Below are 57,671 nucleotides of genomic sequence, written 5' to 3'. Positions count from 1 at the left end.
CAAATCATTAGTACATAAAATACGTTCGGCAGAACTGGACGCATACAGAAATTATGCACAATGGTACCAACTGCAAAAGGATTACAAAATGGCAAACGGATTTCTTACCAAAAGCATACAATTGTCAGATAGTTTGTCATCCGAAGAAATGAGAGAAAAAATAGCGGCAATGGAAACCCGCTTCAGTGTAGAAGGAAAAAACAATGAGATAAAAAAACTGCAAGCAGAAAAGGAATTACAACAATTGCAATTACGTCAGAAAAATACGCTGAACTATATTTTGATGAGCAGTGCTTTGGCTTTAATCCTCATTTTTTTACTGGTATATCGTAATTATCAAAACCATAGAAAATTACAACAACAACGAATTTCTGAACTGGAAACCGAAAAACAGCTTGCCGCAACAGAAGCAGTCCTTAAAGGAGAGGAGCAGGAGCGTGCGCGTCTTGCCAAAGACCTGCATGATGGCTTAGGTGGTATGCTGAGCGGAATTAAACACTCTTTTACCAATATGAAAGAAAATTTAATCATGACACCTGAGAATGCGCAGGCTTTTGAACGTGGTATCGATCTGCTCGATAAAAGTATCAAAGAAATGCGTCGTGTGGCGCACAACATGATGCCTGAGATATTGATTCAATTCGGATTGGATACAGCCTTAAAAGAACTTTGCCTGGAAATAAACCGTAACGGATCAATGAATGCTACCTATCAATCTGTTGAGGTTGAGGGGGTACAGCTCGAACAGAATCTTTCCGTTACCACTTACCGTGTTGTACAGGAATTGGCGAATAATGCGTTGAAACATGCGCATGCACGAAACTTACTGGTACAGGTACATATTTCACAGGAAGATAATCTGTTGCTGCTGACGGTAGAAGATGATGGTAAAGGATTTGATGTTTCGCTGTTGGAAAAATCCGGTGGTATGGGATGGAGAAGCATTCGTAACCGCATTGAATCAGTGAAAGGAAAGATTGATATCAATACCGGAACGGGAAATGGAACTTCTGTATTAATTGAAATACCATTGTCATGAGTAAGAAAGTTTTCATAACCGATGATCATTTCATGGTGATTGAAGGTATACGGTCGTTATTACAGAACGAACAGGATATTGAATGGTTAGGTCATGCGATGAGTGCAGCTGCTTGTCTGGAGTTTTTAGAAAACCAGTTGCCCGATGTATTATTGATGGATATCAATCTTCCAGATCAGAAAGGTACTATCCTTTGTAAAAAGGTAAAGGACAAATACCCGCAGGTACAGATTTTAGGGCTCAGCACTTACGACCAGCAATCGATTGTGAGAAACATGCTGAATAACGGTGCCTCCGGTTATTTATTGAAAAATGCTTCAAAAGAAGAATTACTTGAAGCAATTGAAGTGGTAATGGCCGGCGGTGAATACCTTTGTATGGAAGTGGCTGAATCATTAAAACAACGTATGATAGAAAAACCTGTTATCACCAAACGTGAGCAGGAAGTGTTACGGCTTATCTGCGATGGACTCACCAATCCTGAAATAGCGGAAAAACTATTTATCAGTCTGCCCACAGCGAACACACACCGTAAAAGCTTATTGAAAAAATTCGAAGCCAGAAATGTAGCCTCACTGGTGAAGATGGCGATAGAGGCGGGGTTGGTTTGAGCATAATCAATCAGTATATCGCTTGCAAATAAGCTAAAAAACATGATTATGTAAATATTATCACATTTTACAAATTTAAAATAGGTTTTAGGGATGTCAGATTGTAATAAACTTTAGTTTTCATATACCAATTAATAAATAGAATACTAAAATATGTTCTCTTTGCATCCACAAAAGTATTATCAATTTGTTCTAAACTTTTTCGCTTTCGTTAAATCCCCTGCAATAAGTTTTGATTCACCTGTCACAAGGCAGGATAAAATTGCTGAATCAGTAACTCTGTTTATACTAAAATTTTTGTTTGCTATTCTGATTGCTTCTGTTATAGGTATTTTTTATGAGCCTCAGAATCTTACAGACAAATCAATGTCTGATCGTTTTATTCCGATTCTGTATTTACTGATAGGAGGAATGTTATTACCACTTTTTGAAGAAACTTTATTCCGGCTTTCTTTAGTTTTCAAACCCATTTACCTCGCCTTATCTGCGGCTTGTTTCGGTTATTACCTGAGTACTAAAATAATTTTCAATAGTCGTTTAACATTAATAGACGATACTTTCCTGTATAGGATAGGAATAAGCATTTTATTAGGAAGCTTAATGCTCATTATCTTAAGCAATCAGCAATTGAAAAACCGGTTAAGATCGGTATGGACTAATAAATTTCATGTTATTTACTACACATCAGCAATTGTCTTTGCCTGGTTGCACCTACTTAACTTTGAATTAAACTATACTAATATTCTGTTAACTCCGATTCTCACCTTACCACAACTTTTCAGTGGTTTGGTTACAGGCTATCTTCGTGTGAAGTTTGGATTTTTATACCCTCTATTATTTCATGTATTTACCAATTCTATTTTAATTGGGTTAAGTATTTTGGTGGGATAATACTCATTCTATATAAAAGAAATTTTAGATAAATTGTCCTCCTTTTAAAAATTCAATCGTCATTAGTTAATTAAAATATTAAACAATGAAAGAATTTGCATTAATTTTCAGATTGAGTGACATCGCTGACTTCCAGCCTTCACCGGAGCAAATGCAGGAAAGAATGAACTGGCTGGGCGGTATTGCTGCACAAAATAAACTGGTAGATAAAGGGAATACATTATTACCTGCACCCGGAACTGCGAAAACGGTAAAATCCGATAACGTAGTAACTGACGGGCCTTATACGGAAATTAAAGAGTTTATTAGCGGTTACATAGTTGTTAGAGCTGAAACCATTGAAGAAGCCGTAGCAATGGCTAAGGGAAATCCTATTTTTAAAATCGGTGGCAGTATCGAAGTAAGAGAAGTTTTAAAGCGTAATTAATGCTGCTTATATTTAGTAGTTAAATCATACAACCATCACACAATGAGCTTTTTCAATCTTGAAAAATACCGTAACGCAAAACTATTAACTAAATCTGATTTCCTTATCGGAAGTGGTCTTTCTATAGTCATGCTTATCTTATTTGTTTGGGGAAGCTCAGGGATGAGCCTGGTAGCAACTTTTGTTCCCGGGCTTATATTTGCCTGGTATTTGTTTGCGTTTATCTATTTTAACAAGATAGAATTACCGGATTATAACATCTTTTTACCTGTTTATTTTTTAACTTTAGGCTGGCAATTTGTTCACTTCGCAGAAGAATTCATCACTAATTTCAAAGAGTTATTTCCTTTAATGTATGGTGGATTGCCTTATTCGGAAAACAGTTTTGTTATCTTCAATATGTTTTCTTACCTCATGTTTATTGTTTCTCCTGTATTAGTATATTTCAGAGGATTAAAGTTTCTTTTCATACCTGCATTATTCTTTATCGTTTATGGAGCTATGGGTAATGCTATTGCCCACAGTTGGTGGAGTATTTATTTCGGACAGTATTTTTCAGGGTTATATACCTCTTTGGTGTATTGGATATTGGGAACAGTACTTGTAACAATAGTATTCAGGTCAAAACAACGTTCTTTTACTTATATTCTTGCTTTTACAGGCGTTTTGATAGCAACATTAACTCTTTTAATGAAATAACGAGCGTAAATTGAACATTGAAAACAGATGAACTTATACCTCATTTATTCCGTCAGGAATATGCTAAGATGACGGCTGTATTATGCCGCCATTTTGGTTTACGCCATATTGAAATAGCTGAAGATATAGCCAGCGATACATTTTTGAAGGCTTCTGAAAATTGGGCAATTAACGGAGTTCCGGAGAACCCTTCCGCCTGGCTTTATACGGTAGCAAAAAACAAATTAAAAGACTCTCTTAAACATATATCCGTTTTCGATACAAAAGTCAGCAACGAAATAACACTGAATGAAACTCAGGTAGATAAAGAGTTTGAATTTGATAGTCAGATCATTGCGGATAGCCAGCTGGCAATGATATTTGCTGTTTGTAACCCTGCAAATGCTGGTGAAAGTCAGATTTGCCTGGCGCTACAAATTCTTTGTGGTTTTAGCGTGGAAGAAATTGCTACTGCTTTTTTTGCAAAGAAAGAAACCATTAAAAAGCGTTTACAACGGGCCAGAGTTAATCTTCGCAATGATAATTTTAAAATTCAAACACTAACCAGCATTGAAATAGAATCGAGATTACAATTTGTTTTAAGAACGTTGTACTTATTGTTTAATGAAGGATATTATTCTGCAACCAACGACCGGCAAATACGCACTGAACTCTGCTCTGAAGCAACCCGGCTAACTTTGTTGCTCACAGAAAATACATTAACAAATACTGCAGAGGTAAATGCGCTGCTGGCCTTAATGTGTTTTCAAAGCTCAAGGCTCAATGCAAGAACTGATCAAAACGGAACAACTGTTCTTTTTGAAGAGCAGGACAGAACTTTGTGGGATAGACAACTGATTCAACGGGGAAATTACTATCTGGTGAATGCAACAAACGACTCCACTCAGTACCGAACAAAATATCATCTCGAAGCCGGCATTGCTTATTGGCATACGACCTCTGACGCCAACAAATGGATACATATTCTTCATTTGTATAATCAACTGTTGTTGATCGAATACTCGCCCGCAACTGCCTTGAACAGAGCATTTGTATTTTCTAAAATATACGGATGCGAAAAAGCTATTCAGGAAGCTGAAAAATTAAATCTTACAGAAAGTAATTACTATCACGAACTGTTAGGTTACCTGTATGCTGATATAAACATAGAAAAAGCACTTTACCATTACGGTCAGGCAGTAGAAAATACAAAGTCTAAAAAAGAACGGCAAACATTGCAGAGAGAAATAATACGCCTGAAAACCAGCGTATAAACATTGATGATTGGCGTAAATGCCTGCAAAAATGATAAATTTGTAACTGAAATAATCTCTTTACAAAGAAAAATTCATTGTTCGGCTAATTTTATATTTGTAGATAATTATAGAATATGAACCAGCTTAAAAATATTATAACCATTCAGCATCCCGAATCTATTCACCATACAAATGGAATGGTCGGTTCCTGGACTGATTGGGAACTTTCTGAAAAAGGGAAGCAGCAGGCTAATGCTATTGCCCGTAATCTTAAAAATGAAATCGGCTCTAAGCAGTTTGTATTATATTCTTCACCACTATTGAGAACGGTGCAAACCGCAGAAATAGTTGCGAAACAGCTGAATATTGTTCCGCAGCTGGTTGGGGCGTTGAAAGAAAGAGGACTGGGCAGAGCGAATGGTCAATCAGTAAAATGGTTGAAGGAGAATATTGAACAGCAGGAATTGACTGTTTATGACAGGTGCTTTAGTGATGCTGAATCAAGAAGTGATGTCTGGAACCGGCTGCTACCTTTTTATAACGAAATAGTCAATGACGATATTGAGAACTTCATCTTAGTGTCTCATGGTGATACATTGAGTATATTGAATGCAATATGGTTAAGGTTAGAGATGGAAGTGCTCAATACAATTGATTTGTATGGTGTAAGTGGGGGGGTATCTTTTTTACAGCAGAATAAACAAGGAAAAAGAATTATCAGAAAGTTGGGAGATACATCATACATGAAGTAGCCGGCTTCAACACGTATTAGAGTATTAAATGATCACAATAAGATTTTAATGTTTATTTGGTACAGAGGTTTTTTAATGATAAAATTTTATCTATCAGTTTTTGTGCATGTTCTTTAGCCCTTGTCTTTATCTCTTCTTCACCATAACCTGCGGCGGAAGAAGTACCATGAAAGTATAACGGATCAATATAATTCATCTGAGTGTGGTACGCAGTCTGTTCAAGATTTTTACAGAATTCATGTACCCTGAAATGTTGAAAGCCCAAAGCCGTATAACTTTTTTCAGAGGATCCCACTGTAAAACTTGGTAAAAAATTTTTACCCTTTAATCGATCGCCTTTTGAACCATACGCAAACTGGTGTTGAAATACTTCGTCAAACCAATGTTTCAGTAGGGCAGGCATGCCGTACCAATAAAACGGATATTGAAAAACAATGGTCTGGTGTTGCAGTAAAGCTTGTTGTTCAGCGCTGATATTGATTTTGAAATCGGGATATAGTTCATGTAAGTTTCTGATTTCCATATCTATATTACTTTTTTTTAGTACCTCTATAATAGTTTTGTTTGCAACGGATTGTGTTAGATCCGGATGAGCCAGAATGATTAATGCCATACTATAATTATTTTAGTTACAAAACTATTTTTAGTATCTTGTATAAACAATAACTATCGAAACCGATAGGTTAAAATAAGCTATATGAAACCTTTGGAATGTACCGGCGATCACGTAAAACTGAATGGGAAAATATACCCTTGTACGGTGAGCCTTACAATGGATCTGGTGGGGGGCAAATGGAAAGCTGTTATCCTGTATCATTTAAAAGATACTTCTAAGCGTTACAGTGAACTTCATAAAGAAATGCCGTCTATCACTGAAATGACTTTGAGTCTGCAATTAAAGCAACTTGAAAAAGATGGGTTAGTCATCAGAAAAGTATATGGCAAAAAACCACCTGTTAAAGTGGTTTATAGCCTGACTGATTTTGGAAAGAGTTTTGTTCCGGTTTTAGAGGCCATTACAACCTGGGGTAACAGGGTAGTGGAAACAAAAGGGGAGTTTGTGATGGTATCATAAATAACGTATATTCCGTTTTATTGATCGAACAGTATTACAATCAATTATCAGACCCTGATGTGTTTAATAATTAATTATAAAAGTTGCCTGCGGAATGTTTTAATTACTTTGTTTTGGAATAGTCGGTTAAGCCAAGTTTGTTTCCGAACGGATCATTAAACTCTACAGCCCAACCGGTCATGATTTCAAAAGGTTCGCTCAGAAATGTAATTCCTTTTTGTTTAAGTGCATCATATGCTTCCTGCACATTATTTACTGTAAACCAGATAGCCGGTTTTGCCTGCGGTAGATTACTCAGTATAATAGCGGGTTCATTATCACCTACTTTAAAAGCTGTCATGCCTTTGTCTGAAAAGTCGAACTTAGTTTCTAATCCGAGTTTATTTCTGTAAAAATCCTTCGCTTCTTCAAGATCTCCGGCCGGAAGAAAAAAATTATCGTAATTGTTTATAACACTCATTGTTATTAAGATTTGATTTGTGATAAGTCTACACCCAGTTTGGTAAATTCAGCTATTCCTTTATCGGTAATATAGAAATTTTTATCGCCGGCGGTTTCTTTAGCCAGCCATCCTTTCAGAACAAATTGTTCTAACAGCAGACTCCCTAGTTTTCCGCCAATGTGTTCATAGCAAAGTTTAGCTGGTTTTTTTTCAGATGAATAACTCATATGAGTGTATTTATATGTTATAAGCTATTTGATAAGAGTGCCTACTTCTACTGTATATTTTTAGGTTCTTCTATCAAAAGTAATAAAAGTAAAGAACGAAAGTATGAGATAAGTCATCATCTTGTATGAGTTCAGTCGCAAACAAAGATGGGTTAGCATGCTGAGCGTAATTATTGGGATGAGTGGTGCTGGTAATAATCTCTGGTTGATGTTAAAGTTTCATATTCCAAGAATATGCTTCTAAAAAGAATTACCACATTTCTATTACCTGACCGGCAGTTGAAATGTGGTAAAATCCAATACTTTATAAGAATTTATTTAATTCGGCTCAATAGCCGCTTTAAATTAGCTATCTATAAGGGTAACGGTTCCTGAAGTGGTTAGTCCTTCTACGCGAACCAGTACGCCCGAATCACAGATTTCTGTTATTTTGCTGCTATCATAGGTGTATTATTTATTATCTTCCAATTTCTATTATCCCGAACGCATATTATCAATGAATGAAAGATAAGATACTCACTTTCCAACGTCACTTGTGCAATAGCCATATTGTCTGATTGTTTTATGCTGTTTATGACCAGGCTCCTTGGGCTCCCTCCGAATCGCTTGGTACGGATGAGTTCGATATAGTCAGATTTTGAGAATACAAAAATCCCTTTCTCATCGAAAAACCCGTCCTGTATATTCTGAAAGCGGGGATGTAAGATACTTTCCAATGCTGCTACATCACGATTATCGCCAGCTTTTACAAATGCTGCGATTGCTTTTTCTGCCTGTTCCATTTTTATTTGTTTAAGATGTTCGTAAATAATTCTTTTTGATGATTTAGCTGTTGTTTGATATATTCTTTATCATCGGTTCCGTCCAATGAATAATAGTAAATCTCCCTAATGCCAATAAAGTTTAAAATCTGCTGCAGATGCATTTCCACCAGATTGGGTATATCTGCTTTGAAATTCCCCATAACGGAGAGAATGTATGTTTTTTTATTTTTCAGTAATCCGATTGCTTCGTCCTCGTCGTACCTGAAAGTTTTACCTGTGCGCAACACCAGGTCAAAATACGCTTTCAGCGAAGAGGGAATACCAAAATTATACATAGGCACTGTGATAAGGATTTCATCACACCCGAATAGTTCTGCGATCAACTGGTCAGATAATTTTAGGCGGTCTGAAGTATCCCCGGCAGTATAAAATTTCTCAAGTACTTCCTGTTCAAGATGAGGCACGTGGCAGGTGCCGACTTCCCGTATACTGATGCTTCCATGTGGATTCCGTTCTTTCCATGCCTGAACAAAATGGTCTCCCGCATTGCGGGAATAGGAGTTTTTTAAACGTAAGCTGCTGTCAATCCTTAATAATGTCTTCATCTTTTTTACTCTTTCTATGGAAGACAGGTTGAGTGCTAAATATGTGACAGCCTGGTAATATTTTTTAACTTATCCGGGTCTACAATGGAGTATATTTCCTGTATTAGTCCATCTGCGCTTAGTTGGAGGATATGACAGTTATGGAGCTTTTCATGTTCCCAAAAACAGATTGCAGGCTGATGATTGAAAAATTGAAAGGTAAATTCTTTTCCCATCAGAAAATGCTGCTGAACATAAACCAATAAAGTGGCTGTAGCGGTTTTTCCTATTTCCGAACCACTCACTATCTGCACTTTGGTACCTCCGTCTGCACTTAGTTTTATGTCGTTTACCAATAGGTTCTGCAATTCAACGATATCAGCCTGAGCCAATGCTTTCTGATACCTGGCCAGGGTCTCAAATGATTGACCCGAATGGGGGGTATAATTTGTGTATTTACCAGCTTTTAATTGTTTGTTGGCCCTGCTTAATAGCTGACGCGAATTTTCTATGCTTATCTCAAGCAGTTCGGCTATCTCCGCATGGGAATAATCAAAACCTTCTTTCAGTATGAATGCCGCTCTTTCTTTTGGTTTCAGGTACTCTAGCAGCACGAGCATGGTATAAGTGGCAGTTTCTTCTTTTATGAGTTTTGCATCGGCATTTTCAAACGAAACAGGTTCGGGGAGCCATTCGCCGAAAACTTCTTTTTTACTTTGGCGGGTTTTAAAATTTATGGCATGATTAATAGTACTTTTAATCAAAAAGTTGGATTCGTGGCGGATACCTGATTTATCCAATGTAATATATTTTTCAAGTACGTCCTGCACCAAATCTCTGGCATCTTCGTAAGAACCAACGATGTTATAGGCATAGGTCAGGAGTTTATTATAGTTCTTCTGCATTGGTTTCTAAATTTTTGTTGAAGTTTCTCGCTGTCGGGATGTGATGTCGGCAACATACGCATAAAAATACTTTACTCGTTCGCAAGATTCGCTTCTTCTGTTATTCATGCCAGGACGATTTTCCATCCTCAAATTTGACCCCGTTTGATTAAATAGCTATTCCACTTCCACCAACTACTTTTATCCCTTCAGGAAACTTTTTCCAAAAACGGATATATCTGTATTGAGCTTCAAAAGGCTCATTATTGTAATCTCCTTTTAACTTCATCTGCAATGTAATGACAGCCAGATCCTCTATGATATTCAGTTCTTCTACTTTGGGAATTATTTCTTTGACTTTTAAATTTCCCTCACGATAGGTTTGCAAATCCATTTCTTTATTTATTGCCTGACCGCCGGGAACTAAAAAAAGCAAATCAGCATGCAATAGCTTGTCGAGCACTTCCGTATCACTTTTTTTGATAGCTTGGTAAAGTGTGTTTTCGAGATTTAAAATTTCATCCTTTGTTATCATTGCTTAATCATTATTTGTGTTTACTAAGCTTCCTCTTATACCAGGTAATTTTTTGTTCCGGTTTAAACCCTCTGGCTTACTCCTCGACTACCTGATAGATACCCCTTTCCATAGTAATACCATGTTGTTCTAAAAAGGCGGGCATATTAATCCCTGCTTTTTGCATCGCCTCCCGTATCACAATTTTGGCATCGTCCATGCGCTGCCGGTTTGCCCAGGTGGCAACAGTAATGACCAGAAGGTCTCCACCATCGCCTGTCTGTTGAAAGATTTCATATTTTACAAAGCCGGTCTGCTGCCGAAGTGTATTCCTGATGAAAAGCGATTTTTCGGAATACGCCGCGATAGCTTTTTGGGGAATGCTGATTTTATCAATGACGGCGACCTGTTCTGTAACAGTGCGCTGTTCTCTGTTATTCTGTTCCATTTTGACTTGATTTTTATGTTGACCAAAAGTTTTTATCGCCATAAGGATAGGCATGATAAGGATGATGGTTTTTAATGTTTGTTTCATAAGTCCGGTATTTATTGTTTCCAGTTCAGGTTACCATTTTTGTCGAACATTTCGATGGACGGATTACCAAGGCTATCCACCTTTAGAATAATTCTTGGTATTTCGTTGTTGTCCTTTATTACCAAAGCCGCATTCCCGTTTTCTGTAAGCAGATTGATACGGTTGATGTTATGGCCTGGTTTACCGGAAAGGTCTTTGTCGTTAATCAGTAGACCGGCTCTGAAATAGTTGTCGTGTTTATTATCCTGTGCCAGGATACCGATAGCATCGGCATTCTGATAGTCAAAAGATAGAGCATTGAGGTTGGTTTCCTCGTTATCGGTAATGGCAATACCTCCTCTTTCGTCGCCGTTTTTATCATAGAAAATAAGACCTGCCGGTGCGTAAGCTCTTTTATAAATTTTGCCCGCAATAATGGGTTGCGGAATGTTGTCTGTGTTGGCAATAACTACGCGATTCTTTCCCGAAGCATCATTGATATTTATCCTTTCTATATTAAAGTTTCGCTTATTGTTTAAATAAAAGCAGACGACACAAGTCATCAAAACAACATTGGAAAGTACAAGGGCGGATAATAATATTCTTAGTGGTTTAGAAATGGTTTGCATAATTGGGTATAATTTTTTAGTTCATTATTCTTTTTATTCTACCGTTTTCCTGGTGCTGATTACAATCCTGTTCCATGCATTTATGGTAACAACTGCCATTATAATTTGTGCAATTTGATTTTTATCAAAAAGTTGTTCGGCCTGTTTGTACGTTTCATCGCTTAATCCGTTTTGGCTGATTAGGGTTACTTCCTCGGTGATGGCTAAAATTATTTTTTCTTCCTGGTTGAATAATTCAGTTTCTTTCCAGGCGTTGAGCAGGAAAATTCGCTGTGCAGTTTCACCCTGTTTTAATGCATCCGAAGTGTGCATGTTGATACAAAAAGCACAAGCGTTGATTTGTGATGCACGAATTTTAATCAGATAGAAATGTGTTTTGGAAAGCCCCGAATTTTGCAGGTAACTTTCCAAAGCAAACATTGCTTTGAATGCATCCGGTTCAAGCTGCTGTATATCAATTCTCTTTTCCATATTTAATTTATTCTTTTTAAGTTATTTAGCTTTTGAAAGTACCATCTTTATTGCCAAAAGTGTCAATATACATTGAATTTAAGCTGTGAGTTTTTTGGATATCAAATTGTCCAGTGAATATTTTCCGCTGCCCTGAATGATCAGTGCCAGGCATAAGCCGAGCATCAGTAAATGATATTCGAATCCTTCTCCTTCCTTATCGCCAAACCAGTTCATAAAAAAGCCATGCTCAAGATGCCCTCCCAATAAAATTATCCCGATAAAAAGACCTCCCATTGCGATCGCCCAAAAACGGGAGGCAAAGCCTATTATAATAAAAATAGGTGCAAAGAACTCTATTAATATAACTAATAGCCCCACCATCCACGGCTGTCCCATCTGTTGCAAACCCTCCAAAGTTTGGGTAAAACCAAACCCTCCAAACCAGCCCAGCATTGCCCGCGCTCCGTGTGGAAACATAACGATGCTTATTGTAAGGCGAATGATTAAACCTGTATAATCATTGTGTGTACTAAAAAAATTCTGTTTCATTATTTCCTTCATTATTTGATGATATAATTATTCAAAATACTTTTCTCACAAAAAGTCCAAAGTTGCTGTAGTTTGTGGCAAAACGCCCGTACTGGTCAAAATTTGCGGCCATTCCAAACTGTATGCCGCCGGTATCTATCCCTGCCCTTGCATATTGGTAGCTCCTGCTATGTTCGTTCCTGTTCCATGTGGTCATATACTGAAATCGGGCATATAGGTTTATAGGTCTGTTTATGGCTCCCTTATATTCAATAAAGCCCATAAGTTCGAGATTGGGGTCAGACCATATATCCATCCTCGGATAAGCCAGCACAGATGTTGTTTTCCCTTTATGGAAATACTGGAAAAATACAGATGGTCTTACCCGGTTTACGGGAGTGAAGATGGTGCCAATTCCTGATGTCCATCGGTTGCCCATCGCATAGGAAAGGTAAGACTGGCTCATAATTTCATTTCCACGGTTTTTATCATAGGGTATAAGAACCGACGAGGTGTGAAAGAATCCGAGTGATTTTTCCGGATTGAACCTTGTAGCGAATGAATGCTGATAATAGTACCCGGAATGTCCCGCACTGATTTCAATTGGTATCTGCGCGCGGCTATGCAAGTGCCACATGCTAAAAAACAAGCAGGCCAGCAAGTGTTTTATTATCGTTGTTTCTTTCATCGTTCCTTTCAGATTTCAGTTTTTTGTTTAAGCTGTGCCGAAGAATGGTTACAACCAACCACTGTTTAACATGGACACATCAGGTGCTGAAAACGTGACAATATATTTAGGGTATTTTTCTTTCGTAAATGATATGTTTTGTCTTTTCGTAATGAAAGAAACAGTGATATGCTGTGAAGAGGGCATTTGTTTGTGATAGCATTTACCATCCTGATAAAACATCGTATCTAAACTTCATTGTACGTTTTATGTAATACCCTACGAAGATATGGAGAGGAGTGGCCGTCAATACTGTAAGTATGGCGGTAAAAAATGTAGTTTTTTCTGTTTTTGATTTAGAACGCTCGATCAGGTAGGATTTTCAACCGTATTTTTGAACTCAGTGGGGAGCTGACCGTCGTAGCTTCTGAATGCACGTGAAAAATGAGAAGTGTCTGTGTAGCCAAGTTGAAACGATACCTCCTTAACAGACATATTCCAAAAGCTCAACAGGTACTTTGCCTCCTGCATGATATGAAATTCAATCCATTTTTTTGCCGAAAGACCAGTATATTCAACTAATATTTCACTCAGGTATTTTGGCGATATATGCAACTGTTCCGCATAAAAAGCAACATCTTTATACTCGGAGAAATTCTTTGAAACTAATTCTCTAAACTTTACAACGGTATGTTCTTTACCGTTGAGTTCCTTTTTATTGCCCCGGTGCAGATTCCAGAAATATTTCTGTGAAATAATCAGGATTGAATATAGTATTCCCGATACAGCTTCGGGCCTATCAGCGATAGTTCGAAGCGTACTGAAAAGCTGTTGCATTTCTTCAAATTGTGTGTCGGAGAGTTGTATTACACTCTTTTCATCGGGGCAAAAAAATTCAAGGGAATAGAAGAATGACCTGCTGAAATTATTTACAAAAATATCATCATAAAAAAACAGCGTGTCATTTGAGGGGAAGCTGGTATTGAGCCATTGGCAGGTCATTCCGGGGCCAATCGTCAACAGGCTTCCACGTGTTAAATCATAATCGGTAGTGCCTATTCTGATGCGGGCTCCTTCACCATAATACAGACCGATAGTATAAAAGTAGTTTTTAAAAGGGTGGGTGATTTTCAAGTCTTCCAGACACGTTTTTGATGCCAAATAATAAGGTGCCATATTGCCATCATTTTTTTGAGACCTTAAATATCTGAGCAAATCAAAGTTATCTGGTTTTTTTTGTATCATAAGGAAGATGTATAAAAATTAGTATAGTCCAAGGAATGCTTCTCCGTCAAAGTTGAAAAATGATAATTATGAAATGTAAATTTTTTTATATCAAACCTATTATATCCAGGAAATACTAAAATACGTAATTATTATTACTTGAAAATGAAAGGATATTTATAGTTGCTGCAGATGAATATCTATAATAAATAAGGAGCAGCTATTACTTATTTATTCCTTATTATGACGAATACAACCTGTTTGTGAAATGCAGATGTGTTGGCATGCTGAACGTAACTATTGGGATGAGCAGTGCTGGTGATAATTTCTGGTTGGTGTTAGAGTTCCATATTTTAAGAATATGTTTCTAAAAAGAATTACCACATTTCTATTATCTGACCAGCAGTTGAAATGTGGTAAAATTCAATATTTTGATAAGAATTTATTTAATTCGGCTCAATAGCAGCTTTAAATTGGCCCTCTGTAAGGGTAACGGTTCCTAAAGTGGTTAGTCCTTCTACGCGAACCAGTACGCCCGAAAAGGAACCTTCTGCCGATCCGTTGTCAATTTTGTCTATTTTGAGACTAAACGCATCTTCCCGGGCTGCTGTACCTCTTGTTGCGGCATGGTTTAACTGAGCATTGTTATTAATGGTGGTATGAGTAGAAAGGATGGTAAATGCTGAGCCATCATCCAGGCTGTATTGCCCTGCCGGAACTCTTGTAGTTTCTGACATGACCGTGATGGTAACCCATTCACTTCCGTTTTCGGAAGCTGTTATTTCAAGAAAATTGCCGGCTTCTATCCAACGTGCCCTTACATCCGGAAAGTTTTTTTCACGTCCGTCAATTTTAACTTTCAGATAGTTTTCTTTAACGCTACCGTTCACTTTATCATCCTTACTGCATGCTGTTGCAAGAACGATGAGCAACAGAGCGATCATTTTCGATACGATTTTATTTTTCATATGTATCACTGATATTTTATTGTTAAGCCATACTCTAAAATCATACCGAAATTATTTGAGAATAGCAGTAATTCATAGTAGATGCTCTTATATATACCAACTGCTGTAAATATCATTTTTTACAGACTGAATCAGGTAATGGAAAAAGAGGGATACTTTAGCTGAATGAGATTGATTGATACGGGAGACTTTTAATGATAGTGTAGGTAGCATACTTACTAACGAAAAAAGGCGCTATATTAGCGCCTTTTCAGTGATCCCGCTGGGACTCGAACCCAGGGCCCATACATTAAAAGTGTATTGCTCTACCAACTGAGCTACGGAATCATCCGCTTTGAGCTGTATAATTAGCTCGTTTGGGAGTGCAAAAGTAGAAAAAAAAATATAATCACCAAAAAAAAGATGATTTTTTTTCAAAAAGAGTTCAATATTAATCATCTATGAGCATCCGGTATTCCCAAAACCGATAAATGTGAATATCTCTTTTGCTACAGGATAGGGTTATTCACATTTTGCCCGTTCTTTGGGCACCACCTGACTATTCTCACCTTTTCTATTCAAGAATCCTTCCTACTTTTAGTAAACCCATTTTCATCAACCACTTTGTCAATGTATGAAGGATAAAACCGCCGTTCAATTGCTCAAAACTCCTGAGGAAAAACCTACCGCAACTCAGCTGCAAACTATACTTACCAAAAGTCTTTATAAGTTGCCCGGTGACATGAGTCAACTTTTTGCCGATCATTCCCTCACTATGGAATGGCGATTCTACAAAGACGGTAATGCCTGGCTGGGTAAGGTAACCCATAAAAGGAAAACAGTACTATGGCTGTCTGTCTGGGATCAGTTTATCAAAACCAGCTTTTACTTCACCGAAAAGACGCGTCAGGGTATAAATGACCTGGCCATCAACGCCGGTGTGAAAAAAAGCTTTTCCCATGCCAAACCAATCGGTAAACTCATACCTTTGATCATAAACCTGGCTACACCCAGGCAGTTGAATAAACTGCAACAGGTAATTAAATACAAACTGGTTAACAGTTGATTTTCGAGATAATTTGTTTTTATGGTATACATTTCAATTTTAAGAGGCATCAATGTGAGTGGTCAGAAACTGATCAAAATGGACGCTTTACGAGCCCTGTATGAAAACCTCGGGTTTAAAGATGTTACTACCTACGTTCAGAGTGGTAACGTGGTTTTTAATACTAAAACAACAGATGTTCTAAAGCTGGAAAAAAAAATCGCTGCACAAATCAATACGGAATTCGGTTACGAAGTACCCGTACTGGTATTAACCATCGATCAATTGAAAAAAGTGATTCAAAACAATCCGTTCTTAAAAGATAAGCAGAAAGATGTTGCTTTTTTTCATGTTACCTTTTTATCACAGCCTCCTATAAAGAATCAACTGACAGCTATTGAAGAGAAAAAAACAGCCGGTGAGGCAATTACGTTGGTGGATACAGTCATCTATCTGTATTGTCCTAACGGATACGGCAAAACCAAACTGACCAATAATTTTATCGAAACGAAGCTCAAGGTAGATGCTACTACCCGTAACTGGAAAACTGTTAATGAACTATACAAGATGGCTGTTAATGAATAGTTTGAATTCTTTCCCGGGCAAAATAAGCGTTACAGGCACTTTTGAACAGTATATCCGGCCAGATTTGCAATAATGTATCAAAAATAGTTTGTAATTATATTGTAATCTTACACTTTGCAATATTGTTGCACTGCTTATTGTTTTATTTTTGTTATACATGAAATGGCTGGTGACTATATTTTCTTTTTACCTGGTGGCGTTGTTAATTGCTCCCTGCAGCGATGCGGAAAACAATTGCGACAATCTCGCGGGTATCCCTCTTTCCGGCCAGCTGAAAGACCACGCGCACAATCAGGACAAAGATGATCTTTGCAGTCCTTTCTGCAATTGTGTTTGCTGCAGTGTGAATGTAAGAAGTATTGACTTTACCATTACCCGTATCCACACACCCGTTCTGCCTTTTATCGCTCTCAATGATATATTAAGCGATTCTGCACTTGTTTCCAACTACTACGGAAATATCTGGCAACCGCCACGATTCAATGCTTAACATTTTTGATGGTATACTGCTGTGTTGTATTTAACAATATGACCCGCTATGCGTATGCCTTTTCTAATTGCCTCCGGGCATACTTGTTAATCATTAATTGATGAATTGTGTTAGACAGAATTATTAAGTTCAGTATTCAAAACAAAATCATCATCGGATTGATGACTTTGTTATTGATCATCTGGGGCATATGGAGTGCTGCCAGATTACCCATCGATGCCGTTCCGGATATTACGAATAACCAGGTACAGATTTTTACGAGTTGTCCTACTTTAGCCGCACAGGAAGTGGAACAACTCATCACTTTCCCCATTGAGCAAAGTATTGCCAATGTACCCGGTGTGGAGGAAATCCGTAGTATCTCACGGTTCGGCTTATCTGTGATTACGGTTGTTTTTAAAGAAGAAACAGATATCTACTTTGCCCGTCAGTTAATCGGAGAAAAACTGAAAGAGGCAGAAAAATCCATTCCTCCCGGCATCGGCTCACCCGAACTGGCACCTGTCAGTACCGGATTGGGAGAAGTGTATCAGTATATCATCCACCCTAAAAAAGGAAGTGAATCGAAGTATAATGCGAAAGATTTACGTACGCTGCAAGACTGGATTGTTTCGCGCCAACTTTACGGAACACCCGGTATTGCAGAAGTAAATAGTTTCGGGGGGGAGTTAAAACAATATGAAGTAGCGGTTAATCCTGAACGTTTACGGGCCATGGGAGTCAGTATTCCTGAAATATTCACCGCGCTGGAAAGAAATAATGAAAATACCGGTGGCGCTTATATCGATAAAAAACCGAATGCTTATTTTATCAGAGGTGTCGGGCTGGCTAAAACATTAGACGATGTAAGAAGTATTGCCGTAAAAACGACCGGCACCGTTCCTGTGTATGTAAAAGATGTGGCAGAAGTTCGGTTTGGCCATGCCGTACGCTACGGAGCCCTCACTTACAATGGTGAGGTGGATGCTGTGGGTGGTGTAGTGATGATGCTGAAAGGCGAAAACAGCAATGAAGTAGTAAAGCGCATCAAAGAAAAACTGCCCACCATACAAAAATCATTGCCCGACGATATTGTTATAGAACCTTATCTCGATCGTACCGATCTCGTAAGCCGTGCGATCAGGACTGTTCAGAAAAACCTGATCGAAGGCGCATTGATTGTAATTTTTGTATTGGTAGTATTTCTGGGAAACTTAAGAGCCGGATTGATTGTAGCATCTGCCATTCCGTTGTCATTGTTGTTTGCCCTGGGTATGATGAATGTATTCGGAGTAAGTGCCAACCTGATGAGTTTGGGTGCGATTGATTTCGGATTAATAGTAGACGGTGCCGTTATTGTTGTTGAAGCTACCTTGCATCATTTAGGTCTTCGAAAATCAATGAAAAAACTGACGCAACCTGAAATGGATCTGGAAGTATATCAGTCTGCCTCCAAAATACGTACGAGTGCAGCTTTCGGAGAAATTATCATTCTGATTGTATACATTCCCATTCTGACACTCGTAGGTGTAGAAGGAAAGATGTTTACGCCAATGGCTAAAACTGTTGCCTTTGCCATTCTGGGTGCATTGATTTTATCGATGACCTATATCCCGATGATGTGTGCGCTGTTTCTGCCAAAACAACAAAAACAAAAGCAGACATTCAGCGACCGCATGATGCAACAGTTGCAAAAAATATATCAACCGCTTTTAGCAAAAGCCGTTCGTTTTAAATACTGGATTGTATCGCTCACCATTGCTGCTTTTGCCATCTGTGTATTGTTATTCAAAAATATGGGCGGAGAGTTTATTCCTCAATTACAGGAAGGCGATTTTGCTTTTCACTGTATTCTTCCCCAGGGTAGCTCGCTGAGCCAGAGTCTTGAAACTTCGATGCAGGCATCACGTATTATCAAAGAATTTGATGAAGTGAAAATGGTGGTAGGTAAAACCGGAGCTGCTGAAGTGCCTACCGACCCGATGCCTCCGGAAGCCACCGACTTAATGGTAATTTTAAAGCCTAAAAAAGAATGGAAATCCGGCAGAAGCTATAACGAACTCGGTGATGCCATTATGGAAAAGCTGGAAGTTATACCAGGCGTTTTCTTTGAAAAAAATCAACCGATTCAAATGCGTTTTAATGAACTGATGACAGGTATCCGGCAAGATGTAGCAGTGAAAATTTTCGGAGAAAACATGGATACGCTACAGGCTTATGCCAATCAGGTGGCGGAAGTCATTCAGTCGGTAGAAGGTACTACTGCTCCGCAAATTGAACGGGTGAGCGGTCTGCCGCAAATTAATATTGATTATGACCGTTCAAGAATCGCGAATTACGGATTAACCATTAAAGAAGTAAATGATATTGTCAGCACTGCTTTTGCCGGCAAAAGTGCAGGTATGATTTATGAAAACGAACGTCGGTTCGATCTGGTGGTACGTCTGGATAGCGCACACCGCGGAAGCATTGATGATGTCAGTAACCTGATGATTCCTACTAATACCAATATACAGATTCCTTTATCACAGGTAGCAAAAGTAAGTTATCAGTTAGGCCCGGCGCAAATCAGTCGTGAAGCCGGCAAAAGAAGAATTGTTATCGGGTTTAATGTGGCCGGCCGTGATGTTCAGTCGGTGGTAGAAGATATTCAGACAACATTGTCTGAAAAAGTAGGCCTGCCTCCGGGTTATTACTTCACTTATGGCGGACAATTTGAAAACCTGAAAGAAGCATCTAACCGGTTAATGATTGCCGTTCCTGTTTCATTATTACTGATATTTATTTTGTTGTACCTGACCTTTCATTCTGTGAAACAGGCAGTGCTGATTTTTACCGCTATTCCTATGAGTGCAATTGGTGGCATACTGGCTCTTTTATTACGTGGAATGCCGTTCAGTATCAGTGCCGGTATCGGCTTTATCGCTCTTTTCGGGGTGGCAGTACTCAATGGAATTGTATTGATCGGAACTTTTAATCAATTAAAAAAAGAAGGAATGACAGATGTTTGGAAAAGAGTAAAAGAAGGTACTTCTATTCGTTTACGGCCGGTATTGATGACTGCTACTGTAGCATCACTCGGTTTTTTACCAATGGCTATCAGTACCAGTGCCGGTGCTGAAGTTCAAAAACCTTTGGCTACGGTGGTAATCGGAGGTTTGGTTACCGCCACTTTCTTAACCTTATTTGTATTGCCTTTACTATATATTATTTTCAATACTAGAACTACTCCCAAAGTAAAAACAGGTGGTAAAACGCTGTTGCTGTTATTGGTTTTTGTTGGGGTGGGAGGTACTACCGCGATGGCTCAGAAAAGAATAACGATCGATACCGCTGTAAATATAGCATTAAGGAATAACCTGCAGTTTAATATTAATGATGCGGAGATTAAGTCGGCCGATTATAATATAAAAACCGCCAATGATATTCCTAAAAGCGGGGTATTTGTTGAAAATGAAGATTACAGGCCTTCTGATAAAATTGGCATTATGAAAATAGGAATTTCACAAAGCATTGCCTGGCCGGGTTTGTATACAGCCCGTAAAAAATACTTTCAGGAACAACTGAAGTATAATAAACTGAATTCGGAAGTATTGAATACAGTCATTACCAGAGATGTCAGAACTGCCTATTATCAATTGTGGTACCTGCAGGATAAGAAAGCATTGTACCGTCAGCTGGATAGTGTTTATACGAATTTACTCACCACTACCGAATTGCGTTTAAAAACGGGCGATATAGCTGCGCTTGATAAAATTGCGGCAGAGGCAAAATTAAGAGAGTTACAGGCGCTGATGATTCAGAATGATCAGGAAATGGTTATTCAACAACAACAATTGATGTTGTTACTGAATCAAAATGAATGGTTATTACCGGTAGAAAGTAGCCTGGTGAAATTACCCCTCCATTTAGCGGAAGGAGAAAATATCCATCCGGTATTGACGATTCAGCAACAGAATGTAAATATTGCCGCTTCTTATATCGATGTGCAGCGAAGTACTAATAAGCCCGAATTTTCGGGAAGGTTTTTCAGTCAGCGGTTATGGGGTAAAACAGACCCTTTTACAGGATTTTCGGTAACAGCAGCATTTCCTTTGTTTGGAATGAAAGCTTATAAAAATAAGGTCAGCGTTGCAAATGCGGAGAAAGAGGTACAGGAGGAGATATTAGCGTATCAGACGCAGGTGCTGCAAACGCAAAGAGCAACTACCATTGCCGAATTAGAAAAGAATATGGCCTTGCTGAACTTTTATGAATCTTCAGGTTTGCAACAAGCCGGTGAAATTATAAAAGCCGCCTCACTCAGTTATAAAACCGGTGCTATTGGCTTTGCCGAATTAAGCCAGTTTTTTAGTCAGGCAATTGGTATCCGTCAAAGTTATTTAGAAGTGCTGAACTTGTACAACCAGTCGGCCATTCAACTCAATTACATTAATAACAAATAATTTCAGATGAATATAGTATTGAAAATAGTCTTTTTTGCTGCTGTTCTTTTGGGTATAGGCTGTGCCGGTGGGGAGGAAAAAAACGTTGCAGCAACAAAAAATACCGTTAATGCAGAGCAGGAGCATGAAGAAGAAAATACGACACACCTTACCATGGATCAGCTGGCAGCGGTCGGCATTACCATTGGTACTTTAGAGGAGAAAAACCTCACTGCTACCATCAGGGCAAACGGACTGCTACGGGTACCGAATAATAACAGAGCTACTGCAACTGCTTTATATGGCGGAGTAGTAAAGGCTTTATCTGTAGAGTTGGGAGATTATGTAAACAAAGGACAGGTAATTGCCACACTCGTACATCCACAGTTTATTCAATTACAGGAAGAATACCTGACCATCTGTAGTAACATTGTGCTGGCAGAACAGGAAATGCAACGGCAACAGGAGCTCAATGACGGCAATGCCGGCGCTAAACGCAATCTGCAGACCGCCACTGCCGAACTGAACGGTTTACGCACCCGAAAAGCTTCTTTAGCGCAACAGTTGCGGTTAATGGGAATTGCGGCAGATCAATTATCGAATGGTAACCTACGGTCAGAGTTAACCATTGCAGCGCCTATCAGTGGGGTAATCAGCAATATGTTCGCAAAAATCGGTAGCTTTATAGATGTATCATCGCCCGTAGTGGAAATTGTTGATAATAAACTCCTGCACCTCGACCTTCAGGTTTTTGAAAAAGACCTGCCACAGATAAAAATTGGTCAAACCGTCAACTTTGCCTTAACCAATAACCCCGGAACAAGTTACACTGCAAAAGTGTTTAATATAGGATCGTCTTTTGAAAATGAGAGTAAAACAATTGCCGTGCATTGTAATGTTACGGGAGATAAATCAGGACTGATCGATGGCATGAATATCACCGGAATGATCAGTTTAAACAATGTTACAGCTCCGGCAGTACCTGATCAGGCTATTGTAGAAGCAGACGGTAAATATTATCTTTTTGTAGAAACCGGCCGTGATGAAAATAAAACGATTCATTTTAAGAAAATAGAAGTGATAAAAGGCGTTTCAGATGTTGGATATACATCTGTAGTTCCGGTAACGGAGATTGCTGCAGGTACAAGAATTGTTACAAAAGGAGCTTTTTTCATCAATTCGAAAATGACAGCACCGGAGGAACACGCCCATTAATTACACATAGCTCAAAACGAATAAAATATGAACGATAATACGGTTAATAAGCTGATCAATAAAAATACAAAACCTACCAGCATGCGTATTCTGGTATATGATTTTTTAAGTGCGCAGACTGTAGCCATGTCATTGTCTGAAATAGAAAGTAATTTTCATAATGCAGACAGAGTAACCATCTACCGTACTTTAAAAACCTTTGAAGATAAAGGAATCGTACATAGCATTCAGGAAAATAATACCACTAAATACAGGTTGTGTGAAGACGGTTGCGATGAGCAAACCCATAAAGACTGGCATTTGCACTTCTATTGCAAAATTTGTAAACAAACCACCTGTAAAGATGAAATTACCTTTTCAAAAGACGTGCAGGTAAATTTCAGAGTAGATGAAATCAGGCTTTTTGCAAAAGGTATCTGCGAAAATTGTCTGGAAGAAACTTTGCAATAGGATTGTATTTACTGTCCGTCTACTTTTGTACCAGGTCAATTGTCAGAAAAACAATTGAATATTGATCTAAAGAACTTAAAGACGATATGATGGAACATAAACATATTTATGACGCTGAAGGCCGCCAGCTTTGCTGTACACAAACTGAAAAAGTGTATGTAAATGCCGGCGCTAAAGAATTACTAAACGGTCATCATAAACACGACGGGCATGATCACGATCACGACCATGATCACGATCATGCGCTGGCCGGTGGTGATCAGTGGAAACTGTTTACTCCTCCGGTTATTTCGCTGGTTTTATTGCTGTTGGGAATTGCTTTTGACAACTGGATTTCTACATCGTGGTTTACCGGATGGGTGCGTTTAGGATGGTACGTGGCTGCTTATCTTCCGGTTGGTATTCCGGTGATAAAAGATGCTGTCAAAAGTATCAGTAAAGGTGAAGTGTTTTCTGAATTTTTTTTAATGGCCATTGCTACGCTTGGTGCATTTGCTATTGCTGAATATCCCGAAGCTGTTGCTGTGATGTTGTTTTATGCAGTAGGGGAAGTATTTCAGACATTGGCAGTATCACGAGCAAAAACAAATATCAAGAGTTTACTCGATCAACGCCCCGATGAAGTTACCATCATAAAAAATAACCAGTCACAGGTGGTGAAAGCCGAAACGGTTGAAATAGGTGAAATTATTCAATTAAAGCCGGGAGAAAAGCTGGGGCTGGATGGTGAACTATTATCTGACACCGCTTCTTTCAACACCGCAGCACTTACCGGTGAGAGTAAACCCGATACGAAATCAAAAGGAGAAAGTGTACTGGCTGGTATGATTAACCTTAATACAGTGAGTTTGGTTAAAGTGACTGTTGCCTACACCGATAGTAAGTTAAGTAAGATATTAGAACTGGTACAGAATGCAACTTCTCAAAAAGCACCGACTGAATTATTCATCAGAAAGTTTGCTAAAATATATACACCTATTGTTGTATTTCTTGCGATCGGTATTTGTCTGGTACCTTACTTTTTTGTGGAGAACTATGATTTTCAGGATTGGTTATACAGGGCACTGATCTTTCTGGTCATTTCCTGCCCATGTGCATTAGTTATTTCTATTCCGTTAGGATATTTTGGTGGTATTGGTGCAGCCAGCAGAAACGGTATCTTGTTTAAGGGCAGTAATTTCCTCGACGCACTGGCTAATATTCAACACGTGGTAATGGATAAAACCGGTACTATGACTGAAGGCGTTTTTAAAGTACAGGATATTGTATTCAATGATGATGTTGACCGCAACACATTGTTACAGAAAGTAAATGCCGTTGAAAGTTTAAGTACGCATCCGGTTGCAACAGCTATTCACGAATACGTAGGTAAGGTGGATGAGAATATTCAATTAATAAATGCTGAAGAAATAGCAGGGCACGGATTGAAAGCTACTATCGATGGAAAAGAAATATTAGTAGGCAATTTTAAACTAATGAATAAGTATAACATCGCTTATGACGTAGATCCTGCAAGTATTGTTTATACAACTATTGCCATTGCTTATGACGGCAGGTTTGCCGGTTATATCACCATTGCCGACAGTATTAAAGAAGATGCACAAAAAACCATCGATCAGCTTACTGCTTACAATGTAAAAACAACCATGCTGAGCGGTGATAAAAGTAGTGTGGTGGCATTTGTTGCGAAGAAACTGGGTATTCAACAGGCTTTTGGTGATTTGTTGCCGGAAGACAAAGTGAATAAGGTAAAAGAAATTAAAGCGGCAAATCAAACTGTGGCGTTTGTAGGCGATGGTGTAAATGATGCACCGGTGGTAGCACTGAGTGATGTGGGAATAGCAATGGGAGGTTTAGGAAGTGATGCTACTATTGAAACCGCTGATGTGGTGATACAGGATGACAAGCCTTCGAAAATACCATTAGCCATTAATATCGGTAAACAAACAAAGAAAGTGGTATGGCAAAATATAACACTGGCATTTGTGGTGAAAGGTATTGTGTTATTGTTAGGAGCAGGAGGCCTGGCCACGATGTGGGAGGCCGTGTTTGCAGACGTAGGCGTTTCTTTGATTGCTATTTTAAATGCAGTAAGAATTCAACGGATGAAGTTTTAGCAGGCTTGTAAAAACAATTCAAATAAGTTTAACTATAAAAATTTGGTGGTATCATTTATTCATAGTATCTTAATAGAAGGAACTATTGATAAATTTTTTATACTAACCTTTATCATATGAGCCGTATAATAATCCACTTGTTCAAGGATTTTATACGGCTATTTTTATGCTGATATTTCTTCTTCAAGCTCGTCGTCGTCTTTGTTAACTTCTTCCGTTAAATAGTCTTTTCTGCGTTCTCCGATTTGTTGACGCCACATAGAATAATACAAACCTTTTTCGGTGAGTAATTCACTATGACTGCCCTGCTCCACTACCTTACCTTTTTCTAATACCAAAATGGTATCGGCATGCATTACGGTCGACAATCTGTGCGCGATAAGTATGGTAATTCTTTCGGAAGAGGCGGATACTTTCTGAATGGTTGAGGTGATTTCTTCTTCTGTTAATGAATCCAGTGCAGAAGTAGCTTCATCAAAAATGAGTAACTCCGGATCTCTTAGCAACGCACGCGCAATGCTCAGACGTTGTTTTTCTCCTCCGGATAATTTCATGCCACCTTCGCCCAAAACCGTATGGATACCGTTACCGGCTTTTTGAATCAGCCTGATAGCAGATGCATCTCTTAAAGCGGCTTCCAGCTCCTCGTCAGTGGCAGCTGGTTTTACAAACAACAGGTTGTCTTTAATAGTACCGGCATATAATTGTGTGTCCTGCGTTACAAAACCTATCTTTCTTCTTAAAGGGTTATAGGCAATCTGAAGGCTTTCAACACCGTTAAAAAGAATGCTTCCTTCAACCGGCGTGTATAAACCTACCAGCAACTTGATCAGGGTACTTTTGCCCGAACCTGAAGGTCCTACAAAGGCAATGGTTTTTCCTTTACTCACTTTAAAGCTGATACCGTCAATTGCATTGTACTGGGCGGTTTTATGTTTAAAAACCACTTTATCGAATTCAAGTGTTTCAATATGATCAATTGTTGCATAATCTTCCGGCCTTTGTTCGATTGGCTTTTGCATTAACTGATCAAATATATTGATCGATGTTTCTACTTCGCGGTATTGTAAAATGAGATTACCAAGATCCTGCAATGGTTGAAAAATAGCGGTAGAAATAAATTGCATGGCAATCAGTTCACCGGTCGTCAGAATATCCTTAAAGATCAGCCATAAAAGAATAAACAGAATTGACTGCTTGAGTAAGTTAAGAATATTACCCTGTAAAAAAGACAACTGACTTACTTTTTTTGCTTTTTGTAATTCTAAGTCATGAATGTTTTGAGTATACCCTTTAAGCCTTCTTATTTCAGGAAAAGTGAGCCCCAGGCTTTTTACCAATTCTATATTCCGTAAACTTTCGGTAATACTGCCCGACATTTCATTTGTTTGGCGGTTGATAGACCGTTGAATAGTTTTTATTTTTTTTGAGATTAAACCGGTGAGCCCACCCAACACTAATACACCGATTACAAATACGGGTACCAGCAACCAGTTTTTGGTCACCGAATAAAAAATAAGAAATCCGATGCCCACTACTGAGGTAAAGAGAACATTGATAAAAGTATTAATAAATCTTTCTGTATCGGTTTTTACTTTTTGAAGAATGGAAAGGGTAGTACCGCTACGGCTTTCTTCAAATTCCTGAAAAGATAAACGCAGGGTTTGTTTTAACCCGTCGTTAAAAATATGCATACCGAATTTTGCTACTGCTTTACGCATAAAAAAATCCTGCAAGGCTTTTGCCCCTCTGGCTACAAAAGCGATGGCAATGGCTAAAATCAGTAACTGAATGATGGTGTTCATGAGCTCAGGATCTTTGGCTTCCTGATGAGTTGTGAATGTGTCGATGATTTTACCGAAAATAATAGGGTCAACGAGGTTCAGCAATTGCGCGGCACCTGCGAATAGCAGAGAAATAGCGATGAGTTTAAATTGCGGTTGTATATATCGAAGTAAGATTTTCATGTAGTTGCCTGTTTGCGGTCATTTAAGATAACTCAAAAAGTTGAATAATTTGATACACAAAATGAGTGCCATTGGCGGTAGTTCAGCTATGGGCAACTATAAGAGCGTCATTTTATATCGCGGCATCAACTATATCAACCAATATAAAAGCCGGTTGTGGTAATGCTATCACCCCTGACCGGCTTTTAGAGTATTTTAAAAGTGAGTACCATTCCGCCCACACTATCATAAACTGTACAGCAAAGCAATTTTACTGATGAGCTTTTAATTCATTAATTTTTAAAATATATTTTTGTGCATTTTTATTGTCGGGGTTCAGCTCAAGCGATTTTTTGTAGTTTATAATTGCCTTATCATATTCTTTATTGATGAAATAGGCTTCACCAAGACTATCGAACAGATTTGCATTTTCAGGATATTCCTTTGTTGCTAATTCAAATATTTCAATAGCTTTATTTATTTTTTTGTCACCATACAATAGTTCATATCCAATAGTATTTAACACATCCTGCAGGTTAGTATTGAAATAAGTTTCTTCCTGTTTGCTTAAAATATTAAATGTGTCTTTAGCCTTTTGGAGATCAGTCAGAAAATGAGTTTTAATGGTTGATTTTAAATTTATTTTAGGATACCTGATTAAATCGGTTTCTACTTTGTTGAACAATATTTCCCAATCTTCAAGTGCAGCTTCAGATTTGTTATTAATGATGATAATCTGGCCGTACTTACTGTCGGGGCAGATTAAAATACCACTTCTTACACCATTTGCATCTCCGGTTTTTGAGTAATAAAATCCTTCTTCTTTGCCAATTCCCATATCCTGCCACAAATAACCCATTACATTGTCTTCATCATCTTCAAATAAGATTCGGGTTGACTCTTTTACAAGGGGATTGTCACTCTCCAGTTGAAATTTCATCAGTTTTATCAGATCGGGTAAGGTGGTAATAATTCCGTAACCACCGCCCAATAACGGATTTTTATCCAGCGGAGCCAAGGCTCCGGAACTGGTGTAGCTATTAGACAAATGCTTTTTATGTTTCTGATAATCTTGCAAATAAGTATTGGTCATTTCTAGTTCGTTCAGAAAATCCTGTAAAAGTTCCTTATATGATTTACGATAAACCTGTTGCAGAATATAAGCAATCAATTCTGAACCAATAGAATTATAGGCATAAACGGTTCCCGGTTTCTTATCGAGTTCTACGGTTTTGAGTTCTTCCAGGAAAGACGAAATGTTATAATCAAAAGGTCTGTTTTCATAATAGCCTTCCGCAGTTCTGCTGTTGACTTTCGCTAATTTGGGAGGTATTTTGGTTTTAAACCCAAGTGTATGTGTCAGTAAATTTTTAATTGTTATCGGAGTGTTTTGATATTCCAGATTGGGATATGCGGCTGGCAGATACATCCTGATATCATCATCCGTTTTTATTTTATTTTCAAGCACGGCTTTGGCCGCTAAAGAGCCTGCAAATACTTTTGAAATAGAAGCAATTTCATAGAGCGTACGATCGTTCGGTTTATTTTTAGAATTTCTGTCTATCTCTCCGTAATAATTATGAAAAACCGCTCCATCTTTATAGATAGCCAGCGCAATGGAGTGTATGTTACCTTTTTCTATTTCATTTTCAGCATACTGATTTATCAGGTCTGTTAACTTTTTGAAAGCCTTCGTTTCGCTTTTATCTTTATTCTCCTTCGCCCTGATCAGCATTTTAACGGCATTCTTATTTTCAGCATCAAGTGATAAAGATTTCTCATAGTTTTTAATGGAGTTATTCCAGTCATTATTTTCAAAATATGCCTCCCCCAAACTATCGTACAAGTCTGCATTGTTGGGTATTAGCTGAATAGCATATTCAAATATTTTGATAGCAGCTTGCGGATTTTGTTTCTGTTTTAACCATTCATAACCGATTGTATTCACGTCATCGGCAAAATCTATTTCGTTGAGCTCCTCTTCAGAAATATTTTCTTTGCCGATTATTTGTTTTAGAAACAAAGCAGGATCCGTTGAATCATTATAATTCAGATAGTGTTTGTAACCAATAGATTCTTTCGGAAACAAATCTGCAATCATTGTTTTATGATTCCCTTTTTTCAATTCATTTTTCAGGTCTATTTCAACAAATTGAGAATAGTCGTGAAAAAGATAGACCCTGATTTTCAAAGTATTCAGATCGTAAATAGTAGAATACTGCGTGGAATTAATTGATTTTTTTTGTGCAAAATGACTCATTGCTGCACTACAATAATCAAGCGTTGCTTTTTTATCGGATGAGTGAAGGAATTTCAGGCCATTTTGATAATACGACAAATTAACGTCTTTTAAGTTATTGGTTTGAGAATAGTAAAAATTTGAAAATGACTTTTCTGATTCTTTTCCTATAATCATTTCATCACCTTCAACAATCAGATAAGCCCCCGATTTGTCGACGAACACAATCATACTGTTGGTAAGAGAAGATAAATTTATAGTTTCCAGATAAGATTTAACTTCCTGCACATTGCTCATCGTTTGCATGATGTTTCTGATCGCTTTAGAAATGGAAATTTTTGTTTTCCCTTCTGTATTATGGATCGCTAAATAAGGAACATAAAACCCGTCAAACATTAATCCTTTTTCATTAATTGCTCCCTGCGCAAAATTATCCAGCAGCCCCATATACATAACTCCGAATTTGTTTACTTCAGGTTCTTCAAACCAAAATTGACTGTTAGGGCTTAAGTAGTCTTCATTATTGCCAACAATGGTTTTTCCTTTTTTAGTAATTTTATACATTGTACAGGAATGTGCCATTTGCGGTGATAGTAAGCCTGTTAATATGAGTAGAATGAATGTGAATTTCATTTATTTGCTTTTAGAATTTAACCAGTTAATGAGTGTATCTATACCTACTAAATTATTTTTAGCAAATAATTCTACTGCTTGGTGTAGTTGCCCGTTTTGTAGATGAAGAATTATATTTTCGTGCTGTGTAACTGACTTCTCAACGGTGTTATTCATTTCCATATAAGCATATTCATACCGCTGCGACTGACGATGCAGGATTTTTATCATTTTCAGTAGTCTTTCATTAGAACAGTTTGAGATTAGCAGCAAATGCCAACGTTCATCCAATTCAACAATTTGTTTGGAAGAGGTGGTGTTCAATATTTTTTGATTGATTTCAATAAGTTCGTCCAAAACCTTTTGTGTCGGAATACCCGATAATTCGAGGGCAAATGATTCTAACCTGGCTCTTAGCGGATAAATTTCAGTAATATCATTTTCTGAAAATTGTGCCAGTCGATAGCCCTTTCTTGATTCAGATACTATAATACCTTCCCATTCCAGCTGCTGAAGCGCTTCTCTGAGGGGAGTGCGGCTAATATTTAATAGTTCTGCCAGATGAACTTCCCGCATGGGTTGGTTGGGTAATATTTTGCCTTCAATAATTAATTGCCATAAGGCCTTAATTATCTGAGATTTAAGAGTTTCGTGTGCTATCATGAATTTGTATATTGTATACAATGTGCAAAAGTAGGTTTTCCTGATGAAATTGCAAGGGCCTGACCCGTGTATTCATTATTTATTAGAAATGTTCCGGGTTTTCGTGTTTTCAATTTTTTCACTGAGAATTTTTTTTCGTATGATCGTTTCTTTTATTTTTCGGTGCTTGACGAACTTATATACATATAATTCTTATTGCGGCAGGGATGAAGATTGATTTTGGGAAGGAGTTTGTTTTAACAAAAAATCTTTCATCAGCAGATGACCGGTTGGGTGTTGTTGGGATGGAAGGTTCATTTGGTAATATGACTATTTTTTTGTATCTTAATAGATAGAGCTATTCTTTTATCAGCTTATTAGGCTGGTTCAAACGTACAAGTGTGCGACGCAACCGGTGTTGCTCAGTATTACTGCCGCCGGTTCAAAAAAATCAGTGTTTTTTATAGGGTACCGGCATCGGGTTGTATGCGGTGCTACTTGAAATACTACACTCATTTTATCAGATCTTCTCTTTTAAAATTTCTTCTTACCTTCACGCTCCAAACTTAAAAAATGAAAGATAGCCTGGTTATTACAACGAAGTTAACAAGAATGATTGCCCTTTTATTGATATTTGGCGCCTGTGCTATCTCATTAACTGTTGCTAACCGCGACCTTACCGGAACATTGGTAATGGTGGTAGCGTTGTTGTACTTCCTTTATATTCTTAACCGCCGGCTGATTCTAAAGATGGTTGCCGACAGGGAAAACGTTACGTTCGAATACCTGGAAAATAAAAGAAAATCGATCACACTTCCTTATAAAGACCTTTTGTTTAAAAAAGGTAAAGTCAAAGGTATGCTCGGTGAATCTTATGTAATAGAGGTTTATCGCACCGGTTCTGACGAACGCGTATTTGGTATCAGTAAAAAGATGTTTAGAAAAAAAGCCGATTATAATGCTTTTCTGGAATTCTTCGGTATACAAAAAGATTAATCACTTTTTTCAGTTGCTTTTTTGATGGAAAGTGGATATAGCTCTTCTTATAATTGAATATAGCTGAACTGTAAGAACTGCGTAGCCGTTCTCAATTCTTCATTTTCAATTTTTAACTCTCAACTTTCAATTACATTTGATAATCAATAAACTAAACTCCTGATTCATTTTTGATGACCTTTTTTATTTCTCACGATATAGAGATAAGAAAACAACAAAAATGAATAAACTGACATTCTTCTACCGCTGTTGCAGCCTTGTGCTTGCCTTATCTGTTTTTGCAGCCTGCTCTAAAGGTTCTGATGAGCCGGATGATGATCAGAATCCAAATTCACAACAAAATGACATCGCTGTTTTAGATAATGCCGTTCAGGCTTATATGACCAAGTATAATGTACCGGGTTTATCGCTGGCAGTTTCGAAAGGTGAAAAACTGGTGTACGTGAAAGCGTACGGACAAGCTGATAAGGAAGCCAATCAAACCATGACCACCGATCATATGTTCCGTATTGCCAGTATTTCAAAGTCTGTTACCGGCATTGCTTTCATGAAACTTATTGAAGAAGGAAAAGTAAAACTGAGTGATAAAGTATTCGGAAATGGTGCTTTGCTTGGTACTACGTATGGAAATAATACCTATTCAGCCAACCTTCAGGCCATTACAGTAAAACATCTTTTAGAACATACCGCTGGTGCCTGGGGTAACTCGGTAAATGATCCGATGTTTTTGAATGGCAACATGACTGCCGATCAGTTAATTTCCTGGACACTCGATAACCGTCCGGTACAAACCACTCCGGGAACAAAATATGATTACTCAAACTTTGGGTATTGCGTGTTGGGACGTATTGTCGAAAAAGTTTCAGGCAAATCGTATGAACAGTATGTGAAGGATGCGATTTTACAACCAGTAGGTATTACCCGCATGACTGTTGGCGGTAATACACTCGGCGACCGTAAAAGCGGTGAAGTGAAGTATTATGGTACCACTGCCGGTGGTAATGCTCCTTACAGTTATAATATCGTTCGCATGGATGCACACGGCGGTTGGATTGCTTCTGCCAAAGACCTCGTTCGTTTGCTGGTGCATGTAGACGGATTTAACAATAAAAAAGATATCCTGAGCAGCGCTTCTCTTACTACTATGACTACCGCGCCCTCACTGGCTACTCCTTCCGGGTATGGATTGGGATGGAGTGTTAATCAGGCAAAACACTGGTGGCATACCGGTTCATTACCGGGTTCTGTATCGGTATGGGTGCGTGGTAACAACGGCTATAACTGGGCGGTGTTAACCAATACCAGAGCCGGTGGCAATGAAATGAACGAACTGGATGCGCTTGTCTGGACAGCTATTAATGGCAATGCGCCGTGGCAGAATATAGATCAGTTTTAATCATACGGATTCATCTTTTATTGCAATAGTTCCGGTTGCAAAGTGCCGGAAGGGAGGAATGATGTGTTGCTGCGGAAACTCTGTGTGTAAAAAGTAGTAATGTGTATGTTGCAGATAACGAGAGTGTTGGGGACGCTGGTTGGAGTAACTAACTGGTTATATAAGTTGTTTGCTGTGCTGTATAAAAAAGTGCCTTATTGTAATACTAATGGAAGAAATAAGACCGGGAAAGATCAATAATATTTTCAGATAATGTTTTGATAACTGATAATGAAGATTTCATAGCGTTGAAGTATTCAGAAATTTAAAGAAAAATCATACATTAGTTGGAAATTATTATTGATGTCTCAACCTGAAGAATCGTCTGTTTTTGTGGAAGCAATCCAACGTGATGATTTACACTTACTGAAACGGCTATATGTGCATAACTTTCAACAAGTGAATTACTATATCGTGAAGAATAGTGGAACGGAGGATGATGTGAAAGACATTTATCAGGAAGCTTTTCTGGCCGTATGGAGAAATGTACAGCTGGCACGCTTTTCTCCTGTAGATGAAAAGGAGTTCAGCGCTTATCTTTTCAGAGTGGCAAAGAATAAGTGGATTGATGAACTTCGAAAGAAAAAAACAAGGCAAGTAGTTTTGGTGAACGATTCGATAGATGAGATTCCGTTTCATCAGGAAACAGACGAGACGGATCTCTATATCGATACTGTCAAAAGTAAATATAAACACCTCGGTGAAAGATGTCGTGAATTGTTAAAAAGATTTTACTTTAATAAACAAAGCTTAAAAGAAATAGCCGCTGCTTTCGGTTGGACGGAAGCCAGCGCTAAGAACAACAAATACCGTTGTTTGAAACAACTTCGTGAACTTGTAATGAATGAGGAAAGCAGTATATGAGAAAACCATCTTATGAAATAGCTCAGGAAGAATTGACTTTAATCAGTCAGTACTTATACCATGAAATGGATGAGGCTGCAGTGACTGCTTTTGAAAAGGAGTTACAACATAACCGCTTGCTGCAACAAAAAGTGGAGGAAGTTAAATTATTATTAATTGGAACACGTGAAGCTGACCTGAACGATCGTTTGAATGACTTTCATAAAGATGTTAGAACATCTTCGCGAGATAGTAATGGAAATATACATGCTATGAAACGTTGGTGGTGGGTTGCTGCTTCGGTGCTCGTGCTGGCAATAGCAGGTATCTGGTGGATGCAACCTTCCGGAAGCTCAAACGAACAATTATATAAAAATTTCTTTACGCAGGATATCGGATTACCGGTTGAAATGAGTAATGCCGATTCTGCGCTTTATCTTTTGTATGACGGTATGATCAGCTACAAAGAAGCTGATTATGAAAAAGCATTGAGTAAGTGGCAGCAGGTAACTACCCTGAACGACGAAAGCGATACCCTGCAATATTATTCAGCTATCGCACTGATGAGTCTGAATAAAGTGGATGAGGCTGTAGCAATGTTATTGCCATTGAGTAAATCTTCCGGATCGGTATACCAGGAAAAAGCAGTCTGGTACCTGGCACTTTGCCATCTCCGGTTGAATAAAAGAGACGAAGCCATTGTATTGTTAAAAACAATTCCGGAAAATAAACAATCGCAATTATTGTTGAAAAAACTTGAATAAATATGAAGTGGCTTTTTTGTACTTTTTTCCTGACAAATTTATTGACTTTGTTTGCCAATGCACAGGAAAACAATTACGATAAAGCTGTGCGTACTTATCGTGAGAATAAAATAGACAGTTCTCTTTATTATATTAATTTATCTATTGACCGTCAGGTTCAAAAAAGTCGTATAGATAGCCTTGTATTGGCAAAAGTGCAAAAAGTATTGGTGGTATGGCATAATAACGGGCTGGATTCTGCATTCAGTTTAATGGACACTATCTTAACACTTGCAGAAACCCTTCCCCCAAAATCTGTTGCGCGTGTGGCTGCTTATAGCAGAATGGGACAACTATTTATACAGCAGCATGAATTAGACGAGGCTGATAAATATTTTGTGAAGGGGCTGGCTGCCATTAATGAAAATGAACCACCGAACCGCCATTATATACTTCTCTACAACTATATTGCTGTAAAAAATCTTTTACTGGGTGAATATGCTACTGCCAGAAAGTATGCAGACGATGCATATAATATGAATCTGGCTTTAGAAGGTAAAGACGGATTTACCATGAGTACACTTGTTCAAACACGTTATTACATCAATAGTTATGACGAAAAATATGAAGCCGCTTTAGAAGATGGTAAAGAGTTTCAAAGAGTAATGATGATTCATTTCTCTAAGAATCACCCCGGGGTGGGCACGATGCACAATAGTCTGGCGATTATCTATGAAATGTTACGCAGATATGAGGAAGCACTCTTTCACCGTCAGAAAGCAGTGGATATACAACAGGAAAATTATATCAGTGGTGGAGACGGTTTTCCGTTAGCGGCCGCTTATCAGAACCTGGGTAATTTATATCAATATATCAATGAACCATTTCTGGCACAGGAATATTTACAGAAAGGATCACAGCTTCTTACCAAAACATATGGTGACGATGGTCCGGGAATGGTAAATATTTTATTAGATCTGGCAGTGAACAAAATGAAAGTAGGCCAAATGGAGGAGGCCGGTAAAATATTCGAACGTGCCTATCAGTTACAATTACGGCATGCTCCTTATAATTTATCAGACCTTGCTTATGCTGAAACTTTTTATGGTGATTATTATGTATTAAAACAAGATTACGTTGCTGCTAAAGCCTGGTACCAACGCGCACTGAGTAACTATAAAAAAGGGAAGTCTGAACATACTGAACTGGCTTTGAAAACAAAGCTGGATCTTGCTAAAATACTCGCGATCATGGGAGCGAAAGAACAGGCTCTTGAGTTAACAAAAGGAATTGTACAGTCTTTCCGAACAAAATATCCTGCCGGTAATCAGAGTATTGCGGCTAAGCTGGGAGATATCAGTGAAATCTATTTATCTGCCGGTGAATTGGAGCAGGCCTATCGTTATTCAGATAGTGTTTTTACAGAACTATTAACAGGCCGGCCTGATTGGAAACAAAAAATCGAATGGATACAAAATTTACCTTTTAGTTATAATGTATTGGTATATATCAATACACGTATTGGTATATTAATGCGAATGTATCAGCAGAATACCAATAAAGAACAACTAATTGAATTGCTGCAGCTGGCTGATCAGTATAAAAATTTTATCACCGGTAATCTGCATGCATTCCGATCGCAGGCTGCATTGATTGATTTAGCTGATGTAAATAAACAAATCTTTGCTCAGGCAATGGAGGCCTGCTGGATATTGTCTGAAAAGGGCAGTCAGCAGCAATATGTTCGTAACGCTTTTTCTTTTGCAGAGAGTAGTAAAGGTTTATTACTGAAATTAGCCTCGAACAATATGTTGGTTGAACAAAATATCGATGAGAATCCCGTAATACAAAGAGATCAGTGGTTTAGGGCAAATATTCATACCATCAACCTTCAATATCTTAATGAGGATAGAAAAGATTCATTATTGGGAGTGTTATCATCGGCAATGGAATCGTACCGTTATTTTCAGGATAGTTTAAAACAGGCTGGCGATAATACTTTGTTATTGAAAAATGATATTACTCCGGCAACTCCCGAACAGATAAGGAGGGAACTGTTAAAGAAGAACGAAACATTGGTTGAATATGCTATTACAGAGCAGTCTATATTTTTGTTTGTTTTAACCGCAAATGACTTTAAATTAAAACAAATAGACAAAAAGGTACTGGAACGGGTGGCTCTGTTGCGTAATTTATATGGATTAAAACCGGAGGAGTTTACAGAGAATGCCTATGCTTTATATAAATCGTTGATTCAGCCGGCAGAGCAATATTTTTCTTCTCGCAAACTATTGATTGTTCCCGATGGAGAATTACATTACCTGAATTTTGAAATACTTTTATCAGATGACAAGGAGAGGAGTTTTGCAAAAATGCCTTACCTGATTCAGAAATATGAATTGTCGTATTTGCTCTCTGCTACCAGTGCGATACAGTTTTCTAAAATGAAAAACGGGCGTGATGTTAAAAAGCTGGCTTTATTCACACCGGTTTTTTCAGATGAGATGAAGCAGAATTATTTTAATAGAGCGTCTGATGTATTGGCTGATGAGTCGTACCGGTATTTATTCAGACAGCCATTTGCTTTGACGGGAGCGGTACGTATCGCTACTCTATTACCGAATGATATGTATATTGAACAGGATGCGGAAGAGCGTATTTTTAAAGAAAAAGCAGGTAATTACAGAATCTTACATTTGGGAACACATGCTGAAGTAAATGATCAGTCTCCGTTACAATCCAGGTTTTTTCTGGCGAAAGCTATGCCTGATGATACATTGAATAATGACGATGGTTATCTGCATGCGTATGAGATCTATTCTATGCAATTACGTGCAGAGCTGGCTGTGTTGAGTGCCTGTGAAACAGGTGCGGGTGCCTGGCGAAACGGAGAGGGCGTGATATCTCTTGCACATAGTTTTATGCACGCGGGATGCCCGGGGGTGGTGATGAGCTTGTGGAAGATTGATGAAAAAACAAGTACGGATGTTATTGAAAAATTTTATCAATACCTGGCCAAAGGGAAAAGTAAAAGTGAAGCATTGAGGAGGGCAAAGTTAGATGTCATTAATGGCGAAGATGAATCTCTGGCGCATCCTTATTACTGGGCCGGTTTATCATTGATTGGTGATACAACTCCAATTTATAATAATCTTTCGGCATATTACTCTTTAATTGTAGTGGCTTTGTTGCTACTCACCGGTTTTTTGTTTTACAGGAAAAGAGTCAAATCAAAGCGATGATTAATCTACTACCATTGCTGCGCGTATGATCTTTTTCTCTATCGGCAGGTTCACCATTTCGCTTAATGAATGTTCGATGGTGATACACATACTATTTAATGCCAGGTCATTCGGTTCGGTACCGAAGGGTTCACTAATTTCATCTACAATAGCATCCAGCGCCATAAATGTATATCCGATAAACATCACAATTACAGGTGTCATCCAACCGATGCTGTCAACCAGTCCGAATGGAAGTAAAAAACAAAAGATATAGACAGTCCGGTGCAGTAATACGTAATAAGAGAAAGGGATCGGGTTGTTGGCAATACGTTCACAGCCGCCCACTATATCGGAAAGTTTATCGAGGTTAGCGTCAATTCCCATTTTAGTAATACTGTCAATATGCCCTTCCTGGTGCGCACGATCAATCCAGCTGGCCATTTCTCTTAAAATAATCACCGGTTTGAAATTAGCAGAGTGTACTTGTATCGCTACATCTTCCGGTAACAGTCTTTCAATGTCAGGTGTAGTGTCAGTTTTTCTTAATTGATGTTTTAAAGCATATGAAAATGCTATAGCCATTTTTGCAAACTCATGTGAAGGATATTTATCGGCGTGTAGGTAGGTAGTAACTTGTCGAACAACAGAACGGGTATTGATGATGAGTGATCCCCAGAGTTTTCTGCCTTCCCAATAACGGTCATAGGCAGCAGAGTTACAAAACCCTAAGAAAATAGCCAGTGCTATACCTACTAAAGTAAAGGCGGCAGGATTCAGATTAATTTTATAACTGAAAAGATGGCCATGAAAATGATAAACAATTATAGACACGCCTAATAATATTAATAACCGGGGCCATATTTTGTGAAGTACTGAACCTTGCCAGATGAACAACATCCGGAGCCAGTTCTCTCTTTCTCTGGTGATCATAGTGTTGCTGTTTGAGAGCTGCAAAGATAGGGGAAGCCGGCTGGCTGAGAAAATTGAATTAATCACTAAAAAGGTTTTTTCGCATGGCCGGGCTTCAGTTTTGCATATAATTATTGTAGGAGCAGTAAGTATACCAGCTCTGATTGTTTATTCTTTGTTTTAGCCGAATAACTGTACAAATGGTTGATAATGCTTCTGTGATTTATTGAAAATCATTTATTTGTAGAAGGTGAAGATGTTGTTTAAATAGTTATTACAAAAAATATTCTCTTTACAAAAGTGTTATCAACCGTACATAGGCTTCCCCCTCTAAATGATTTACTTGCTTTTTTCTATTAATTAATTTTTAATAGAACATATTCTCTTCAATTTTGTTAGTAATCATATATTAAAAAAGAACGATTATGGGTTTATTAAACGAAAAAGTAGCACTGGTAACAGGTGCCGGCTCCGGTATTGGTAAAGCTATAGCCATTGCTTATGCTCATGAAGGAGCCAGTGTGGTCGTTTCTGATATCAATGAACAACATGGTCAACAAACCGTTGCTGATATTGAAAGCCAGGGAGGAAAAGCACTCTTTGTAAAGGCTGATTCTTCAAAAGCTGAAGATAATAAAAACCTGGTAGCTGCTGCTGTAGCCAGATTTGGCAGGTTAGACATTGCTTGTAATAACGCAGGTATTGGTGGGCCCGCCCAGTTAGTAGGAGAGTATGATATTGCAGCCTGGGATAAAGTGATTGGCATTAACCTGAGTGGTGTTTTCTACGGATGCCGTTATCAGTTGGAGCAAATGGAAAAAAACGGTGGTGGTAATATTGTTAATATTGCCTCTATACACGGTACTGTAGCAGCTCCGATGAGCAGTGCTTATACCGCAGCTAAACATGGAGTAGTTGGTTTAACAAAAAATATTGCCGCAGAATATGGACAAAAAAATATCCGTTGTAATGCAGTAGGCCCTGGTTATATTCTTACTCCTTTATTAGATGATAACCTCGACGAAAATGCCAAAAAAGCCATTGCTGCAAAAGCCCCGATGAACCGTTTGGGCGATGTGAAAGAAATAGCAGACCTCGTTGTATTTCTAAGTTCAGATAAATCTTCTTTCACTACCGGTAGTTATTTTATTGCCGATGGTGGTTATACCGCAGTTTAAAATAGTGCAGTGATTGATAAATAACGAAGTTGATTGTTTCTTCGTTATAGTGATAAGTTAATAGTAGCTGAAAGCAGGTGGTTGTGTAATGCAATCACCTGTTTCGTTTTATACCCTTATTGTTTGCCCACCGGTTTAATAAATGAGGAATAATGTTTTGCTATTCAATTCTTCGTACCGAAATCAGTAATAGAAACGGTTTTCTTTACCGAAACTCTGTTACCTTTGTGCTTCTTTAGTAATTCATTTTACTGAATCATATGAAATATTTATATTTTTTATTTATACAAGTTCTATTCGTTGCCTGTCAACAAAATAACCGCTTACCTTTTCTGGGTGAGCCTGAGCAGATGGGCGATAGCACAGTATATCCGACCATTGCCGACTTCTCTTTCCTTAATCAGGATAGTCAGTTCGTAAGTAACCGGTCATTAGCAGATAAAATTTATATAGCAGATTTCATCTTTTTATCCTGCCCTACGATTTGTCCGGTAATGACCAGAGAAATGTACAAAGCTTACGAAGCTTTTGAACAGGATAACAGGGTAGTATTTGTATCCCACACCATTGATCCGGTCAGAGATACGATTCCACGACTGAAATCATATGCTGAAAACCTGGGCGCAAAATCCGGTAAATGGCATTTCCTTACCGGTAATCAGGATGAAATTATAGACCTGGCCGAGAAGTCTTATTTCGCAACAGCATTACCAGATAGTACTGCTCCCGGTGGATTTGTACACAGCGGCGGCTTATTGTTAATTGACCGTAACAGACATATCAGAGGCGTTTATAATGGCACTAAACCTGAAGAAACAGAGCGCCTGATCAGTGACATAAAAAAACTTTTGAAAGAAGAATATTAAGGCTAATTTTGCATCGTTGAAAAAACTATTGTCCATATTACTCATTCTTGCTCTACTGATACAAAGTACCGGATACTTATGTATTGTAGGTATGTTTAAGTTGAATCAGGACTATATCGCAAAAAACCTCTGTATTAATCGCTTTGATGCTATTCCTATTTGTATGGGATCTTGTTATCTCGAAGATCAATTCAATTCAAAAGACCAGCAACAACAAAATGCTCCGGATTTTAAAAATGCAGAAGCATTTTTTTACTGTGAGCAGTTAATAAATAAAGAAACATCCTCACACACTATTGCCGGTGATATTCAGTATCCCGAATATGGCGATTACTATATTCCATCCGGTTATATTCATGCTGTATTTCATCCCCCCGCAGCAGCTGCAGTTGTATAATGTTCCGGTAAATTCTCTACGAATGATGTAAAACATCTGTATGCGGTGATAACCATTAATAACGGTTATGCCTGGCAGCGGTATGCTTATTCTTCAAGCGTCTTACTCATGTTTTATTGGTGGTATCATGACTGTAAAAACGAATACAATACCTTCTTTTCAATTGAAGGTACTGGATGAAACACGCCCGTATTGTTGGTTGAGCGATCTGCAACGTATAATAGAAAACTATCCGTTTCTGAAAAAACCTCATCAATTACAGGCGTATACGCTGCTGTTTATTCAGGACGGGAGCGGGTCTCTTCAGGTTGATCAGCATACAATAATGTTGACGCCCGCTTCGGTAATATGCATTCAGCCAGATAATGTAATAAGCTTTTGCATTGAAAACAATATAAAAGCCAAGATGCTCTGTTTTACAGAAAGCTTCTTCTCATTGCGATACAACAATAATGTTTTGTATCAGTTTGAATGGCTCCGGTTCTCAACCGAAAAAACAACAGCATTATCAAAGGAACAGTTTATAAAATGTAGTACTATACTGCAATTTATGAATGATGAATTTCAGCAGAATTACAATCATGGTGAAAAAGTTATCCGCTCTTACCTGAATATTCTTTTGTTTGAACTGGATAAAAACTTTAAACGAGATGTTCCTCCGGTAAAACCTGGTAGCAGTGAAGAAAAGATCATTCAGTTTGAAAAGTTGATCGAACTGAATTATCAGCAGCATAAAAATCCTTCGTGGTATGCAAATCAGTTGCATATTAGTGTTAATTACCTGAATAAATTGTGTCAAACGTTACGCAATAATACAAGTAGTGAAATTATCCGGAAAAGAGTATTGATTGAAGCAATGCGGATGTTGTATTATACTTCATTATCTGTAGCAGAAATTGCTTATGAACTAGGATTCGACAGCTCGTCTTACTTCATTACTTTTTTCAAAAAACATTCAGGTGTTACACCTGAAATGTTTAGAAAACAATAAACAGTTAATTGATTTAAGATGATGATAATTATGAAAAGAAATATATTGATTTTAAGCTTGTTGGTGATTTTTTGTTTTACGGCCTGTACAAAAGAAAAAGAGGTATTAGTAGAAGTGGAGAAAGAAGTAATCGTTGAAAAAGAAATTATTATCGATGCACCAGGTACGCTTACACTTAATTTCCAGTCTAAAGTAGGTGCTGAAAGTTTTGTTCTGAATACCGATTTCAATATCGAAGGAAGAACTTATAATTTTAATAAACTCAGATATTGGATTTCAAATGTAGTTTTAACAGATACGGCCGGTATAGAATATGCTGTACCCAACAGCTATTATTTAGTTGAAAAAACTGCTGCTGTAGTAGTGCAGGATGGTGATTATACCTACCCAGCTAAAGAAAGAGAATCTGTTAAAATTGAAAACATTCCTGTTAGTGAATATATTTCTGTTAAATTCTTTATAGGAGTAGACCCTGTTTACAATAATAATCTGAGTTTACAGGCCGGTGAGTTATCGCAGCTGAATGGTATGACTAATGTTTCATGGATGTGGCATACCAGTTATATTTTTACGGCGATCGGTGGAAAAGTAACGGAAGGCAACGTTAGTAAAAATATTCAGGCTGAAACCGGCTTAAATACAAATTATAAATCTGTAACCATTAATCTGCCAACCGGCGTCAATATCAGTTCTACTGATCCTAAAAAAGCAAACTTTTCGGTAGATGTGGTTAAAATTCTGGATGGTGTTGACCTGATCGCTACTCCTGTAGTGGGTGCTTCACAGGCGCAGGTAATGTCAAAGCTCGCCGAAAATTATACCAAAGCAATTGTTCTGACAGATGTTGAGTAATGAAACAATCTTTATTACATTATATTTTAAACGGTTTTATGACAGGAATGTTATTCATTTCCTGCCATAAACCTGATGTTATTCTGCCAGACGAAGAGCCGGGTGAAACTGCTGCATTTACTATTCCTGAAAACTTTCCTCGGGTAATGATTGATCCGGATAACCCAATGACAAAAGAAGGAATTGAATTAGGAAAGCAATTGTTCTTTGATAAGCGTTTATCAGGTAATAACCAGATTTCCTGTGCTACATGCCATCGTCCTGAATTATCCTATAGTGACGGAGCTGCACTGAATAATATCGGCGTATCCGGAACCACTTTGTTGCGGCATTCACCGGCATTGATCAATATGGCGTGGGCTAATAATGGATTGTTCTGGGATGGAGGTGCTACTAACCTTGAATCGCAGGCATTCGGGCCTTTAACAGCCCATGATGAAATGGCACAGAATCTTTTTGAATTGATTGAGGAACTGATCGTTGTTCCTGAGTATGTTCAATTGTTTGACAAAGCTTTCCGGGCACCTGTTACTGCTGCTAATATTGTAAAAGCATTAGCACAGTTTCAACGCTCATTGGTTTCAGCCAATAGCAGGTATGATAAATATGTGAGAAAGGAAGCCGGTGGATTTTTGAGTGATGAAGAAAAACAGGGAATGCTGCTCGTACAGTTAAAATGTCAGCCTTGTCATGCAACTGACCTTTTTACGGATAATCTTTACCATAATAACGGGCTGGATGACGACTTCTCTGACGCGGGTGTTGATGATATTTATCTGGGGCGTGCAAGAGTAACCTATAGCGATAAAGACATTGGCGCTTATAAAACATCAACTCTGAGAAATATTATGGTCACTGCCCCTTATATGCATGATGGACGCTTTGCTACTATTGAAAGTGTTTTAATGCACTATTCTGAAGGTGTAAAGTATTCACCGTCATTGGCTGCTGAAATGTTTCAAAAAGAAAATGGTGAAGCAGGTATCCCTTTGTCAGAAACCGAAAAGAAAAATATTATAGCTTTTATGAAAGCATTAACCGATACCGGCTTTCTTAAAAAATAATTATAAAAATATTAAAATGAAGTTTGCAAAATTATTGAATGTTTTTGTCGGGAGTGTTATTCTGTTAACTTCCTGCTCTAAAGATACAATTGAACCAGACTATAACGAAGGTAACCTGTCTGATTTATCACTGGAGTTTGACAATATTGTTGGCGGGCAAAAGCTGATTCTGAATAATGTGAATTATCGCAGTGCTGCCGGTGAAACTTATAATATTCAGCTATTGCAGTACTTTATCAGTAATATAAAACTGAAAAAAGCTGATGGTACGGAATATATTGTGCCGCAGGATAGTAGTTACTTTCTCATTAAAGCAGATGATGTGGAAACACGTTTTGCTAAAGTAAAAGTTCCGGCAGGTGATTATACGAGTGTTACTTTTGTATTAGGTGTTGATAGTTTACGCAGTACCATGGATATCAGCCGCCGAACCGGTGTTTTAGATCCCGCAGGCGGTATGGAAGCCGGTATGTACTGGGGATGGAATTCAGGCTATATCTTTTTTAAAATGGAAGGGATCAGTACTGCCGCACCGGTAGACCCGACCGGCCAACATAAATACCGTTATCATATCGGTGGTTTTGGCGGATACTCAGCGCCCACCATTAATAATATCAAAACCATTACAAAAGATTTAACTGAACGGGGTATTGCACAGGTAAGAGCCGGAAGAAGATCGAATATTCATTTTATGGTCGATATCAGTAAAGTGTTAAGCGGTGCCAATACGATTAGTCTTGCTACTCACCCACAGGTAATGTTCAGCGATTTCAGCGTGAATGTTGCAAATAATTTTACAGACATGTTTACGCACGATCACACTGAAAATTAGCGATAATGGGAAAAAAACAATACACGATTATTCTCGCATTCATCACTATAGTGATTGCCTGTAATAAAGATGTGACGGAAGAATTTTTTGCCGGTTTTATAAAACCGGCTCATTTTCCTGATCCCGTATACCGGTTTGCCGATAATCCTGTAACAAAAGAAGGTTTCGAATTAGGAAGAAAACTCTTTTATGAACCACGGCTTTCACGAAACAATACTATTACCTGCGGAAGCTGCCATATTCAGTCATCAGCATTTACACAGCATGGGCACGATGTGAGCCACGGTATTGATGATCGTTTAGGCCGTAGAAACAGCTTACCTATCATGAACCTGGCCTGGATTCCGAATTATATGTGGGACGGTGGCATTTTTGATCTCGACCTTCAACCTATTGCACCCATTACGGCACATGAAGAAATGGATGAGACCGTAGCGAATATTATTAGTAAACTACAGGTACACCCGGAGTATCCGAAACTATTTAAAAATGCATTCGGGTCAGAAACAATCACAACAGCAGCTTTTATGAAGGCTTTATCGCAGTTTATGTTGATGTGCATCAGCAGCAATAGTAAATACGACAGTGTTAAAACAGGAAGAACAAGTTTTACCGTTGAAGAAGCGCAGGGATATACTATTGTACAGCAAAAATGCGCAGGCTGTCATGCTGAACCTTTGTTTACTGATAATAGCTTCAGAAATAACGGTATCGGTATAGGTGCTAATGATGACATGGGGCGTTATGAGGTTACATTAAATGAAAATGATAAATACCGGTTCAGAGTACCCTCGTTGAGAAATCTTGCCTATACGGCACCCTATATGCACGACGGCCGCTTTTATACATTAGATGCAGTGATCGATCATTATAGTTTTACCGTACAGGAAACACAAAACCTCGATCCGCTGTTGAAGCAAAATAATGAACCGGGTATTCCTTTAACTTCTGACGAAAAAAAGAAAATCAAAGCTTTTCTGAATACGCTGAATGATAAAGTTTTTGTAACAGATAAACTGACTGCTGAACAATAATCTTCATAAATAGTAAAACAACATGAAAAATATTTATTCATCTATACTTGTAATCGTTGTTTCAGGCATTTTATCTTGTAATAGTGATCAGGCAAATGCTGAGGAAAATCATGAAATGCATAAGGAATATCCGGGAAAATTATATGCATATGATCCCGATTTATTTGTGTCTTCTACAGATAGTATTTGCAATATGTCTATAATCAAAGGCGCTGCCGACACATTGCATATAAATGGAAAAATATATGGTTTTTGCAGTAGCGGTTGTAAAGATGCTTTTCTGGAAGAAAAAAATACTCATTCTTCTGCCAATAGACACTAGACGTTTAAATTGTAAATTATGAAAAAAATTATTTCTGTTTTGATTATTCTGATAACACCGGTAATGATTTTCGCATGTGATATCTGTGGATGCGGCGTCGGTAATAATTATATCGGTATTCTTCCTGAATTTCAGAAACACGTTTTTGGTATCCGGTATAGAACCAATAGCATGCTTACTCATATCGGTGTTGGAGGTGCTACTACTTATTTAACTACACAGGAAAATTACCGCATAACTGAATTCTGGGGTGGATGGAATATTAATGAGAAGTTCCGTGTAATGGCTTCTCTGCCTTATAGCTTTAATGAAAAAACAAACCAGGGAATTACCGAAACCAAGAATGGAATTGGTGATGCGAGTGTTTTCGGTTTTTATCAGTTGTTGAACAAAAGAAATTCGCACGGAAATAGTTTGTTAGTACAAAGTTTATGGTTAGGTGCCGGTGTTAAATTAGCTACCGGAAAATACAATCCGGCCGACCACCTGGCTACCAATGCCTCTTTAAATTTATTTCAGCTGGGAACGGGTAGCTATGATTTTAATATTCAGGCTATGTATGATATCCGTTTACAGGATGCAGGTATTAATGTTACGGGTGGATACAAGATGAACACCGCTAATAAATACGATTATCAGTATGGTAACCGCTTTAATGTAAACGGACAGTTTTATTATAAATTCAGAACCCGTCAACAAATACTGATTGCACCAAATGCAGGAATGCAATATGAAAACTCTTCGGTAGACAGAGACGGTACCATACAGGTAGCCAGTTCCGGAGGAAATTTATTACTGGGAACAATCGGCCTGGAAACGGCCTTTAAAAGAATTTCCCTGGGTGGAAATTATCAGACACCCTTATCTCAGAACCTGGCAAAAGGAATGGCAAAAGCACAAGACAGATGGATGATACATGTTGCGATAGTATTATAAAGCGGATTTGAACTCACCATTCAGCAATTAAATAATAACTACAGTTCAATTATTGATCTGATAATTGACTATCTTGATGTTGAACAATGTAAAACATGAAGAAAATGAAGTGAATAAGGATCTTACGGCAGCAACACTGTAGCTTCATTCTCTTCTGTTTCTACTTATTTCTTCATGTTTTCATCATTCACTTATATAAGTAAAAGATTGAATTTCGAATCAATGTTTCTTAGGTGATTCAGCGTTGTTCAATTAATATTATTTATAGAAATAATTTTTTCGGCAATACCTTCTGGTAATTTTATTTCTGAATGTTTAATATCTTAGTAAAATGAAGTATCTATTGATCATTTTATTTGTGATATTGAACTGTAGCAATATTCAGGCTAAAAAAAATGCAGGCACTATAGTGGAATATGATTTCATCGTTGCCAAAGACGGCAGTGGCGATTTTGTATCCATTCAGGAAGCCATTGACGCTGTACCTGATTACCGGCGCGAACAGACTTTCATTTTTGTTAAAAGAGGATCTTATAAAGAAAAAATCGTTCTGGCAGAAAGCAAACAGAATATCTTTTTTGTGGGCGAAGACCCCTTACAAACCATCATTACTTACGATGATTTTGCCAGCCGCCAAAACCGCTTTGGTGAAAATATCGGAACTTCAGGATCTGCCGGTTTTTATATCTACGGAATTAATATTCATTTTTCAAAGTTAACTTTTGAGAATACGGCCGGGCCGGTAGGGCAGGCTGTGGCTGTACTGGTAGCCGGAGATAAAATACAGTTTACCGATTGCCGGTTTATAGGGTATCAGGATACTTTATACACTTATGGGAAACAAAGCCGTCAATACTATTTACGGTGTTACATAGAAGGAACCGTAGATTTTATTTTCGGGTCGTCTACAGCCGTGTTTGACAGTTGTACGATCTTCGGTAAAACAGCAGGCTATTTCACAGCGGCCTCCACACCACAGGAAAACGCCTTCGGATACGTTTTTCTGCATTGCAAAATAACCGGTAATGCTCCTCCGGGAAGTTTTAAACTGGGAAGGCCCTGGCGGCCTTTTGCTAAGACTGTTTTTTTATACTGCCACATAGATGAAATAGTAACTCCGAAAGGGTGGGATAACTGGGGTAAAACAGATAATGAGAAAACCGTATACTACGCTGAATATAAAAATAAAGGAAATGGCAGTTCGGTGAAAGAAAGAGTAAGCTGGGCAAACATGCTTACTGAAAAAGAAGCATCTCTCTATACGCTTGAAAACATTTTCGGCGATTGGAAACCAGCCCGTTACTAATAACCTATCTCTGTTTTAACAGATTATAATCACTAAAGTATGGTTTTTGCAGTAATTAGATAAATAGACAACCAAATACCAACATCTATATAAACTGATTACTATGGAAGATCAAACAAATATAACAGTCAGAAAAACTGTTGCAAAGAATATATCGCTCGGTAATTTCAAAGCAGCCTATGATTACCTCACCGAAAATGTAGTCTGGAATATTGTTGGTGAAAAATTACTGGCTGGCATTGATCATGTAAAAGAATATTGCGAAACAACAGCTGCTTATTTCGAATCGGTTGAAACTGACTTTATCATTGAGAAAATAATTGAGGATGAACATCATGTAGTAGTTACCGGTAATGCGCGCTTCGTACGTGATGGCAATACGATAGCAATCATTTCGTCTTGCGACGTATATGAGTTTAATGCAATGGATAAAGTAATTGAGATAATGTCTTATTGTATTAAACACAACTAAATAAATTAAGAATTAATAATTAAGAATGTTGTTTCTTCTATAACTGATCAGATCAACATTGTTTGCGTGACAGATAACCATACAGCTAAAGATATTATCTGCACCAGTTCCGGAGCAGTTGCTTCAGTGCACAATGAATTCTGCAAGAGATTCTATGCCTGATCATATGCACGGGAAACACTATTTACATCTTGCCTGAAATAACTTATATTTATAGAAATTAAACCATCCATCATGGCGTCTATCAAAAAAGAAGATATTCAACAAGAAGTGTTTGATCTGTATGACGATTATGCACACAACCGTCTGACGAGACTCGATTTTGTGAAAAGACTTTCTACCTACGCTGTAGGTGGCCTGACCGTTACCTCTTTAATGAGTTTTCTGATGCCTGATTATGAAGCTCAAATTCAGGTGAAAGAAAACGATCCCCGAATTATTACAGAATACATTCATTATCAATCTCCTAAAGGAGGAGGTTCTATTAAGGCCCTTTTATGTATACCTAAGGATGCTAAAAAGAGAGTAGGTGGAGTGCTGGTTGTACATGAAAACAGAGGATTAAACCCCTATATAGAAGATGTTGCACGAAGAGCTGCCGTTGCAGGTTTTGTAAGTCTTGCTCCCGACGCATTAACCCCCTTAGGCGGTTATCCCGGCAATGATGATGAAGGTAGAACCATGCAAAGTAAAAGAGATCGCAATGAAATGTTAGAAGATTTTATTGCCGGTGCTGAATACCTTAAAAAACACGAAGCCTGTAATGGAAAAACAGGAGTGGTAGGATTTTGTTTCGGCGGCTGGATATCCAATATGATGGCAGTAAGAATGCCCGACCTGGATGCCGCTGTTCCTTACTATGGCGGACAACCGCCAGTAGAGAATGTGCCTGATATTAAAGCACCGCTGCAAATACATTATGCATCACTTGACACTCGTGTAAATGAAGGATGGCCTGCGTATGAAAAAGCACTGAAAGAAAATAAGAAGGAATATCAGATGTATATGTATGAGAATGTGAACCACGGATTTCACAACGATTCTACACCGCGTTTTGATAAAGCTGCAGCAGAGCTGGCATGGAACAGAACAATAGCGTTTTTCTCTGCTAAACTTAAATAAATGAAATATTTAAATCATTAGGTAATAAACATCTCCTCAAGGCCTCGACGGAAAAATTTTTCAGAAGAAGGAATTCAGCAATCAAATAATACATGATGCCGGATTCCTTTTTATTTACCGGTATAACACTATTCACCTGCGAACACATTTTTTTTAATATTTTTTTATTGTTGTAACAATATGATTGATTCATAAAATATTGAACAAAACCGAAGTAACTCATAAGTGGTTTCTATTTTTATTTGATTAAGTACACTTAATAAGAAAAATGTATTTTTTAGCTTATAAAGTTTACACTTAGTCGAAAATATATGTCTACATTTGTTTCAGACTAGTGGTTCATCTGGTGTCTTTCAACCAGGCATATTACTTCCCCCCCCAAATGGTTTTCATCTGATGGATAAAGCGGTATCCATAGTAATCTACTGTAACTGAAGTTCGTCTCTCAACGGACAATATTTTGTTGGCCTGCGGATATCTCTGCGGAGAGATAGAAAACGTATGCATTCAACGATGCCTTTTTATTTTATTTTTTAAAATAGAAATATCGATGTTATCAATAATACATAGATGCTTATGCATGCTGTGCCTGTTATGTATTTCTTTGATAAGCCAGGTACTTCATGCTCAAAATACATCTGAAGAGGATGTATTGTCTTTTTCTTTTGAAAAATATCAGAAGAAAATGACTGATAAATTTTTACATATAGAAGGAGAGTTGAATCGAAAAACTAAAAAAATATTCAACAAGACAGAACAACGTGAAAAAAAACTACTCAGAAAGATTTTAAAGAAAAATCCATCTTTTACTGCAGAGTTACTGAGTGCACAGAATGAATTATTGGTCAATACATTGAATGGCCCCCGTTCAACAATGAAAATTCCCTACATAGGTTATCTGGATACGATTAAAACATCTTTTGCTTTTTTGTTACAACGACATTCCGGTTATCCGGATGGTCAGTTAAAATATTTGGAGCATATTGAACAGCAATTAGGAAAGGCTGAAATACTGCGTAAATATTTGAATAGCCGGCAAATTATCTTTCGTGAAAAGTTGTCGGAAGTGTCACTGTTGAAAGAAATGAAAAGGTTTAATAAAGAAATATACTATTATACAGAACAACTAAAAGAATATAAATCCATCATTAGTGATGCTAAAAAATTTGAACAAAAAGCCATCAATGTATTAAAAAGTATGCCTTCGTTCAATCGTTTTTTTAAAGAAAATAGTGAGCTGAGCGCATTGTTTAATCCCATGCAGAATGATATTTCCGGTATAGCGCCTGCTTTCGGTGAATTACAAACCAGAGCTGCCGTTATGCATTATATACAACAGCAAACAGGAAATACAGTTGACGCAGGGAATATCCTTCAACAGCAGGTTACACACGCAGAAACAACACTGTCTGCTTTGAAGAATAAAATAGATCAGTTGCGCAACAGAGATACCGATCTTGAACTTCCAGATTTTAACAATCATCCGCCATCAACAAAATCTTTTTTGAATCGATTAGAGTATGGTGTCAATTTCCAATCTGAAAAAGGAACGAATCAATTGCCTGCCAGAAGTGAAGCTGCTTTCACTGCCGGGTATAAATTGAATGATAAAAGTATTGTCGGGATAGGAGGAAGTTATGCCGTATCATGGGGGCAACCTTTCCGGAATATAAAAATAAAACATGAAAGTGTCGGATTGAGATCTTTTATAGACTGGAAGTTAAAAGCAAGTTTTTACCTGAGCGGTGGTTACGAAAAAATTTATAACATCGGCTTTAACAGATTTTCAGAATTGCGCGGTGCAGATAAATGGGAGGAAAGAGGTTTGCTGGGAATTTCAAAAAAATACTCAGTAGCAAAGAAAAAAGGGTCTCTTCAACTGCTATGGAATTTTTTATATGACCGCCAAACTGTTCAACGGCAACCGCTCATTTTTAGAATGGGATATACCTTGTAAAAGCATTCATGATTTGTAAATGAAAATTAATTAATCTGAACATAACTCAAGATTATGCCAAAGAAGCTTACCTATATATTCTTACTTTTTTTACTGTTTCCATTGTATTGCTATACTCAATATGACGGCTCTTTGCCATATGCCAAACCCGTTACACCCACTATGGCTGCGTTGTACAAGACTGCAGAACGGCCGGTTGGATCATTTACAGGAACAACACCTATTACAGTTCCTTTATATACCATTGATGCAGGAAAAGTAAAAATACCGCTTTCTGTTAATTATCATAATGGCGGCATTAAAGTAGAAGAAATTGCCGGAAATGTTGGTTTGGGCTGGAGTTTTTCCGGAAACTGGAATATCACAAGAACCGTGAGAGGTGCACCCGACGATCTGCCCGGTATAGGTTTCCTGCATATTACTACCCGCCCTTCTCATATGAACGGATCTTCCGGAACACTTAAAGTGGATAGTGTTCTGAGAAACTATATTGACGTAGAACCGGATATTTACTATTTCAATTTTAATAACCATAGCGGCAAGTTTTCCTTTAATGAACAAAAGGAGATCGTCATCATGAATCAATTGAATATAAAAATTGAACCGGTATGGTTAAACAAAGCTCCGTATGGAAATATTATTCAGGGGTGGATTGTTACCGACGAAGATGGAATAAAATACTATTTAGGATTGAATAAACTTAAAACAAAATCTTATCTCGACAGAACATTATCCGATTTTGTGAGCCTTGGTTTTGATAATAGCCGCCCGTACCCGATTGAATATTTCTCTACCTGGCATATGTCTGAAATATTTGACATGAATGACGAAAAAATATGCACCTATTCTTATGATTCAACGAATACGTATACTTATAATTATTCCGGAGGATACTATAATTTAATCGCCGGTTATAATTTATGGCAGTGTAAAACTTCTGACTTTAACTCGGATAATGTTTATAGTGAAATCAATGCCTGGGAGAAAATGCTCAAAGAAATAGAAACGAATACTGAAAGAGTTGTTTTTTATAATTCGTACGGAAGACAGGATGCTGTGAATTACCGCATCGATTCAATCCGTATTAATGATATCAATAATAACCTGCTGAAAAGAATCCGTCTGAATTATAATTATTTTCTTTCCAGCGGTGCTTCAACCGGTTTCGATGCAAACCGGAAAAGATTAAAACTTCTGAATATCTCTTCTTTTGGAAATGTGGGTACCGATAGCCTGACACACCGCTTTGACTATGTGGAAACGACCAGTCTGCCACCAAGAAATTCTCCTGCAGTGGATTACTGGGGTTTTTACAACGGTAAAACTTATAATACTTCTTTTTTCCCGAATGGTTCTTATAGCGGATATGGAAATAGTGTAATGGTTGATAATCTCGGTGACAGACGCAGCGACCCTTATTATACACCGGCAGCAACGCTCAGAAAAATAACCTTTCCCACCGGGGGCTATCGCGAATTTGTTTATGAAAATAATGATGCCTTATATGATCTTGTACATTCTCAGGTAAAACCCGATGCCAGATATTATCAGACCGAATATTTTGACACCAGCTCGTTTAATACGACCAATCCCTGGGAACCTGCTTATAAACGTTCATTTACTATCAACACAGCTGAAGAATTCAGTGTTTTCTATTATTCTCTATGGGGTTATGGGTTCGGCAGTTTTTCTGTGAAAATTATAAGAGTTCTGGGGCCTTCATCTGAATATACCGTTCATGAATTCTTTAATCAGTATAATGGCAATTATTCTCTACCGAGCGGAAATTACCGTTTAGAATTTAATTATGATTACCTGTATAGTACTTTCGACGAAATATTCTGTTACTGGAATCAGCTGAATCTGAACAAAACAAACTCCAATTTTCATGGCAGCTATTCAGCGAATAATATGTATGTCGGCGGTGTCAGGGTAAAAGAAATAATTGATTATGATCCGATAGCGGCAAAGTCTTACAAAACGAAGTACAAGTATAAACAATTCAGAGATACTACTTTAACCAGTGGTATTTTAATCAGCCCGGTGAGTGTTTTGCATAAAAACGGCTGCGAAAATCGTTATTGCGATTATTTACGTTTATCAGCAACCAGTCAGTTTCCTCTGGCAACAGAAGGTGGTTCTTATGTTGTTTATCCTGAAGTAACTACCATCGAAGAAGGTTTTGGTAGAAGAGAACAAACCTTCAGCTTCAGGTATGATAATGAATCGCAATGGGTAAACATGTACGAGTTTCCGGTTTTACCTCCACAGGATTTCGGTTTTATGAGAGGTAAACTACTTATGGAAAAAATATATGATCAAAACAACTTGTTGCTCAAAAAGAATATTACACTCTATCAGTTGATGAATCAGATACCGGCCGCAGACTGGGATTATGATTTTGACCAGGACGTCAATTTATATGATTATTTAATAAAAGGAACTGTAACAGGGTGGAAAGTAGCCGGCTATTATCAGGTGCCAATGTCTTGCCCGGGTTTACCAGCTAACTTACCCTGCGTGTTTTGCGGAAACCATTATTACCACGAAAGCATTATTATTGCTCCAAGAATGACGATTGAATCTACTTATACACCGGCAGGCAGGCAGGATATCAGAACTGATTATGAATATCATTATTCAGCCGGCAGGCCACAACTCAAACAAACCAAAACCTTTCTTGACGACAAAATAAAACTCACGAACTACAGATATGCATTCAATGGTAATGGAGATTTTTTAATGGGATTAACCACCCCTGAACAACAAATGAAAGACTCGCTCTTAAAGAGAAATTTTCTGAGGCCTTTAGAACAAACAACCTATGTACTGTATGGTAGTACTGATTATTTGCTGAACGGTATTAAAACAGCTTTCTCTTTTTTTAATACTACAGATATTCAACCTTCATCGGTGAAAAATTATACTACATCAGCTGATTATGATGAAATTGTTTTGGCAGCATATGACACGAAGGGTAATATACTTAGCAAATATGCAGGAAACGATGTACGTGAATCATTCATACGTGGATATAATGATACTTATATAATAGCTTCTGCATTGAATGCAACGCCTGCTGAAATTATTTATGCCCCGCTGAATGAATTTTGTCAGGAATACAAAGGGTTGAGTTCTACAAATGCTTTTAATATCACAGCAGCAACAAATGCACCTGTCGGTACAAAAGCATTGAGTATGGCTTCTCAAACCGGAACAATCAACCTTGCACTTACGTTGAATTCTTCTGATACTTATGTATTGACTTATTGGGAAAACGGTTGTGTATTGCAGGTACAACAGACAGCGGGAGGTATTACCGTACTTTCAAATGAAATACTAAAAACCAAATCGTCGTGGAATTTACGCCGGGTTAAGTTTACAGGAGCAACTACTAATCTGAGATTTTCCTTTACACCTGCAGGTTTTGTACAGGAAATTCGTATGCACCCTGCAGATGCACACATGGAGACCTTTAATTATAAAATTGGAGCAGGCGTAACTGTAAAAACAGATGCGGCACTCAATACTACATTTTATGAATACGATCATCATCAGCGATTAAGAACAATCAGGGATATCGATAAATATATCTTAGGTTCTTATTGTTATGATTATGCTGCACAACAAATCAACTGTGAAAGCGGAAATGCCGGTGTTGCTGCCCTTCTTTTACAGGATACTCAGGAACCTCAACAAGTACCCGACCGCATAGAGAATGATTATAACACCCTTTACGCACGCCTTCAGTATGAGAATCTTTACACTACCTGGGATGCAACATACGCAGATGTAACCATTCAGTTATACAAAGATGAAGCCTTTATGATTCCGGCAAATGATGCTGCTGTTACAGTAGAATACGAAGTAATGTCTGTTGATCCTAAAGGTAAATGGACATATCCTTATGAATGGTCATTCCATTCATTTATCACTGAAGGGTCGAATAATACGATTCTGTTGAATCAGAGTGTTTATATCAATTCTCTTATTTACACCGGTACTTTACAACGAAATATATATTCTCTTGTTGCAAGGAAAGATTATAAAGTCATCTATTAAATAGTAAGCCATGAAACTTAAACTGTTTTTTTTAATCGCATTCTTATTGAGCTTTTGTTCGGTTATGCTTGCACAACCGACAAACAGATATGGTGATAGTGCAACGCTGAGAAGAGCCTCTATGGAAGCATCAGCTATTGCCGGCGATTTGCAGCTTTCTCAGGATCAGCAAAAATCACTGGAAAAGGTATTGGACACTTTTTATTTCAGAATGCAACTTTTAAATGAAAAGTTTGCTGATAGCAAATCTGCTGCTACAAAAAAGAGAGATGAAATGAGAAGGGTATATGTTGAAAGAGAGAAACGTATTGAGTCTGTATTGAATGAAGTACAATGGAACAGGTATCTTTCTGGCATGAATGAACGCCGTTACCGTTTACTGGCGGATACTGCCTTGAGCCGCAGTATCGGTACTTCTATTATCCATCAATAAAGGAATGTTATGCGTTTGCCGTATTTTTTGTTGCACTTACTGCTGGCAGCTATTTATTCAATAGATGCCAGCAGCCAGGTGGTGCCGGTGGTTTCTCCCACAGTGCCTGCACCCACATTGCCAGTGGCAGCCGTTCCTGCAGCTTACAGCAGTACATCGGTTAATAAGCTATACAGTTGGATACCTGCCCGGCCGTTGACCGCAGAAACAGATGTTCGGCTGTCTACCCGCAGTATTGCAGAAGTTCGTTTGACTGTGCAGTACTTCGACGGCCTGGGCAATCTGTTGCAGCAAAGTGCCAGAAAAGCGAGTCCTGCGGGTAAAGATATTGTCACACCGTTCTTATATGACTCCATTGGACTGGTCNGTAACACCGGTATTGTATGACTCGATTGGTTTGGTGAGTTTACAATACCTGCCTTTTGTTTCTGATACGGTGACGGGCCGTTTTAATCCACACCCTTTTTCAAAACAGTCCACTTTTATGAGCAGCCAGTATCCGGGAGAGTCCGTCTACTACAGCAAAACGGTGTATGAACGCTCGCCGCTGCACCGGCCCTTGTCGGTACAGGCAGCGGGCAACAGTTGGGCGGGTTCGGGTCGTGGTGTTTCCACCAGCGAAGAATTAAACAGTGCTGTTNCGTGGTGTTTCCACCAGCGAAGAGTTGAACAGTGCTGTTGGGGAAGTGCGCCGGTGGGAAGTTTCTTTAACGGCCGGTTCGGGTCCCTCCACCCCGGGTTATTATGCCATCGGCACATTAAGGCGTATCACCACCACCGACGAAGACGGTAAACGCAGTGTTACTTACATCGACCGGGAAGGCCAAACAGTGCTGCGTAAAGTTGA

The 57,671-nt window shown here is 38.1% G+C and carries 56 protein-coding genes and 1 tRNA gene (1 of these 57 running past the window's edge); 38 read left to right on the top strand and 19 right to left on the bottom strand.

Annotated features, from left to right (window positions below; all coding sequences use genetic code 11):
- The 7 genes from D9O48_RS17750 to D9O48_RS17720 all read left to right on the top strand — a co-directional run.
- Positions 1-1,039, top strand: the 3' portion of a protein-coding gene (locus D9O48_RS17750) for a tetratricopeptide repeat-containing sensor histidine kinase (RefSeq protein WP_126974339.1). Its footprint begins 968 nt before the window's first position; only the last 1,039 of its 2,007 coding nucleotides appear in the window; its start codon lies off the left edge, out of view; the stop codon is at positions 1,037-1,039.
- The gene (locus D9O48_RS17745) at positions 1,036-1,650 is read left to right on the top strand and encodes a response regulator (protein WP_126974338.1); all 615 of its coding nucleotides are present in this window, start codon (positions 1,036-1,038) and stop codon (positions 1,648-1,650) included. Before D9O48_RS17750 ends, D9O48_RS17745 begins: the two co-directional genes overlap by 4 nt.
- A 297-nt stretch (positions 1,651-1,947) precedes the next feature.
- Positions 1,948-2,541: a CPBP family glutamic-type intramembrane protease gene (locus D9O48_RS17740; protein ID WP_158624934.1), complete on the top strand. Its 594-nt coding sequence runs from the start codon at positions 1,948-1,950 to the stop codon at positions 2,539-2,541.
- Between the two features lie 85 nt (positions 2,542-2,626).
- Positions 2,627-2,968, top strand: a complete 342-nt coding sequence (locus tag D9O48_RS17735; protein ID WP_126974336.1) for a YciI family protein — start codon at positions 2,627-2,629, stop codon at positions 2,966-2,968.
- 42 nt (positions 2,969-3,010) lie between these two features.
- Complete coding sequence (locus D9O48_RS17730; protein ID WP_126974335.1) at positions 3,011-3,667, top strand: hypothetical protein; 657 nt, start codon at positions 3,011-3,013, stop codon at positions 3,665-3,667.
- Positions 3,668-3,684: 17 nt separating this feature from the next.
- Positions 3,685-4,920 carry an RNA polymerase sigma factor gene (locus D9O48_RS17725; protein ID WP_126974334.1) on the top strand — a complete coding sequence of 412 codons (1,236 nt, stop codon included), beginning with the start codon at positions 3,685-3,687 and terminating at the stop codon, positions 4,918-4,920.
- Between the two features lie 116 nt (positions 4,921-5,036).
- The gene (locus D9O48_RS17720) at positions 5,037-5,654 is read left to right on the top strand and encodes a histidine phosphatase family protein (RefSeq protein ID WP_126974333.1); all 618 of its coding nucleotides are present in this window, start codon (positions 5,037-5,039) and stop codon (positions 5,652-5,654) included.
- A gap of 52 nt (positions 5,655-5,706) precedes the next feature.
- Here the strand turns inward: D9O48_RS17720 and D9O48_RS17715 are convergent, their stop codons facing one another.
- Positions 5,707-6,267 carry an NAD(P)H-dependent oxidoreductase gene (locus D9O48_RS17715; protein ID WP_126974332.1) on the bottom strand — a complete coding sequence of 187 codons (561 nt, stop codon included), beginning with the start codon at positions 6,265-6,267 and terminating at the stop codon, positions 5,707-5,709.
- 84 nt (positions 6,268-6,351) lie between these two features.
- Between D9O48_RS17715 and D9O48_RS17710 the strand changes: the two genes are divergently transcribed.
- The gene (locus tag D9O48_RS17710) at positions 6,352-6,729 is read left to right on the top strand and encodes a winged helix-turn-helix transcriptional regulator (RefSeq protein WP_126974331.1); all 378 of its coding nucleotides are present in this window, start codon (positions 6,352-6,354) and stop codon (positions 6,727-6,729) included.
- 103 nt (positions 6,730-6,832) lie between these two features.
- Here D9O48_RS17710 and D9O48_RS17705 read toward each other — a convergent pair whose 3' ends face one another.
- The 14 genes from D9O48_RS17705 to D9O48_RS17640 all read right to left on the bottom strand — a co-directional run bounded on the left by D9O48_RS17705 (position 6,833) and on the right by D9O48_RS17640 (position 15,454).
- On the bottom strand, positions 6,833-7,189 hold the full coding sequence (locus D9O48_RS17705; RefSeq protein ID WP_233589274.1) for a VOC family protein: 357 nt from the start codon (positions 7,187-7,189) through the stop codon (positions 6,833-6,835).
- 5 nt (positions 7,190-7,194) lie between these two features.
- The gene (locus tag D9O48_RS17700) at positions 7,195-7,398 is read right to left on the bottom strand and encodes an ArsR family transcriptional regulator (protein WP_126974330.1); all 204 of its coding nucleotides are present in this window, start codon (positions 7,396-7,398) and stop codon (positions 7,195-7,197) included.
- A 425-nt stretch (positions 7,399-7,823) separates the two neighbouring features.
- Positions 7,824-8,180 (bottom strand): nuclear transport factor 2 family protein, encoded by a 357-nt coding sequence (locus D9O48_RS17695; protein WP_126974329.1) that lies wholly within the window; start codon positions 8,178-8,180, stop codon positions 7,824-7,826.
- Positions 8,181-8,182: 2 nt separating this feature from the next.
- Positions 8,183-8,767 (bottom strand): FMN-dependent NADH-azoreductase, encoded by a 585-nt coding sequence (locus D9O48_RS17690; protein WP_126974328.1) that lies wholly within the window; start codon positions 8,765-8,767, stop codon positions 8,183-8,185.
- 35 nt (positions 8,768-8,802) lie between these two features.
- Entirely contained in the window at positions 8,803-9,651 is an 849-nt protein-coding gene (locus tag D9O48_RS17685; RefSeq protein ID WP_126974327.1) for a sigma-70 family RNA polymerase sigma factor, read from the bottom strand.
- A gap of 148 nt (positions 9,652-9,799) precedes the next feature.
- Entirely contained in the window at positions 9,800-10,165 is a 366-nt protein-coding gene (locus tag D9O48_RS17680) for a nuclear transport factor 2 family protein (RefSeq protein ID WP_126974326.1), read from the bottom strand.
- 76 nt (positions 10,166-10,241) lie between these two features.
- The gene (locus tag D9O48_RS17675; protein ID WP_126974325.1) at positions 10,242-10,679 is read right to left on the bottom strand and encodes an antibiotic biosynthesis monooxygenase family protein; all 438 of its coding nucleotides are present in this window, start codon (positions 10,677-10,679) and stop codon (positions 10,242-10,244) included.
- 11 nt (positions 10,680-10,690) lie between these two features.
- On the bottom strand, positions 10,691-11,287 hold the full coding sequence (locus D9O48_RS17670; RefSeq protein WP_126974324.1) for a hypothetical protein: 597 nt from the start codon (positions 11,285-11,287) through the stop codon (positions 10,691-10,693).
- Between the two features lie 33 nt (positions 11,288-11,320).
- Complete coding sequence (locus D9O48_RS17665) at positions 11,321-11,758, bottom strand: carboxymuconolactone decarboxylase family protein (RefSeq protein WP_126974323.1); 438 nt, start codon at positions 11,756-11,758, stop codon at positions 11,321-11,323.
- A gap of 78 nt (positions 11,759-11,836) precedes the next feature.
- The gene (locus D9O48_RS17660; protein WP_126974322.1) at positions 11,837-12,289 is read right to left on the bottom strand and encodes a DoxX family protein; all 453 of its coding nucleotides are present in this window, start codon (positions 12,287-12,289) and stop codon (positions 11,837-11,839) included.
- A gap of 31 nt (positions 12,290-12,320) precedes the next feature.
- Complete coding sequence (locus D9O48_RS17655) at positions 12,321-12,905, bottom strand: hypothetical protein (RefSeq protein WP_126974321.1); 585 nt, start codon at positions 12,903-12,905, stop codon at positions 12,321-12,323.
- A 399-nt stretch (positions 12,906-13,304) separates the two neighbouring features.
- Positions 13,305-14,111 (bottom strand): helix-turn-helix domain-containing protein, encoded by an 807-nt coding sequence (locus tag D9O48_RS17650; RefSeq protein ID WP_158624933.1) that lies wholly within the window; start codon positions 14,109-14,111, stop codon positions 13,305-13,307.
- 494 nt (positions 14,112-14,605) lie between these two features.
- Entirely contained in the window at positions 14,606-15,127 is a 522-nt protein-coding gene (locus tag D9O48_RS17645) for a hypothetical protein (protein ID WP_126974319.1), read from the bottom strand.
- A 254-nt stretch (positions 15,128-15,381) separates the two neighbouring features.
- Positions 15,382-15,454, bottom strand: a tRNA-Lys gene (locus tag D9O48_RS17640).
- A gap of 286 nt (positions 15,455-15,740) precedes the next feature.
- Between D9O48_RS17640 and D9O48_RS17635 the strand changes: the two genes are divergently transcribed.
- From D9O48_RS17635 to D9O48_RS17605, 7 genes are all read left to right on the top strand, one after another.
- The gene (locus D9O48_RS17635) at positions 15,741-16,172 is read left to right on the top strand and encodes a DUF3788 family protein (protein ID WP_126974318.1); all 432 of its coding nucleotides are present in this window, start codon (positions 15,741-15,743) and stop codon (positions 16,170-16,172) included.
- Between the two features lie 21 nt (positions 16,173-16,193).
- On the top strand, positions 16,194-16,736 hold the full coding sequence (locus D9O48_RS17630; RefSeq protein ID WP_126974317.1) for a DUF1697 domain-containing protein: 543 nt from the start codon (positions 16,194-16,196) through the stop codon (positions 16,734-16,736).
- 157 nt (positions 16,737-16,893) lie between these two features.
- Positions 16,894-17,226 carry a DUF6660 family protein gene (locus D9O48_RS17625; protein WP_126974316.1) on the top strand — a complete coding sequence of 111 codons (333 nt, stop codon included), beginning with the start codon at positions 16,894-16,896 and terminating at the stop codon, positions 17,224-17,226.
- Positions 17,227-17,333: 107 nt separating this feature from the next.
- A complete protein-coding gene (locus D9O48_RS17620) occupies positions 17,334-21,650 on the top strand; it encodes a CusA/CzcA family heavy metal efflux RND transporter (RefSeq protein ID WP_126974315.1) in 4,317 nt (1,438 codons plus the stop codon).
- 6 nt (positions 21,651-21,656) lie between these two features.
- Entirely contained in the window at positions 21,657-22,844 is a 1,188-nt protein-coding gene (locus tag D9O48_RS17615; RefSeq protein WP_126974314.1) for an efflux RND transporter periplasmic adaptor subunit, read from the top strand.
- A 27-nt stretch (positions 22,845-22,871) separates the two neighbouring features.
- Positions 22,872-23,294, top strand: coding sequence for a Fur family transcriptional regulator (locus tag D9O48_RS17610; protein WP_126974313.1), 423 nt, complete (start codon positions 22,872-22,874; stop codon positions 23,292-23,294).
- Between the two features lie 89 nt (positions 23,295-23,383).
- The gene (locus tag D9O48_RS17605) at positions 23,384-25,411 is read left to right on the top strand and encodes a heavy metal translocating P-type ATPase (RefSeq protein ID WP_126974367.1); all 2,028 of its coding nucleotides are present in this window, start codon (positions 23,384-23,386) and stop codon (positions 25,409-25,411) included.
- Positions 25,412-25,575: 164 nt separating this feature from the next.
- Here the strand turns inward: D9O48_RS17605 and D9O48_RS17600 are convergent, their stop codons facing one another.
- From D9O48_RS17600 to D9O48_RS17590, 3 genes are all read right to left on the bottom strand, one after another.
- Positions 25,576-27,378: an ABC transporter ATP-binding protein gene (locus D9O48_RS17600; RefSeq protein WP_126974312.1), complete on the bottom strand. Its 1,803-nt coding sequence runs from the start codon at positions 27,376-27,378 to the stop codon at positions 25,576-25,578.
- A gap of 250 nt (positions 27,379-27,628) precedes the next feature.
- Positions 27,629-30,229 (bottom strand): serine hydrolase, encoded by a 2,601-nt coding sequence (locus D9O48_RS17595; RefSeq protein WP_126974311.1) that lies wholly within the window; start codon positions 30,227-30,229, stop codon positions 27,629-27,631.
- Positions 30,230-30,871, bottom strand: coding sequence for a GntR family transcriptional regulator (locus D9O48_RS17590; RefSeq protein WP_126974310.1), 642 nt, complete (start codon positions 30,869-30,871; stop codon positions 30,230-30,232).
- Positions 30,872-31,423: 552 nt separating this feature from the next.
- On the opposite strand from D9O48_RS17590, the gene D9O48_RS17585 reads away from it, so the two are divergent.
- The 5 genes from D9O48_RS17585 to D9O48_RS17565 all read left to right on the top strand — a co-directional run bounded on the left by D9O48_RS17585 (position 31,424) and on the right by D9O48_RS17565 (position 38,109).
- Positions 31,424-31,846, top strand: coding sequence for a hypothetical protein (locus D9O48_RS17585; RefSeq protein ID WP_126974309.1), 423 nt, complete (start codon positions 31,424-31,426; stop codon positions 31,844-31,846).
- A gap of 220 nt (positions 31,847-32,066) precedes the next feature.
- The gene (locus D9O48_RS17580; RefSeq protein ID WP_126974308.1) at positions 32,067-33,242 is read left to right on the top strand and encodes a serine hydrolase domain-containing protein; all 1,176 of its coding nucleotides are present in this window, start codon (positions 32,067-32,069) and stop codon (positions 33,240-33,242) included.
- Positions 33,243-33,584: 342 nt separating this feature from the next.
- Positions 33,585-34,145 carry an RNA polymerase sigma factor gene (locus D9O48_RS17575; protein ID WP_126974307.1) on the top strand — a complete coding sequence of 187 codons (561 nt, stop codon included), beginning with the start codon at positions 33,585-33,587 and terminating at the stop codon, positions 34,143-34,145.
- On the top strand, positions 34,142-34,888 hold the full coding sequence (locus D9O48_RS17570) for a tetratricopeptide repeat protein (RefSeq protein ID WP_126974306.1): 747 nt from the start codon (positions 34,142-34,144) through the stop codon (positions 34,886-34,888). Before D9O48_RS17575 ends, D9O48_RS17570 begins: the two co-directional genes overlap by 4 nt.
- Before the next feature lie 2 nt (positions 34,889-34,890).
- On the top strand, positions 34,891-38,109 hold the full coding sequence (locus D9O48_RS17565) for a CHAT domain-containing protein (protein WP_126974305.1): 3,219 nt from the start codon (positions 34,891-34,893) through the stop codon (positions 38,107-38,109).
- Here D9O48_RS17565 and D9O48_RS17560 read toward each other — a convergent pair whose 3' ends face one another.
- Positions 38,110-39,021 carry a bestrophin family protein gene (locus D9O48_RS17560; RefSeq protein WP_126974304.1) on the bottom strand — a complete coding sequence of 304 codons (912 nt, stop codon included), beginning with the start codon at positions 39,019-39,021 and terminating at the stop codon, positions 38,110-38,112.
- 404 nt (positions 39,022-39,425) lie between these two features.
- Here D9O48_RS17560 and D9O48_RS17555 point away from each other — a divergent pair, with 404 nt between their 5' ends.
- From D9O48_RS17555 to D9O48_RS19155, 18 genes are all read left to right on the top strand, one after another.
- Complete coding sequence (locus D9O48_RS17555; protein WP_126974303.1) at positions 39,426-40,178, top strand: SDR family NAD(P)-dependent oxidoreductase; 753 nt, start codon at positions 39,426-39,428, stop codon at positions 40,176-40,178.
- Between the two features lie 260 nt (positions 40,179-40,438).
- Positions 40,439-41,044, top strand: coding sequence for an SCO family protein (locus tag D9O48_RS17550; protein WP_126974302.1), 606 nt, complete (start codon positions 40,439-40,441; stop codon positions 41,042-41,044).
- Positions 41,045-41,060: 16 nt separating this feature from the next.
- A complete protein-coding gene (locus tag D9O48_RS17545; protein WP_126974301.1) occupies positions 41,061-41,441 on the top strand; it encodes a hypothetical protein in 381 nt (126 codons plus the stop codon).
- Positions 41,442-41,568: 127 nt separating this feature from the next.
- Complete coding sequence (locus tag D9O48_RS17540) at positions 41,569-42,432, top strand: helix-turn-helix domain-containing protein (RefSeq protein WP_158624932.1); 864 nt, start codon at positions 41,569-41,571, stop codon at positions 42,430-42,432.
- A 30-nt stretch (positions 42,433-42,462) separates the two neighbouring features.
- The gene (locus D9O48_RS17535; RefSeq protein ID WP_126974299.1) at positions 42,463-43,284 is read left to right on the top strand and encodes an MbnP family protein; all 822 of its coding nucleotides are present in this window, start codon (positions 42,463-42,465) and stop codon (positions 43,282-43,284) included.
- Positions 43,284-44,348: a cytochrome-c peroxidase gene (locus D9O48_RS17530; protein WP_126974298.1), complete on the top strand. Its 1,065-nt coding sequence runs from the start codon at positions 43,284-43,286 to the stop codon at positions 44,346-44,348. Before D9O48_RS17535 ends, D9O48_RS17530 begins: the two co-directional genes overlap by 1 nt.
- Positions 44,349-44,364: 16 nt before the next feature.
- On the top strand, positions 44,365-45,180 hold the full coding sequence (locus D9O48_RS17525; RefSeq protein WP_126974297.1) for an MbnP family protein: 816 nt from the start codon (positions 44,365-44,367) through the stop codon (positions 45,178-45,180).
- A 5-nt stretch (positions 45,181-45,185) separates the two neighbouring features.
- Positions 45,186-46,214, top strand: coding sequence for a cytochrome-c peroxidase (locus tag D9O48_RS17520; RefSeq protein ID WP_126974296.1), 1,029 nt, complete (start codon positions 45,186-45,188; stop codon positions 46,212-46,214).
- 22 nt (positions 46,215-46,236) lie between these two features.
- Entirely contained in the window at positions 46,237-46,536 is a 300-nt protein-coding gene (locus D9O48_RS17515; RefSeq protein WP_126974295.1) for a hypothetical protein, read from the top strand.
- An 18-nt stretch (positions 46,537-46,554) separates the two neighbouring features.
- A complete protein-coding gene (locus D9O48_RS17510) occupies positions 46,555-47,472 on the top strand; it encodes a transporter (RefSeq protein WP_126974294.1) in 918 nt (305 codons plus the stop codon).
- Positions 47,473-47,803: 331 nt separating this feature from the next.
- Entirely contained in the window at positions 47,804-48,778 is a 975-nt protein-coding gene (locus D9O48_RS17505; RefSeq protein WP_126974293.1) for a pectinesterase family protein, read from the top strand.
- Between the two features lie 103 nt (positions 48,779-48,881).
- A complete protein-coding gene (locus tag D9O48_RS17500) occupies positions 48,882-49,250 on the top strand; it encodes a nuclear transport factor 2 family protein (RefSeq protein WP_126974292.1) in 369 nt (122 codons plus the stop codon).
- A 234-nt stretch (positions 49,251-49,484) separates the two neighbouring features.
- A complete protein-coding gene (locus tag D9O48_RS17495; protein ID WP_126974291.1) occupies positions 49,485-50,372 on the top strand; it encodes a dienelactone hydrolase family protein in 888 nt (295 codons plus the stop codon).
- A 685-nt stretch (positions 50,373-51,057) separates the two neighbouring features.
- Positions 51,058-52,329, top strand: coding sequence for a hypothetical protein (locus D9O48_RS17490; RefSeq protein ID WP_126974290.1), 1,272 nt, complete (start codon positions 51,058-51,060; stop codon positions 52,327-52,329).
- A gap of 54 nt (positions 52,330-52,383) precedes the next feature.
- Positions 52,384-56,391, top strand: a complete 4,008-nt coding sequence (locus D9O48_RS17485) for a hypothetical protein (RefSeq protein WP_126974289.1) — start codon at positions 52,384-52,386, stop codon at positions 56,389-56,391.
- A 10-nt stretch (positions 56,392-56,401) separates the two neighbouring features.
- Positions 56,402-56,824 carry a hypothetical protein gene (locus tag D9O48_RS17480; RefSeq protein WP_126974288.1) on the top strand — a complete coding sequence of 141 codons (423 nt, stop codon included), beginning with the start codon at positions 56,402-56,404 and terminating at the stop codon, positions 56,822-56,824.
- A gap of 9 nt (positions 56,825-56,833) precedes the next feature.
- Entirely contained in the window at positions 56,834-57,211 is a 378-nt protein-coding gene (locus D9O48_RS19090; RefSeq protein WP_126974287.1) for a DUF6443 domain-containing protein, read from the top strand.
- Complete coding sequence (locus D9O48_RS19155) at positions 57,171-57,617, top strand: DUF6443 domain-containing protein (protein WP_394343561.1); 447 nt, start codon at positions 57,171-57,173, stop codon at positions 57,615-57,617. Before D9O48_RS19090 ends, D9O48_RS19155 begins: the two co-directional genes overlap by 41 nt.
- Positions 57,618-57,671: the final 54 nt, after the last annotated feature.

Source organism: Gynurincola endophyticus, assembly GCF_003991195.1.
GTDB classification, from domain to species: domain Bacteria; phylum Bacteroidota; class Bacteroidia; order Chitinophagales; family Chitinophagaceae; genus Gynurincola; species Gynurincola endophyticus.
Note: the sequence above shows the minus strand (reverse complement) of the source record. Positions and strands in the feature narration are given on the sequence as shown.

What these genes read in the sequence shown, in the direction of transcription:
- D9O48_RS17745 (WP_126974338.1), top strand. Translation starts at nt 1,036, where the DNA reads ATGAGTAAGAAAGTTTTCATAACCGATGATCATTTCATGGTGATTGAA.
- D9O48_RS17735 (WP_126974336.1), top strand. Translation starts at nt 2,627, where the DNA reads ATGAAAGAATTTGCATTAATTTTCAGATTGAGTGACATCGCTGACTTC.
- D9O48_RS17730 (WP_126974335.1), top strand. Translation starts at nt 3,011, where the DNA reads ATGAGCTTTTTCAATCTTGAAAAATACCGTAACGCAAAACTATTAACT.
- D9O48_RS17720 (WP_126974333.1), top strand. Translation starts at nt 5,037, where the DNA reads ATGAACCAGCTTAAAAATATTATAACCATTCAGCATCCCGAATCTATT.
- D9O48_RS17715 (WP_126974332.1), bottom strand. Translation starts at nt 6,267, where the DNA reads ATGGCATTAATCATTCTGGCTCATCCGGATCTAACACAATCCGTTGCA.
- D9O48_RS17710 (WP_126974331.1), top strand. Translation starts at nt 6,352, where the DNA reads ATGAAACCTTTGGAATGTACCGGCGATCACGTAAAACTGAATGGGAAA.
- D9O48_RS17705 (WP_233589274.1), bottom strand. Translation starts at nt 7,189, where the DNA reads ATGAGTGTTATAAACAATTACGATAATTTTTTTCTTCCGGCCGGAGAT.
- D9O48_RS17700 (WP_126974330.1), bottom strand. Translation starts at nt 7,398, where the DNA reads ATGAGTTATTCATCTGAAAAAAAACCAGCTAAACTTTGCTATGAACAC.
- D9O48_RS17695 (WP_126974329.1), bottom strand. Translation starts at nt 8,180, where the DNA reads ATGGAACAGGCAGAAAAAGCAATCGCAGCATTTGTAAAAGCTGGCGAT.
- D9O48_RS17690 (WP_126974328.1), bottom strand. Translation starts at nt 8,767, where the DNA reads ATGAAGACATTATTAAGGATTGACAGCAGCTTACGTTTAAAAAACTCC.
- D9O48_RS17685 (WP_126974327.1), bottom strand. Translation starts at nt 9,651, where the DNA reads ATGCAGAAGAACTATAATAAACTCCTGACCTATGCCTATAACATCGTT.
- D9O48_RS17680 (WP_126974326.1), bottom strand. Translation starts at nt 10,165, where the DNA reads ATGATAACAAAGGATGAAATTTTAAATCTCGAAAACACACTTTACCAA.
- D9O48_RS17675 (WP_126974325.1), bottom strand. Translation starts at nt 10,679, where the DNA reads ATGAAACAAACATTAAAAACCATCATCCTTATCATGCCTATCCTTATG.
- D9O48_RS17670 (WP_126974324.1), bottom strand. Translation starts at nt 11,287, where the DNA reads ATGCAAACCATTTCTAAACCACTAAGAATATTATTATCCGCCCTTGTA.
- D9O48_RS17665 (WP_126974323.1), bottom strand. Translation starts at nt 11,758, where the DNA reads ATGGAAAAGAGAATTGATATACAGCAGCTTGAACCGGATGCATTCAAA.
- D9O48_RS17660 (WP_126974322.1), bottom strand. Translation starts at nt 12,289, where the DNA reads ATGAAACAGAATTTTTTTAGTACACACAATGATTATACAGGTTTAATC.
- D9O48_RS17655 (WP_126974321.1), bottom strand. Translation starts at nt 12,905, where the DNA reads ATGTGGCACTTGCATAGCCGCGCGCAGATACCAATTGAAATCAGTGCG.
- D9O48_RS17650 (WP_158624933.1), bottom strand. Translation starts at nt 14,111, where the DNA reads ATGGCACCTTATTATTTGGCATCAAAAACGTGTCTGGAAGACTTGAAA.
- D9O48_RS17645 (WP_126974319.1), bottom strand. Translation starts at nt 15,127, where the DNA reads ATGAAAAATAAAATCGTATCGAAAATGATCGCTCTGTTGCTCATCGTT.
- D9O48_RS17635 (WP_126974318.1), top strand. Translation starts at nt 15,741, where the DNA reads ATGAAGGATAAAACCGCCGTTCAATTGCTCAAAACTCCTGAGGAAAAA.
- D9O48_RS17630 (WP_126974317.1), top strand. Translation starts at nt 16,194, where the DNA reads ATGGTATACATTTCAATTTTAAGAGGCATCAATGTGAGTGGTCAGAAA.
- D9O48_RS17625 (WP_126974316.1), top strand. Translation starts at nt 16,894, where the DNA reads ATGAAATGGCTGGTGACTATATTTTCTTTTTACCTGGTGGCGTTGTTA.
- D9O48_RS17615 (WP_126974314.1), top strand. Translation starts at nt 21,657, where the DNA reads ATGAATATAGTATTGAAAATAGTCTTTTTTGCTGCTGTTCTTTTGGGT.
- D9O48_RS17610 (WP_126974313.1), top strand. Translation starts at nt 22,872, where the DNA reads ATGAACGATAATACGGTTAATAAGCTGATCAATAAAAATACAAAACCT.
- D9O48_RS17605 (WP_126974367.1), top strand. Translation starts at nt 23,384, where the DNA reads ATGGAACATAAACATATTTATGACGCTGAAGGCCGCCAGCTTTGCTGT.
- D9O48_RS17600 (WP_126974312.1), bottom strand. Translation starts at nt 27,378, where the DNA reads ATGAAAATCTTACTTCGATATATACAACCGCAATTTAAACTCATCGCT.
- D9O48_RS17595 (WP_126974311.1), bottom strand. Translation starts at nt 30,229, where the DNA reads ATGAAATTCACATTCATTCTACTCATATTAACAGGCTTACTATCACCG.
- D9O48_RS17590 (WP_126974310.1), bottom strand. Translation starts at nt 30,871, where the DNA reads ATGATAGCACACGAAACTCTTAAATCTCAGATAATTAAGGCCTTATGG.
- D9O48_RS17585 (WP_126974309.1), top strand. Translation starts at nt 31,424, where the DNA reads ATGAAAGATAGCCTGGTTATTACAACGAAGTTAACAAGAATGATTGCC.
- D9O48_RS17580 (WP_126974308.1), top strand. Translation starts at nt 32,067, where the DNA reads ATGAATAAACTGACATTCTTCTACCGCTGTTGCAGCCTTGTGCTTGCC.
- D9O48_RS17575 (WP_126974307.1), top strand. Translation starts at nt 33,585, where the DNA reads ATGTCTCAACCTGAAGAATCGTCTGTTTTTGTGGAAGCAATCCAACGT.
- D9O48_RS17570 (WP_126974306.1), top strand. Translation starts at nt 34,142, where the DNA reads ATGAGAAAACCATCTTATGAAATAGCTCAGGAAGAATTGACTTTAATC.
- D9O48_RS17565 (WP_126974305.1), top strand. Translation starts at nt 34,891, where the DNA reads ATGAAGTGGCTTTTTTGTACTTTTTTCCTGACAAATTTATTGACTTTG.
- D9O48_RS17560 (WP_126974304.1), bottom strand. Translation starts at nt 39,021, where the DNA reads ATGATCACCAGAGAAAGAGAGAACTGGCTCCGGATGTTGTTCATCTGG.
- D9O48_RS17555 (WP_126974303.1), top strand. Translation starts at nt 39,426, where the DNA reads ATGGGTTTATTAAACGAAAAAGTAGCACTGGTAACAGGTGCCGGCTCC.
- D9O48_RS17550 (WP_126974302.1), top strand. Translation starts at nt 40,439, where the DNA reads ATGAAATATTTATATTTTTTATTTATACAAGTTCTATTCGTTGCCTGT.
- D9O48_RS17540 (WP_158624932.1), top strand. Translation starts at nt 41,569, where the DNA reads ATGACTGTAAAAACGAATACAATACCTTCTTTTCAATTGAAGGTACTG.
- D9O48_RS17535 (WP_126974299.1), top strand. Translation starts at nt 42,463, where the DNA reads ATGAAAAGAAATATATTGATTTTAAGCTTGTTGGTGATTTTTTGTTTT.
- D9O48_RS17530 (WP_126974298.1), top strand. Translation starts at nt 43,284, where the DNA reads ATGAAACAATCTTTATTACATTATATTTTAAACGGTTTTATGACAGGA.
- D9O48_RS17525 (WP_126974297.1), top strand. Translation starts at nt 44,365, where the DNA reads ATGAAGTTTGCAAAATTATTGAATGTTTTTGTCGGGAGTGTTATTCTG.
- D9O48_RS17520 (WP_126974296.1), top strand. Translation starts at nt 45,186, where the DNA reads ATGGGAAAAAAACAATACACGATTATTCTCGCATTCATCACTATAGTG.
- D9O48_RS17515 (WP_126974295.1), top strand. Translation starts at nt 46,237, where the DNA reads ATGAAAAATATTTATTCATCTATACTTGTAATCGTTGTTTCAGGCATT.
- D9O48_RS17510 (WP_126974294.1), top strand. Translation starts at nt 46,555, where the DNA reads ATGAAAAAAATTATTTCTGTTTTGATTATTCTGATAACACCGGTAATG.
- D9O48_RS17505 (WP_126974293.1), top strand. Translation starts at nt 47,804, where the DNA reads ATGAAGTATCTATTGATCATTTTATTTGTGATATTGAACTGTAGCAAT.
- D9O48_RS17500 (WP_126974292.1), top strand. Translation starts at nt 48,882, where the DNA reads ATGGAAGATCAAACAAATATAACAGTCAGAAAAACTGTTGCAAAGAAT.
- D9O48_RS17495 (WP_126974291.1), top strand. Translation starts at nt 49,485, where the DNA reads ATGGCGTCTATCAAAAAAGAAGATATTCAACAAGAAGTGTTTGATCTG.
- D9O48_RS17490 (WP_126974290.1), top strand. Translation starts at nt 51,058, where the DNA reads ATGACTGATAAATTTTTACATATAGAAGGAGAGTTGAATCGAAAAACT.
- D9O48_RS17485 (WP_126974289.1), top strand. Translation starts at nt 52,384, where the DNA reads ATGCCAAAGAAGCTTACCTATATATTCTTACTTTTTTTACTGTTTCCA.
- D9O48_RS17480 (WP_126974288.1), top strand. Translation starts at nt 56,402, where the DNA reads ATGAAACTTAAACTGTTTTTTTTAATCGCATTCTTATTGAGCTTTTGT.